55 protein-coding genes (1 of these 55 cut by a window edge) are annotated in these 55,971 nt (G+C 63.7%); 13 read left to right on the forward strand and 42 right to left on the reverse strand.

From position 1 onward, the window contains the following. Positions 1-432: the start of an aminotransferase-like domain-containing protein gene (locus AWB76_RS09530; RefSeq protein WP_061160161.1), read on the reverse strand. The gene continues 984 nt to the left of window position 1, outside the view; the window shows 432 of its 1,416 coding nt (coding positions 1-432); it begins with the start codon at positions 430-432; its stop codon lies beyond the left edge, outside the window. 147 nt (positions 433-579) lie between these two features. Between AWB76_RS09530 and aptA the strand changes: the two genes are divergently transcribed. Beyond that, positions 580-1,908, forward strand: coding sequence for an omega-aminotransferase AptA (gene aptA / locus AWB76_RS09535; protein ID WP_061159910.1), 1,329 nt, complete (start codon positions 580-582; stop codon positions 1,906-1,908). Between the two features lie 52 nt (positions 1,909-1,960). Here aptA and AWB76_RS09540 read toward each other — a convergent pair whose 3' ends face one another. The 5 genes from AWB76_RS09540 to AWB76_RS09560 form a co-directional block, all read right to left on the reverse strand. Further along, positions 1,961-2,410 carry a PaaI family thioesterase gene (locus AWB76_RS09540; RefSeq protein ID WP_061159911.1) on the reverse strand — a complete coding sequence of 150 codons (450 nt, stop codon included), beginning with the start codon at positions 2,408-2,410 and terminating at the stop codon, positions 1,961-1,963. Next, positions 2,407-3,870: an efflux transporter outer membrane subunit gene (locus AWB76_RS09545; protein ID WP_061159912.1), complete on the reverse strand. Its 1,464-nt coding sequence runs from the start codon at positions 3,868-3,870 to the stop codon at positions 2,407-2,409. Before AWB76_RS09545 ends, AWB76_RS09540 begins: the two co-directional genes overlap by 4 nt. A gap of 27 nt (positions 3,871-3,897) precedes the next feature. Next, positions 3,898-5,472, reverse strand: coding sequence for a DHA2 family efflux MFS transporter permease subunit (locus AWB76_RS09550; protein ID WP_061159913.1), 1,575 nt, complete (start codon positions 5,470-5,472; stop codon positions 3,898-3,900). 11 nt (positions 5,473-5,483) lie between these two features. After that, positions 5,484-6,575, reverse strand: coding sequence for an HlyD family secretion protein (locus AWB76_RS09555; protein WP_061159914.1), 1,092 nt, complete (start codon positions 6,573-6,575; stop codon positions 5,484-5,486). A 158-nt stretch (positions 6,576-6,733) separates the two neighbouring features. Further along, positions 6,734-7,672 carry a LysR family transcriptional regulator gene (locus tag AWB76_RS09560; RefSeq protein WP_061160162.1) on the reverse strand — a complete coding sequence of 313 codons (939 nt, stop codon included), beginning with the start codon at positions 7,670-7,672 and terminating at the stop codon, positions 6,734-6,736. Positions 7,673-7,847: 175 nt separating this feature from the next. On the opposite strand from AWB76_RS09560, the gene AWB76_RS09565 reads away from it, so the two are divergent. Then, on the forward strand, positions 7,848-8,384 hold the full coding sequence (locus tag AWB76_RS09565; RefSeq protein WP_061159915.1) for a carboxymuconolactone decarboxylase family protein: 537 nt from the start codon (positions 7,848-7,850) through the stop codon (positions 8,382-8,384). Here the strand turns inward: AWB76_RS09565 and AWB76_RS09570 are convergent. The 3 genes from AWB76_RS09570 to AWB76_RS09580 form a co-directional block, all read right to left on the reverse strand. Next, positions 8,381-9,154 (reverse strand): slipin family protein, encoded by a 774-nt coding sequence (locus tag AWB76_RS09570; RefSeq protein WP_061159916.1) that lies wholly within the window; start codon positions 9,152-9,154, stop codon positions 8,381-8,383. The two genes, AWB76_RS09565 and AWB76_RS09570, sit on opposite strands and share 4 nt — an antisense overlap. A 25-nt stretch (positions 9,155-9,179) precedes the next feature. Further along, on the reverse strand, positions 9,180-10,523 hold the full coding sequence (locus AWB76_RS09575) for an NfeD family protein (RefSeq protein WP_244173300.1): 1,344 nt from the start codon (positions 10,521-10,523) through the stop codon (positions 9,180-9,182). Positions 10,524-10,656: 133 nt separating this feature from the next. Beyond that, entirely contained in the window at positions 10,657-11,139 is a 483-nt protein-coding gene (locus tag AWB76_RS09580) for a hypothetical protein (RefSeq protein WP_061159918.1), read from the reverse strand. Positions 11,140-11,264: 125 nt separating this feature from the next. Between AWB76_RS09580 and AWB76_RS09585 the strand changes: the two genes are divergently transcribed. The 3 genes from AWB76_RS09585 (at position 11,265) to AWB76_RS09595 (ending at position 13,434) form a co-directional block, all read left to right on the forward strand. Then, positions 11,265-11,684 carry a secondary thiamine-phosphate synthase enzyme YjbQ gene (locus AWB76_RS09585; RefSeq protein WP_061159919.1) on the forward strand — a complete coding sequence of 140 codons (420 nt, stop codon included), beginning with the start codon at positions 11,265-11,267 and terminating at the stop codon, positions 11,682-11,684. Positions 11,685-11,765: 81 nt separating this feature from the next. Next, positions 11,766-13,007 (forward strand): aspartate carbamoyltransferase, encoded by a 1,242-nt coding sequence (locus AWB76_RS09590; RefSeq protein ID WP_061160163.1) that lies wholly within the window; start codon positions 11,766-11,768, stop codon positions 13,005-13,007. A gap of 94 nt (positions 13,008-13,101) precedes the next feature. Next, entirely contained in the window at positions 13,102-13,434 is a 333-nt protein-coding gene (locus tag AWB76_RS09595) for a hypothetical protein (protein WP_061159920.1), read from the forward strand. Between the two features lie 4 nt (positions 13,435-13,438). Here the strand turns inward: AWB76_RS09595 and AWB76_RS40785 are convergent, their stop codons facing one another. The 8 genes from AWB76_RS40785 to AWB76_RS09630 all read right to left on the reverse strand — a co-directional run bounded on the left by AWB76_RS40785 (position 13,439) and on the right by AWB76_RS09630 (position 21,935). Next, positions 13,439-13,621, reverse strand: coding sequence for a hypothetical protein (locus AWB76_RS40785; RefSeq protein WP_157696087.1), 183 nt, complete (start codon positions 13,619-13,621; stop codon positions 13,439-13,441). Next, positions 13,605-13,880 carry a BrnT family toxin gene (locus AWB76_RS09600; protein WP_061159921.1) on the reverse strand — a complete coding sequence of 92 codons (276 nt, stop codon included), beginning with the start codon at positions 13,878-13,880 and terminating at the stop codon, positions 13,605-13,607. Before AWB76_RS09600 ends, AWB76_RS40785 begins: the two co-directional genes overlap by 17 nt. Before the next feature lie 110 nt (positions 13,881-13,990). Continuing rightward, complete coding sequence (locus AWB76_RS09605) at positions 13,991-14,755, reverse strand: CDP-diacylglycerol diphosphatase (RefSeq protein ID WP_244173289.1); 765 nt, start codon at positions 14,753-14,755, stop codon at positions 13,991-13,993. A gap of 128 nt (positions 14,756-14,883) precedes the next feature. Then, positions 14,884-16,347: a dihydropyrimidinase gene (gene hydA / locus AWB76_RS09610; protein ID WP_061159923.1), complete on the reverse strand. Its 1,464-nt coding sequence runs from the start codon at positions 16,345-16,347 to the stop codon at positions 14,884-14,886. Positions 16,348-16,367: 20 nt separating this feature from the next. Beyond that, entirely contained in the window at positions 16,368-17,855 is a 1,488-nt protein-coding gene (locus AWB76_RS09615) for an NCS1 family nucleobase:cation symporter-1 (RefSeq protein ID WP_061159924.1), read from the reverse strand. A gap of 69 nt (positions 17,856-17,924) precedes the next feature. After that, positions 17,925-19,211: an NAD-dependent dihydropyrimidine dehydrogenase subunit PreA gene (gene preA / locus AWB76_RS09620; RefSeq protein ID WP_061159925.1), complete on the reverse strand. Its 1,287-nt coding sequence runs from the start codon at positions 19,209-19,211 to the stop codon at positions 17,925-17,927. A gap of 21 nt (positions 19,212-19,232) precedes the next feature. After that, on the reverse strand, positions 19,233-20,567 hold the full coding sequence (locus tag AWB76_RS09625) for an NAD(P)-dependent oxidoreductase (protein ID WP_061159926.1): 1,335 nt from the start codon (positions 20,565-20,567) through the stop codon (positions 19,233-19,235). Positions 20,568-20,654: 87 nt separating this feature from the next. Next, positions 20,655-21,935 (reverse strand): Zn-dependent hydrolase, encoded by a 1,281-nt coding sequence (locus AWB76_RS09630; protein WP_061159927.1) that lies wholly within the window; start codon positions 21,933-21,935, stop codon positions 20,655-20,657. 394 nt (positions 21,936-22,329) lie between these two features. Between AWB76_RS09630 and AWB76_RS09635 the strand changes: the two genes are divergently transcribed. Beyond that, complete coding sequence (locus tag AWB76_RS09635; protein WP_061159928.1) at positions 22,330-23,037, forward strand: TetR/AcrR family transcriptional regulator; 708 nt, start codon at positions 22,330-22,332, stop codon at positions 23,035-23,037. A gap of 150 nt (positions 23,038-23,187) precedes the next feature. Here AWB76_RS09635 and AWB76_RS09640 read toward each other — a convergent pair whose 3' ends face one another. The 17 genes from AWB76_RS09640 to AWB76_RS09720 form a co-directional block, all read right to left on the reverse strand. After that, positions 23,188-23,511, reverse strand: a complete 324-nt coding sequence (locus AWB76_RS09640; RefSeq protein WP_061160164.1) for a DUF4148 domain-containing protein — start codon at positions 23,509-23,511, stop codon at positions 23,188-23,190. A 321-nt stretch (positions 23,512-23,832) separates the two neighbouring features. Beyond that, positions 23,833-24,639, reverse strand: a complete 807-nt coding sequence (gene hutG / locus AWB76_RS09645; protein ID WP_061159929.1) for an N-formylglutamate deformylase — start codon at positions 24,637-24,639, stop codon at positions 23,833-23,835. Between the two features lie 8 nt (positions 24,640-24,647). Next, positions 24,648-26,027: a formimidoylglutamate deiminase gene (locus tag AWB76_RS09650; protein ID WP_061159930.1), complete on the reverse strand. Its 1,380-nt coding sequence runs from the start codon at positions 26,025-26,027 to the stop codon at positions 24,648-24,650. A 55-nt stretch (positions 26,028-26,082) separates the two neighbouring features. Then, entirely contained in the window at positions 26,083-26,652 is a 570-nt protein-coding gene (locus AWB76_RS09655; protein ID WP_061159931.1) for a HutD/Ves family protein, read from the reverse strand. Positions 26,653-26,657: 5 nt separating this feature from the next. Further along, positions 26,658-27,353, reverse strand: coding sequence for a histidine utilization transcriptional repressor HutC (gene hutC / locus AWB76_RS09660; RefSeq protein WP_061159932.1), 696 nt, complete (start codon positions 27,351-27,353; stop codon positions 26,658-26,660). Beyond that, positions 27,350-28,879, reverse strand: coding sequence for a histidine ammonia-lyase (gene hutH, locus AWB76_RS09665; protein ID WP_061159933.1), 1,530 nt, complete (start codon positions 28,877-28,879; stop codon positions 27,350-27,352). Before hutH ends, hutC begins: the two co-directional genes overlap by 4 nt. Before the next feature lie 122 nt (positions 28,880-29,001). After that, on the reverse strand, positions 29,002-29,481 hold the full coding sequence (locus tag AWB76_RS09670; protein WP_061159934.1) for a GNAT family N-acetyltransferase: 480 nt from the start codon (positions 29,479-29,481) through the stop codon (positions 29,002-29,004). Positions 29,482-29,650: 169 nt separating this feature from the next. Continuing rightward, positions 29,651-30,028: a fluoride efflux transporter CrcB gene (gene crcB / locus AWB76_RS09675; RefSeq protein ID WP_061159935.1), complete on the reverse strand. Its 378-nt coding sequence runs from the start codon at positions 30,026-30,028 to the stop codon at positions 29,651-29,653. A 33-nt stretch (positions 30,029-30,061) separates the two neighbouring features. Continuing rightward, complete coding sequence (locus AWB76_RS09680; RefSeq protein WP_244173290.1) at positions 30,062-30,280, reverse strand: hypothetical protein; 219 nt, start codon at positions 30,278-30,280, stop codon at positions 30,062-30,064. 87 nt (positions 30,281-30,367) lie between these two features. Beyond that, positions 30,368-31,192 carry a M55 family metallopeptidase gene (locus tag AWB76_RS09685; RefSeq protein WP_061159937.1) on the reverse strand — a complete coding sequence of 275 codons (825 nt, stop codon included), beginning with the start codon at positions 31,190-31,192 and terminating at the stop codon, positions 30,368-30,370. A 2-nt stretch (positions 31,193-31,194) separates the two neighbouring features. Then, positions 31,195-32,205, reverse strand: a complete 1,011-nt coding sequence (locus AWB76_RS09690) for a DmpA family aminopeptidase (protein ID WP_061159938.1) — start codon at positions 32,203-32,205, stop codon at positions 31,195-31,197. Continuing rightward, positions 32,202-33,092 carry a glutathione ABC transporter permease GsiD gene (gsiD, locus tag AWB76_RS09695; protein WP_061159939.1) on the reverse strand — a complete coding sequence of 297 codons (891 nt, stop codon included), beginning with the start codon at positions 33,090-33,092 and terminating at the stop codon, positions 32,202-32,204. Before gsiD ends, AWB76_RS09690 begins: the two co-directional genes overlap by 4 nt. Positions 33,093-33,099: 7 nt before the next feature. Beyond that, complete coding sequence (gene gsiC / locus AWB76_RS09700) at positions 33,100-34,020, reverse strand: glutathione ABC transporter permease GsiC (protein WP_061159940.1); 921 nt, start codon at positions 34,018-34,020, stop codon at positions 33,100-33,102. Between the two features lie 48 nt (positions 34,021-34,068). Continuing rightward, positions 34,069-35,619, reverse strand: a complete 1,551-nt coding sequence (gene gsiB / locus AWB76_RS09705) for a glutathione ABC transporter substrate-binding protein GsiB (protein WP_061159941.1) — start codon at positions 35,617-35,619, stop codon at positions 34,069-34,071. A 25-nt stretch (positions 35,620-35,644) separates the two neighbouring features. After that, on the reverse strand, positions 35,645-37,537 hold the full coding sequence (locus tag AWB76_RS09710; RefSeq protein ID WP_061159942.1) for a dipeptide ABC transporter ATP-binding protein: 1,893 nt from the start codon (positions 37,535-37,537) through the stop codon (positions 35,645-35,647). Continuing rightward, positions 37,534-38,508 (reverse strand): isoaspartyl peptidase/L-asparaginase family protein, encoded by a 975-nt coding sequence (locus tag AWB76_RS09715; protein ID WP_061159943.1) that lies wholly within the window; start codon positions 38,506-38,508, stop codon positions 37,534-37,536. The genes AWB76_RS09710 and AWB76_RS09715 overlap by 4 nt, the downstream gene beginning before the upstream one ends. After that, the gene (locus AWB76_RS09720) at positions 38,505-39,491 is read right to left on the reverse strand and encodes a MurR/RpiR family transcriptional regulator (RefSeq protein WP_061160165.1); all 987 of its coding nucleotides are present in this window, start codon (positions 39,489-39,491) and stop codon (positions 38,505-38,507) included. Before AWB76_RS09720 ends, AWB76_RS09715 begins: the two co-directional genes overlap by 4 nt. 218 nt (positions 39,492-39,709) lie before the next feature. Here AWB76_RS09720 and AWB76_RS09725 point away from each other — a divergent pair, with 218 nt between their 5' ends. Next, entirely contained in the window at positions 39,710-40,975 is a 1,266-nt protein-coding gene (locus AWB76_RS09725; RefSeq protein ID WP_061159944.1) for a mechanosensitive ion channel family protein, read from the forward strand. 187 nt (positions 40,976-41,162) lie between these two features. Then, positions 41,163-42,155, forward strand: coding sequence for a LysR family transcriptional regulator (locus AWB76_RS09730; protein WP_061159945.1), 993 nt, complete (start codon positions 41,163-41,165; stop codon positions 42,153-42,155). A 13-nt stretch (positions 42,156-42,168) separates the two neighbouring features. Here the strand turns inward: AWB76_RS09730 and AWB76_RS09735 are convergent, their stop codons facing one another. Next, positions 42,169-42,465, reverse strand: a complete 297-nt coding sequence (locus tag AWB76_RS09735; RefSeq protein ID WP_061160166.1) for a YciI-like protein — start codon at positions 42,463-42,465, stop codon at positions 42,169-42,171. Between the two features lie 152 nt (positions 42,466-42,617). Between AWB76_RS09735 and AWB76_RS09740 the strand changes: the two genes are divergently transcribed. Both AWB76_RS09740 and AWB76_RS09745 read left to right on the forward strand, forming a co-directional pair. Next, positions 42,618-42,854 (forward strand): hypothetical protein, encoded by a 237-nt coding sequence (locus AWB76_RS09740; protein WP_061159946.1) that lies wholly within the window; start codon positions 42,618-42,620, stop codon positions 42,852-42,854. 139 nt (positions 42,855-42,993) lie between these two features. After that, positions 42,994-44,817 carry an OmpA family protein gene (locus tag AWB76_RS09745; protein ID WP_061159947.1) on the forward strand — a complete coding sequence of 608 codons (1,824 nt, stop codon included), beginning with the start codon at positions 42,994-42,996 and terminating at the stop codon, positions 44,815-44,817. 97 nt (positions 44,818-44,914) lie between these two features. On the opposite strand, the gene AWB76_RS09750 is transcribed toward AWB76_RS09745, so the two are convergent. Then, the gene (locus AWB76_RS09750) at positions 44,915-45,403 is read right to left on the reverse strand and encodes a hypothetical protein (protein ID WP_061159948.1); all 489 of its coding nucleotides are present in this window, start codon (positions 45,401-45,403) and stop codon (positions 44,915-44,917) included. A 204-nt stretch (positions 45,404-45,607) separates the two neighbouring features. On the opposite strand from AWB76_RS09750, the gene AWB76_RS09755 reads away from it, so the two are divergent. Beyond that, entirely contained in the window at positions 45,608-45,859 is a 252-nt protein-coding gene (locus AWB76_RS09755; protein ID WP_061159949.1) for a GlsB/YeaQ/YmgE family stress response membrane protein, read from the forward strand. 68 nt (positions 45,860-45,927) lie between these two features. Here AWB76_RS09755 and hutI read toward each other — a convergent pair whose 3' ends face one another. The 3 genes from hutI to AWB76_RS09770 form a co-directional block, all read right to left on the reverse strand. Then, entirely contained in the window at positions 45,928-47,145 is a 1,218-nt protein-coding gene (gene hutI, locus AWB76_RS09760) for an imidazolonepropionase (RefSeq protein ID WP_061159950.1), read from the reverse strand. Next, positions 47,142-48,836 (reverse strand): urocanate hydratase, encoded by a 1,695-nt coding sequence (gene hutU, locus AWB76_RS09765; protein WP_208606558.1) that lies wholly within the window; start codon positions 48,834-48,836, stop codon positions 47,142-47,144. Before hutU ends, hutI begins: the two co-directional genes overlap by 4 nt. Positions 48,837-48,976: 140 nt before the next feature. Continuing rightward, entirely contained in the window at positions 48,977-49,441 is a 465-nt protein-coding gene (locus AWB76_RS09770) for an Lrp/AsnC family transcriptional regulator (RefSeq protein WP_061159952.1), read from the reverse strand. Between the two features lie 129 nt (positions 49,442-49,570). Here AWB76_RS09770 and AWB76_RS09775 point away from each other — a divergent pair, with 129 nt between their 5' ends. Next, positions 49,571-50,194 (forward strand): LysE family translocator, encoded by a 624-nt coding sequence (locus tag AWB76_RS09775; RefSeq protein WP_061159953.1) that lies wholly within the window; start codon positions 49,571-49,573, stop codon positions 50,192-50,194. Positions 50,195-50,196: 2 nt separating this feature from the next. Here the strand turns inward: AWB76_RS09775 and AWB76_RS09780 are convergent, their stop codons facing one another. After that, positions 50,197-51,420: an ROK family transcriptional regulator gene (locus AWB76_RS09780; RefSeq protein ID WP_061160167.1), complete on the reverse strand. Its 1,224-nt coding sequence runs from the start codon at positions 51,418-51,420 to the stop codon at positions 50,197-50,199. A gap of 171 nt (positions 51,421-51,591) precedes the next feature. On the opposite strand from AWB76_RS09780, the gene AWB76_RS09785 reads away from it, so the two are divergent. Next, positions 51,592-51,801 (forward strand): hypothetical protein, encoded by a 210-nt coding sequence (locus AWB76_RS09785; RefSeq protein ID WP_061159954.1) that lies wholly within the window; start codon positions 51,592-51,594, stop codon positions 51,799-51,801. A gap of 10 nt (positions 51,802-51,811) precedes the next feature. Here the strand turns inward: AWB76_RS09785 and AWB76_RS09790 are convergent, their stop codons facing one another. Continuing rightward, positions 51,812-54,781, reverse strand: a complete 2,970-nt coding sequence (locus tag AWB76_RS09790; protein WP_061159955.1) for a putative bifunctional diguanylate cyclase/phosphodiesterase — start codon at positions 54,779-54,781, stop codon at positions 51,812-51,814. A gap of 153 nt (positions 54,782-54,934) precedes the next feature. Beyond that, positions 54,935-55,609, reverse strand: a complete 675-nt coding sequence (locus AWB76_RS09795; RefSeq protein ID WP_244173291.1) for an N-acyl amino acid synthase FeeM domain-containing protein — start codon at positions 55,607-55,609, stop codon at positions 54,935-54,937. Between the last annotated feature and the right edge of the window lie 362 nt (positions 55,610-55,971).

The raw sequence follows: 55,971 nt of genomic DNA on the forward strand, positions 1-55,971 counted from the left end.
CGCCGGCACGCGGCTCACTGCGCGCAACGCATGCTGCAGCCCGCTCTCGTTGACCCATTCGTTTGGCAGCCAGCCGCAGCCTGATTTGATCGGCACGGAATGATCGGCGAATACGTCGGACAAAAGCCAGGTCGCGGTGAGACTCGGCGGCTGCCATTCGATGGCCCGCACCGGCTCGCTGCGTCCGCGCACGGCCACGCGATAACCCGATCCGCGCCGCGCGGTGACGAGGCCCATCGACACGAGCCGGCCATACGCTTCCGTCACCGTGAACGTGCTGAGACTCTCCGCCTCGGCAAGGCGCCGCACCGATGGCAGCAGCGCGCCCGCGCGCAGCGTCTGCTCCTCGATGGCCGTGGAGAACGCGCGCACCAGTTGTTCGACGAGCGTCGGCGCCTGCCGCGCGCCGCGTTCCAGCTTGAGTTCGATCATGGCTTCGAGCATGGCGCGGGCATCGCGCGCCGACCAATACAGTTCATAGCATTTTGCCAGCACAGTTAGCAGCGCAGTGAAACAACTGTCTATGCCGTGCAATTTTGCCGAGGAATACAGTGGCCGTACTTCCTCAGGAGACCCCTAATGAATGCTCGCCCCGTGATCGAAGACCTCTCGTCGTTCTGGATGCCGTTCACCGCCAATCGCCAGTTCAAGGCCGCGCCGCGCATGCTGGAGAGCGCCAAAGGCATGTATTACCGCTCGACCGACGGCCGTGAAGTGCTCGACGGCACGGCCGGTCTCTGGTGCGTGAACGCGGGCCATTGCCGGGACGAGATCGTCGACGCGGTGCAAAAGGCGTTGTCGACGCTCGACTTCGCGCCGACCTTCCAGATGGGCCACCCGCTCGCATTCGAAGCCGCGAACAAGGTCGCCGATCTGATGCCCGAAGGCCTCGACCGCATCTTCTTCACGAACTCGGGCTCCGAGTCGGTCGATACGGCGCTCAAGATCGCGCTCGCCTATCACCGCGCACGCGGCGAAGGCCAGCGCACGCGTCTGATCGGCCGCGAGCGCGGCTATCACGGCGTGGGCTTCGGCGGCATCTCGGTCGGCGGCATCGCGCCGAATCGCAAGACGTTCTCGGGCGCGCTGCTGCCGTCCGTCGATCATCTGCCGCACACGCACGATCTCGCGCACAACGCGTTCACGAAGGGCCAGCCCGCGTGGGGCGACCATCTCGCCGATGATCTGGAGCGCATCGTCGCGCTGCACGATCCGTCGACGATCGCCGCCGTGATCGTCGAGCCGCTCGCTGGCTCTACGGGCGTGCTCGTGCCGCCGCAAGGCTATCTTCAGAAGCTGCGCGAGATCTGCACGAAGTACGGCATTCTGCTGATTTTCGATGAGGTCATCACCGGCTTCGGACGTCTCGGCAAGGCCACGGCGAGCGAGTACTTCGGCGTGACGCCCGACCTCATCACGATGGCCAAGGCCATCAACAACGCGACGATTCCGATGGGCGCCGTCGCCGCGCATCGCAACGTGCACGACACGGTCGTCAACGCAGGCGCGGCCAACGCCATCGAACTGTTCCACGGTTATACGTATTCGGCGCACCCGGTCGCGACCGCCGCGGCCATCGCGACGATCGATCTGTATCAGCGCGACAAGTTGTTCGAGCGCGCGGCATCGAAGGCCGGGAAGTTCGAAAGCGCCGTTCATGCGCTGCGCGACGCGCCGTTCGTGAAGGACATCCGCAATCTCGGGCTCGTCGCGGGCATCGAGCTGGATTCGCGCGATGGCGCGCCCGGCGCGCGTGCCTATGAAGTGTTCGTCAAGTGCTTCGAGGCAGGCGTGCTCGTGCGCTATACCGGCGATATTCTTGCGTTCTCGCCGCCGCTCATCATCGAAGACGATCAGATCGATCAGATCTTCGGCACGGTGAAAAAGGTGCTCGAAAGCGTGAAATAAGCGGTTTTCGTTATCTGAAGGCCCGGCTTCCCGCGACGAGAAGCCGGGCTTTTTATCGTTCCATGACGAGCAATGTCGATGTCGCCGATGCGTACAATCGGCCGCTCGCGTCCTTGAGCGTCGCTTCGGCGAAGGCGGCGCGGCGTCCGATCGACAGCACGCGTCCTTCGGCGCGAAGCACGCCCGTATCGCGCGTGATGGCCTTGTGATACGCGACCTTCAGTTCGAGCGTCGTGTAGGCCTGGGTCGCGGTCAGGCACGAATGCACGGAACAGCCGCACGCCGAATCGAGCAGTGTGGCCGCATAGCCGCCGTGCACGGTGCCGATCGGGTTATAGGCGTGATCGCCGGGCACGCCCGCGAACACCGCCCTGCCCGCTTCCACTTCGATGAAATCGAAATCCAGCGACACCAGAATGCCCGGCTTGCGTCCGCATGCGATCAGCTTGCGCAGTTGCGCGAGACCGTCGAGGCCGGAGGCCGTTTCTTCGATCAGGCTCATTTCGTCGTCTCCGTCTTGTTGCTGGCGGTCTTGATGGCATCGTCGTCGCCGGTCACGCTCCAGCCGCCACCGAGCGAACGATAGAGCGCCACCGCCGCGAGCGCATGTTCACGCTTCGATTGATTCAACGCATCGGCGTCGCGCAGATAGGATTGCTGCGCGTCGAGCACATCGAGAAAGCTCGCCGCGCCGCCCTTGTACAACTGCGTCGACAGCGTGAGCGATTGACCGGAAGCGCTGAGTGCATCGGTTAAACGCGCGGTCGATTCGGTCGTGCTGACGAGATCGCTGCGCGTGTCTTCGACATCCTTTAGCGCTTCGAGCATCGTCTGACGCAGATGCAACTCCGACTCGCGCATCTTGCTCTCGTTCTGCTCGATCTCCGCCGTGATGCGCCCCGCGTTGAAGATCGGGCTCGTCGCGTTGAGCGCGGCCGAAAAGAGATTGTCGGTCAGCGTCGGCAAGCCGAGATACGACGACGCGAGCAAGCCGTCCGACAAGCGCAGCGAAAACTTCGGATAGCGCTCCGCACGCGCGACACCCACTTCCGCCGCGCGCTGCTGCACGGTCGCGTACGCCACGAGCACGTCGGGACGGCGCAACAACGCATCGGACGGCAACATCTGCGGCGCGCCGCTCGCGGGCACGGGAATCACCGGTGCATCGCCCGCATTCGCGAGCATCAGCTTGTCGATGGATTCCGGCGTGCGCCCCGAATACACCGCGATCAGACTCAACTGATGCTGGATCGTCGATTGCGTGCGCGGAATGCGCGATTGCAGATCGCTCAGTTGATTCTGCGCGCGGGCCACGTCGAGTTGAGTCGACAGGCCGTATTGCAGGCGTCGTTGCGTGAGCTTCAGCGCGCGCGCACGAATCTCTTCGTTATCCTTAAGTATTTTGAGTTCTGCTTGCGCCCAGCGCAGATCGACATACGCGGCGGCCGTATCGGCGGCAAGCGCGAGCCTGATCTGATCCGCAGCGTGTTCACGCCCGACGAGCTGCGCCTGCGATGCCAGCAATTCCAGCCGCTCGCCACCGAACACGTCCGGCGTCCAGCTCAACGCCAGACCGAAACCCGCCTGTTTCACATAGCCCAGCGGCGGCGGCGTGTTCTGCCGCGTGTACGCCCCGCCCGCGTTTGCATCGAGTTGCGGCAGCAAGGCCGCGCGACGTTGCGTCGTGAGCGCCTGCGCCTGCTTCACGCGCTCGACGGCCGCCTGCACATCGAGGTTGTCGTTCAACACCGAGGCGACGAGTTCATGCATCACCGGATCGTTGAACTGATTCCACCATGCAGTGGGATCGGCGGACTGGTTCGGCACATCGACGCTCCAGTTTGCGGGCGCGGTCGCATTGACCGTGGCGGGAAGTTCGGCGTGCGTGGCGGGCTGCACCGCGCACGCGGCGAGCGTCATAGCGGTCACGCCCGCAAGCATGGCAACGAGAAGTTTCTTCATGATCGAAGCATCCAGATAAGGCCCGGTTCAATGCGCATCGGACGAAGGCGGCGCGCTCGTGATCGGCTTGGCGAAGAGCACCGTCGTCAGGCCGACGAGGAAGCACAGCGCGAGCACGTAGAAGCAATCGGCGAAAGTCAGCACGAGCGCTTCACGCATGACGAGCGCATGCAGCGAGGCGAGCCCCGCTTGCGACGCATCCAGCGTATCGCCCGCGACGGCGGCGAGATGCGCCGAGTTGCGCGCGATCATGTCGTCGATGACGGGCCGGCCGATCGTCACGTTCTCGTTCAGATGCAGGTAATGCAGATTGAGGCGGTCGTTCAGCATCGTCGCGCTCACCGCGATGCCGATTGCGCCGCCGAGATTGCGCATCAGGTTGAACAGCCCGCTCGCCGATTTGAGCCGCGACGGCGGCAGCGAACCGAGCGCCATCGTCACGATGGGCGGCACCGCGAACTGCTGGCCGATGCCGCGCAGCGCCTGCGGCAACAGGAACTGCTGCCAGCCCCAGTCGTGCGTCAGCGGCGTATAGAAGTAACAGCCCGCGCCGAAGCAGATCAGACCGAATGCGAGCAGCACGCGCATGTCGATGAAGCGCGACGCGAAGCCATACACGCCGATGGAAAGCAACTGGAAACAGCCGACCGACAGCAGCGCGAGGCCCGTGTGCAGCGAATCGAAGCCGCGCACGCGCGCGAGGAACACCGGCGTCAGAAACACCGACACGAAGATGCCGATGCCCGTCACGAACGACAGCAGACTGCCGATCGCGAAGTTGCGCACCGCGAGCGCGCGCAGATCGACGACCGGGTCTTTCGCCGTGAACGCATGCACGAGGAACAGGAAGCCGCAGATCCCTGAAATCCACGCGCACGTGATGATTACGTCGTCGCCGAACCAGTTCTTGCGCGGCCCTTCTTCGAGCACGTATTCCAGACAGCCGAGAAACCCCGACATCAGCACGATGCCGAGATAGTCGCCCTTTTTCAGCAGCGCAATATTCGGCTCGTCCACATGCACGTATTTCGGCACGAGCAGCGCAACGACGAGCCCCGGCACCACGTTCAGATAGAAGAGCCAGTGCCACGACCATTGATCGGTGATCCATCCGCCGATCACCGGTCCGACGGCGGGCGCGAGCGACGCCAGCGCGCCGATCGTCGTCGAGGCAATCAGGCGCTGCTTGCCGGGAAACAGCACGAAGGCGGTCGTAAACACGGTCGGGATCATCGCCGCGCCGAGCGCACCTTGCAGGCCGCGAAAGAGGATCATCGAATTGATGTCCCACGCCATGCCGCACAGCATGCTCGTGATCGTGAAGCCCACCGCCGATGCCACGAAAAGCCAGCGCGTGGAGAACACTTTCGAGAGCCAGCCCGACATCGGAATGACGAGAATTTCGGCGATCAGATATGACGTCTGCACCCAGGACAGCTCGTCCTGGCTCGCGGACAAGCCGCCGCCGATATCCTTCAACGACGACGCGACGATCTGGATATCGAGCGTCGCCATGAAGAAGCCGAGGCACATCAGCGCGAAGGCGAACACGCGCTGCCGTATCGGCTGCGTGGCGGGATCGGAAGGAATGGTGTAAGTCATCGCCGCGCCCCTCAACCGTTCGACTGCTTCGCGAGATGCACCTTGACCGTCGCGGAGAGACCCGGACGCAGCACCGATTCCATGCCCTTCGGCACATCGAGCCGGATGCGCACCGGCACGCGCTGCACGATCTTCGTGAAGTTGCCGGTCGCGTTCTCGGCGGGCAGCACGCTGAAGGTCGCGCCGGTCGCGGGCGCGAGACTTTCGACGTGACCGGTGAACGGCACGCTCGACGCATCGAGTTCGACATCGGCTTCGTCGCCCGCGCGCATCTTCTTCAGTTGATCTTCCTTGAAGTTCGCATCGACCCAGAGTCCCGTCGACGGAACGATGGTCAAAAGCGATGTGCCCACGTTCGCGAGCACGCCCACCCGCGCCGTGCGATTGCCGACATAGCCATCGACGGGCGAGCGGATCGTCGTGTATTCGACGTTCAGTTCCGCGACACGCCGCGCCGCTTCGGCCGTCGCGACGCGTGCCTGTGCATCCGCGATCTGCGCTTCAATCACGCTCAGTTGACGCTTCGCCGCCACGAGCGACGCGCCGCTGCGATCCACCGCCGCCTGTGCCTTCGTATAGTCCGCGTCCGCCCGCTCGACGATCTGGTTCGACACCGCATCGTCCTTCACGAGCTCGCGATAGCGCGAACGGTCCTGTCCGGTGCGCGTGAGTTCCGCCGACGACGCGCGCACTTCCGCCTGCTGCTGATTGATCACGGCCGCCTGCAACGCATCCTTCGCCTGCAGCTCGACCACCGCCGCGCGGGCGCTCGACAGTTCGGCGTCGGCTTGCGCGAGGCGTGCATCATAGTCGCGCGAATCGAGGCGGATCAGCACCTGGCCGGCTTTCACGCGCTGGTTGTCCTGCACGAGCACATCGGTGACGAAACCGTTCACCTTCGGCGCGAGCACGGTGACGTCCCCGCCGACATAGGCATCGTCGGTCGTCTGAACGAAGCGCAGCACGAGCGCCCAGTACGTCGCCGCCGCGATCAGCACAAGCCCGACCAGGCCGAGCGCGAGCAGCATCCAGGGAATCCTGCGCGCCGGCCGCGCGAGCGCCGGCGCCGCGACCGATGGAATATTCGTCGTAGGTGTCGTCATTTGCGATGATAGTGCATATGCACAATTTGGATTGAAGGAATGGGCGAATCCCTGCCCGTCATAGCCCCGAAGACTAGTTGTGCATATGCACCAAGTCAACCGTCACGGCGCGCACGAGTGAATGACGCGGACGGAAAGAATCGCGCCGAAGCCTTGCGCTACAAGGCTCGCAGCCGATTTGCGGGGGCGTCGCGCAGCATGCTTTCATCGGCGCAAAAGCGCACGGCATGCTCGACGAACGCGCGCACCTTGGCCGGCAACAGCGCGCGCGTGCTGTAGGCGATGCGGATTTCGATGGCCGAATCGACGCGCTCATAGGCGTCGAGCAGCGTGACGAGCCGGCCCGCCGCGACTTCTTCCGCGACGAGCGCCGTCGGCAGCACGCCGATACCGAAGCCCTGCAACGCCATTTCGCGATTGAACACCGCGCTGTTCGACGTGATGTCGTGATTGAGCGGCACGCGCAGTTCCTCGCCGCCGATGCGAAACGTGAGCGCGGGCTTGCGGATCGATGGCGACATCGGCACGAACACGTGATCGGCGAGTTCGGACGGATGGCGCGGCGCGGGACGTTGCGCGAGATATGCGGGACTCGCGACGAGCACGAGCGGAATGGTTTCGAGCAGACGCGTGACGGCCGTGTCGGTCGACAGCATGAACGGCAGCACGATGGCGAGATCGTAGCCTTCGCCGACGAGATCGACGGGCCGCTCCGTCAGCGTCACGTCGAGGCGCACATGCGGATGCGCGCGTCTGAAGCTCGCGACGAGCGGCGCATAGCGGCTCATCATCACGGTCGTGTGCGCGACGAGCCGCAAGAGGCCGGTGGCTTCGCTCGCGCGGTTCGATGCGCGCTCTTCCATCGCCTGGAGTTCGTCGAGCAGGCGCGAGCAATCGGCGAAGAAGCGCTCGGCGGTTTCCGTCAGCGAAATCTGCCGTGTCGTGCGATTGAAAAGCCGGCTGCCGAGCCGTTCTTCGAGACCCGCGATCGCGCGCGACACGACCGGCGGCGACATGCCGAGTATGTCGGCCGCACGCGCGAAGCTCTTCGCTTCGACCACCGTGCAAAACACCTTCAGGCTCGTCAGATAGTCCATGTGCGCAATCGTGATGCGTGCGGAAGCCCCGATCATGGCACGAAGCCGCCGTATTCGCACGATGAGACGATCGCGCGGTTTTACGAGCCGCGCGAGCATTCACGCGAAGGACGCACGCGCCTAAAGTTCAACCCATGCCATCCACATGGCCAACCACTGAACCCAGGAGCACACCATGTCACGTCTTTCCCAAATCAACGTCAACGAAGCCACGGGCGTCACCGCCGATCTTTTCGCCGCCATCAAGAAGGCCGCGGGCAAGGTGCCGAACGCTTACGCGACCATCGGCACGCATAGCCCCGCCGCGCTCGGCGCCACGCTCAACGGCGACGCGATCCTCGCGAAGAGCAGCCTCGACAAGGCCGATGTCGAAGCGATCAAACTCGCGGTCAGCGAACTCGTCGGCTGTGACTACTGTGCTGCCGCACACACGCTCGTCGGCAAGATGGTTGGGCTGTCGCAAAAGGAAACGCAGCAAATCCGCGCGGGCGAAGCGACCGGCAATGCGAAGCGCGATGCGCTCGTGCGTTTCGTGCGGCATGTCACGGGCACCACCGGCACGGTCGACGCGGCGCGTCTGAACGAAGTGCGCGAAGCAGGCTATTCGGAAGCGCAAGTGATCGACACGCTGTTCGCGATGAGCGTCATCAACTTCACGAACCTCGTGAACCGTGTGAACGACACGACGATCGACTTCCCTGCCCTCGTCTAAGTCTGCGCCGGACCTTTGGTCAGCCGGTCGATAACGGAACTCACGAGATCGACCGGCACCGGAAAGACGATCGTCGAGTTCTTGTCGCCGGCAATCGACGTCAGTGTTTGCAGATAGCGCAGTTGCATCGCCTGCGGTTGCTGCGCGAGCATCTGCGCCGCCTGCAACAGCTTCTCCGATGCCTGCAACTCGCCTTCCGCATGGATGATCTTCGCGCGCCGCTCGCGTTCGGCTTCGGCCTGGCGAGCGATCGCGCGGATCATCGTCTCGTTGATATCGACATCCTTGATCTCGACGTTCGATACCTTGATGCCCCACGCGTCCGTCTGCGAATCGAGCACGCGCTGGATGTCGGCGTTGAGACGTTCGCGCTCGGACAGCAACTCGTCGAGTTCGTGCTTGCCGAGGATCGCGCGCAGCGTGGTTTGCGCGAGCTGACTCGTCGCTTCGAGAAAGCGCGCGACCTGAATCACCGCCTTCTCCGGATCGACCACGCGAAAGTACACCACCGCATTCACCTTCACCGATACGTTGTCGCGCGTGATGACGTCTTGCGGCGGCACGTCGAATACGACCGTGCGCAAGTCCATGCGCACGACCTGCTGCACGACCGGAATGATCAGCACGAGCCCCGGTCCCTTCACTTTCCAGAAGCGCCCGAGCATGAACACGACGCCGCGTTCGTACTCACGAAAAATGCGCACCGCCGACGCGACGATAAAGATGACGAACGCGATCACGATGCCGCTGAAACCGAAGGTAAGCCCCATTTTTGAAACCTCGTTGTCGATGTGTTCAGGAATGCCCCGCCTCGCGCTCGCCTTCGAGCGGCTCGACGGTCAGCGTGAGACCGTGACGCGAGATCACGCGCACGCGCGCGCCTTCTTGCGGCAACGCCCGTGGGGTTGCCGCCTGCACGCGCCAGCGTTCGCCATGCACGCGCGCCCAGCCGCTGCCGGACTCGTGCGCGAGCATCACGCCGATGGTGCCGAGCATCGCCTCGCCGCCGCTCACCACCGGCCGTTTGCGCGCCTTCAACGCGACGGCCGACACGGTGAACACGAAGAGCGCTGTAAAAAGCGCAAGCCCGACGACGAGGCCGATGGGAATGCCGAAGCCGGGCACATCGGTGTCGATGAGCATGAGCGCGCCGATCGCGAACGCGATAATCCCGCCGATGCCGAGCGAGCCGAACGTCGGCAGAAACATCTCCGCGACCAGAAAGCCCATGCCGAGCACGATCAATCCCAGTCCGACGAAACTGATCGGCAGGAGTTGCAGCGCAAACAGTCCGACCAGCAGGCAGATCGCACCGGCGACGCCCGGCAGCACCATGCCGGGATTCGCGAACTCGAAGAAAAGCCCGTACATGCCGATCATCATCAGAATGAGCGCGACGCTCGGGTCCGTGATCGTCGCGAGAAAGCGGCTGCGCCAGTCGGGTTGCAGCAGGACGAGCGGGGCCTGTTTCGTCGCGAGGACATGATCGCCGCTCGCGGTTTTGACATGACGGCCGTCGAGTTTGGCGAGCAGATCGGGGATGTCGTTGGCGGTCAGGTCGATGACTTTTTGCTCCAGCGCTTCCGTCGCCGATAGCGCCACCGCCTCGCGCACCGCGCGCTCGGCCCATTGCGCGTTGCGGCCGCGCAATTGCGCGAGGCCGCGTATGTAGGCGGCGGCGTCCTGCATCTGCTTGCGGGTTTCGGTCGACTGCGAATCCGTGCCCGACGCGGCCTTGCCCGCGCCGGAAGGCTCCCGTTCCGGCCCGCCCATGCCGAGCTGCACCGGCGACGCCGCGCCGAGATTCGTGCCGGGCGCCATCGCCGCGATATGGCTCGCGTAGGTGATATAGGTGCCCGCGCTCGCGGCGCGCGCCCCGCTCGGCGCGATGAACGCGGCCACCGGCACCGGCGAGGCGAGCATCGCCTGGATGATCGAGCGCATGGAGAGATCGAGTCCGCCGGGCGTGTCGAGTTCCAGCACGGCGAGTTGCGCGTGTTCGTCCGCGGCGCGGGCGAGCGAGCGCACGACGAAATCCGCGCTCGCCGGACCGATCGCGCCCTTCAGCGGAATCACGACGACCGGCGCGGGCGCGAGCGCGGCGGCCACGGCGCGCATCGGCACGAACGCGAACGCCATCGACAACAGCGCGCATCCGATGCGGCTCCACAGCCAGTCAGCGAACTTCGTTCTCATCGGCGCAAACCGGGCGCGCGGCTGCGCGGCGGTTCCTCGTGTCTGGTCTCTCTTTTAGCTTAGGTCAATTGCGAATTCACGGCCGGCGCGTCGTGCGGTCGATGACCTTTTCCACATCCGCCGTCTCGCCGAGTGCCGACACGAAGCGCGCCGTGTCGAAATCGCGTGACACGCAGCCGTCGAGGTAGATGAAACGGCGCTGCAGCGTGAGCCACAGGCTCGTTTGCTCGCGCCACTGGAGCGACGCGTTCAGCGAGTTGAGACGCCGCGTCACGCTTTCGGCGATTTCCTTGTCGTAGTCGTAGCTGTTCGCGAGCCGGCAGCGCCCCGCGATCCAGCAGCTATTGCCGCGTTCGATGCGGTAATGGGCTTCGTCGAGCCATTCCTGATCGGTTTCGAGCGGGCCGCGCGGCGCGGGGCAATCGGCGATGGCGCTCGATACGTGCAGAAAGGGATCGTTGCCGCGATTCGCCAGCGGCTCCCCGGCGCATGTCATGTGCGCAGCCGCGGCAAGCACGGCCGCGAGCACCCGCATTCCGTAAGCCGCGTTGCCTGTCATCGTGCGCGCCTTTCGTCAAGCCATCGTCCAGACAGCATAGTTCATCGCATCGAAACGAATCGCCGCGCGGGAAGCCGGTAAACTTGGAATGTGGCGCACCGCCCATTCCTCGCACCGAGACCGACATGAAACAGGCACTTCACCATCTGACGGTCGCGACAGGCTCGCGCGGCCTGCACGAAGTCACCCGCGACATCGATCACTGGATCGATCTTCAGGATATCCGCACCGGATTGCTGACGCTGTTTTGCCGGCATACGTCGGCATCGCTGCTGATTCAGGAAAACGCCGATCCCGACGTGCGCGTCGATCTCGAACGATATTTCGAGTCGGTCGCGCCCGAAGCGCCCGGCCGCTACGTGCACGACACCGAAGGCCCCGACGACATGCCCGCGCATCTGCGCACCGCGCTGACGACCGTGCAGTTGTCGATTCCCGTCGAAGCGGGCCGCATGGTGCTCGGCACGTGGCAAGGCATCTATGTGTTCGAGCACCGGACGGCGCAGCATCAGCGCGAACTCGTCTTGCATCTGATCGGCGAGTGACCTAATATACGCACCGCGTATATTTTGGGAGCAGTAACGGTGACTCAGGAACTTCAGCAGCAGACGATTCTTCGCGACGCCATGCGGCGTCTGAACATGACCCGCGACGCGTTCGCATCGCGCATCGGCGTGTCACGGCGGGCTCTGGATACGTGGCTGCTGCCCGACGAATCGCCGGAATCCCGCGCGATGCCGGAAATCGCGGCGCGCTACGTCGGCGAGATTCTGGGCGGCATGCCGGAAGGCACCGCATATACGCAAAGCGCACATTCGACGATCGACTTCGAAGGCCGGCCACAACTGCTCTCGATCGACCAGTTTTCGCGCGAATCGGCCGAAGCGCTGTTCCGCACGGCCGACATGATGCAGCCGATTGCGCGTCGCAAGAAGATCACGCGCGTGCTCGAAGGCGCGGTGCTCGCGAATCTGTTCTTCGAGGCGAGCACGCGCACCCGCGTGAGTTTCGGCGCGGCGTTCGCGCGGCTCGGCGGTTCCGTGTGCGACACGACCGGCTTCACGTTCTCGTCGATGGCGAAAGGCGAGTCGATCTATGACACGAGCCGCGTCATCAGCGGCTACGCCGATGCGATCGTCGTACGGCATCCGGAGCAAGGCTCGGTCGCGGAATTCGCGCGCGCGACGAACATTCCCGTCATCAACGCCGGCGACGGCCCCGGCGAGCATCCAAGTCAGGCGCTCCTCGATCTCTACACGATCCAGCGCGAGTTCTCGCGTCTCGGAAAAATCGTCGACGGCGCGCATATCGCGATGGTCGGCGATCTCAAGTACGGCCGCACGGTGCATTCGCTCGCCAAGCTGCTCTCGCTTTACAAGGGGCTGAAATTCACGCTCGTCTCGCCGCGCTCGCTGGAGATGCCGGCGCATATCATCGAGCGCATCACGCGCGGCGATCATGTGATCGAGCAGACGAGCGACCTGCGCGCGGGTCTCGCGGGCGCGGACGTGGTGTACGCGACGCGCATCCAGAAAGAGCGTTTCGCCGATGAGTCGATCGAAGGCTATACGCCGGACTTCCAGATCAACCAGGCGCTCGTCGACGATGTCTGCGGGCGCGACACGCTGATCATGCATCCTCTGCCGCGCGACAGCCGCCCCGGCGCGAACGATCTCGCCACCGATCTGAACCACGACTCGCGCCTCGCGATCTTCCGCCAGACCGACAACGGCATTGCGGTGCGTATGGCGATTTTCGCGGTGCTGCTGGGCGTCGAGCATCAGGTGCGCCATTCGATGCGCGATGCGGCGTGGAAGTCGCCTGCTTCCATCGGTCCGGACGATGCCATATTTCACGGCTTCGATTGATACGTTTTTTACACGCCGCGAACGTGTCTTTGCGTGACGTTGACGCAAGCCGGCCTATGCTTCTATACAAGGGAAACGTGATGGAGCTCCGGTCATGGATATGTCGCTTGCATGGGTGGTCAGCCGTCGAAACTTACATGATGAAGGCTTCGGCGCATGTCAGCGGGTGCGTATTCTGGCGCTCGCGCACTTCGCGGATAACGAGGCGTCGCGGGAGCGCATACGCGCGCTGTTTCATTCGCCGCTCGGTGTTTATGTGAGTCAGGCGCAGCGTGAAGGCTGTGAGCTTCGGCTCGAATTCGATACCGCGAGTGAAGATCTCGCGTTCACGCTGCGCACGTTGAAACGCGTGCTGCCGGAAGCGCGTGTCGACGGCATCGCGCCGCGCGTGTTTGCGCATCGGGTGGGTGCGCGCGGCGCGAGTTGACCGGTTATTCTTTCGACGGCGCGATCAGATCCGGATGATGTTCACGCATGAACTCGGCGTAGGGTTTCAGTCGTTTGAAATCTTCATCCGACAGTTCCCATGTATCCGGATCCAACGCGATCCCCCGGTTGATTTCCTCTTCCTCCTCCGGAGTGGGAAGAATGAGACCTTTAAATGTCCTTTGCATACCTTCTTATTTCTCTCTGGTTTGCACGGCGCAGACTGATGATGCGCCGCATCTCATTTCTCCACGTGATTACCACGCAGAACGTACGGCCGCGTATGGGCACATAACCCACTTCGCGGACCTCTCCATAATCGCGACGATCGTCTATCTCTAACACAATTTCGTCCCAGGCAATCTCTCTCGCAAGATCGAGCGACACCCCGTGCAGAAGCCGATTGATCGCGTCCTTCAACGGATCAAACGTGATGTCGAAGTGCATTCATTGTGGTTCCCAAAAGTAGAAGTGACAAGGCGCGAAAGTTCTGATTTGCGGATTGCGATTAATCCGAACTCCGAACGATTCGCGTCACTTCATTCTTCTGGAAAACCTCATGGCTTTTCTATAGACCGATTGGCCAACGAGCACGAGTGATCCTGAAGCTCTTCAGACGATGCCCAGTCGCCGGGCTGCACATGATCGTTGAGAAGAAAGAATGCGTGCGCGCCGTCGTCTCGCGTGGTGCCGACGAGAAGAAGCGTCTGTTCGCCCATCGTCTGGCCGCGGCTTGCGGCATAGGGCGCGACGACCTTGAACGGATCGGTCTGCGCGAGATCCGCGTCGTCGATGCGCAGCGCGCTGTACACATGGCCGCGCAATCTCACCGGCAGCGGCTTCCATTCCGTGCCGATGCCGGGTCCGACCTCACGCAGCGTCTGGCCGACATCCGCCGCGAGGCAATCGATATGAATGTGCAATTGATTCTGCGTGCGCCCGCTCGCCGAATTGATCGCGAGCGACACTTCATCGCGCGTCAGCGTCCGGCCCAACGCGCGATCGACATAGCCACGCGCATTCCACGCGTCGCGAAAGTAGTTCGGGGCATTCGGTTCGAGCAGTTCAGGACTTTCGATGCCGCTTACGCGCGCCGTCGGAATCAGCAGATATTGCGCGATGCCGACGATATCCTTCAGCACCGCGTAACCGCTCGCGAGATTCACATCGGCGCATTTCTGCTGCACGTGCGCGCCCTCCGCGGCAGGCTCGCAGTAGTCGTGCACGATTTCCCATAACGCGTTCGGATTGGCCGCGCACGCGAGCGGCAGGCAGAGAACGCCAAGCACGGCGAGGCAGCGCAGTTTCTTCGTAGTTTTCATCGGCATGATCCAGGCGGCGCAAAAAACAGACAGCCTGCCGGATTATGCTTGCAAGCGTGTGAACGCGTCCCGGAACGCGACAAAGCCCCGCGTCATAACGATGCGGGGCTTTGTCATCGAACGGAAAATCAGGCCGCTTCGGCGCGATTCACCGGATGCGGTTCCTTCAGTTTGTTGGCGACGCGCGCCGCCTCGAAGTACGACGCGTTCGGCGGACGCTTCAGATACTGCCCCGCGCCGCGCTCCGCGCGCAGATCGCCGTTGGCCCACGCGAGCGCACCGCGCGTGAGCGTGTGCGTCGCGACGCCCTGCACTTCCATGCCTTCGAAGACGTTGAAATCGACTTTCTGATGATGCGTCTTGACGGAAATCGTGCGCGTCGCCTCGGGATCCCATACGACGAGGTCCGCGTCGGCGCCCACCTGCACTGCACCCTTTCGCGGATAGAGATTGAAAATCTGCGCCGCATTCGTCGATGTCACGCGCACGAACTCGTTCGGCGTGAGACGTCCCATTTTGACGCCGTGATGCCACAGCACCGACATGCGGTCTTCCACGCCACCGCACCCATTAGGAATCCTTGTGAAGTCTTCACGACCCATCGCCTTCTGCGGTGCGCAAAACACGCAGTGATCCGTCGCGGTCGTATGAAGCTGGCCCGATTGCAGCCCGCGCCACAGCGCCTCGCGATGCTCGCTCGTGCGAAACGGCGGGCTCATCACGTGCGCGGCGGCGCGTGTCCAGTCGGGATCGCGATACACCGATTCATCGATCACGAGATGACCCGGCAGCACTTCACCGAACACACGCAGACCATCGTTGCGCGCCTTCGCGATGACATCGACGGCATCTTTCGCCGATACGTGCACGATATAGAGCGGCACGCCAAGCACCTGCGCGATGCGGATCGCGCGATTCGCCGCCTCGCCTTCCACTTCCGGCGGACGCGACAGCGGATGCGCCTCCGGTCCTCTGAAACCTTTCGCGAGCAATTGCTTCTGCAACTGAAAAACGAGTTCGCCGTTTTCCGCGTGCACGGTCGGCAGCGCGCCGAGTTCGAGCGAGCGCGTGAAGCTGTTCACGAGCACTTCATCGTCGGCCATGATCGCGTTCTTGTAGGCCATGAAGTGCTTGAAGCTCGACACGCCGTGCTCATGCACGAGCAGGCCCATGTCGCGATGCACCGACTCGTCCCACCACGTCACCGCGACGTGAAAGCCGTAATCCGCCGACGCCTTCTCCGCCCAGCCGCGCCACTCCTTGAACGCATCCATGAGCGGTTGCTTTGGGCTCGGAATCACGAAGTCGATGATGCTCGTCGTGCCGCCCGACAATCCCGCCGCGGTGCCGGTGTAGAAGTCGTCGCTCGCGGTCGTGCCCATGAAAGGCAGCTCCATGTGCGTATGCGGGTCGATGCCGCCTGGCATCACATACTGGCCGCCCGCATCGACGATCTGTGTATCGGCCGGCACGTCGAGATCGGTCCCGATGGCGAGTATCGTTCCGCCTGCTTGCGGGTCGGCGCACAGCACGTCGGCGCGATAGGTGCGGTCCGCATCGATCACGGTGCCGCCGCGAATCAGAATAGGCATGAGTCGTCCTCCGGTTATTTTCAAGCGCTCAACATATCGGCCCGCGCGCTGCCGCGCAGTTTCATCCACGATCCATACACGACAGCGGCCAGCACGAGGCCGACGAACCACGCGTACGTGTAGAGCGTGTTGAAGAACGCGGGTACGTTGGGAAATGAAGCGGGAAACGCGGTGTGCAGAAAGCCCGGTAAATTCGGCAGCACGCCGACCAAGAGCGCCACGACTGCCGCGATGTTCCATCCGCCGCTGTACGAGTACTCGCCGTCTTCATCGAAAAGTTCGCGTTGATCGAGCTGCGTACCGCGTATAAAGAAGTAATCGACCATCAGAATGCCCGCGACCGGCCCGAGCAGCGCCGAATAGCCGACGAGCCACGTGAAGATATAGCCCTGCGTGGTCGCGAGAATCTTCCACGGCATCATGACGATGGCGATCGTCGCCGTGATCATGCCGCCCGCGCGATACGAAATGCCCTTCGGCCACAGGCTCGAAAAGTCGTAAGCCGGTCCGACGAGATTGGCCGCGAGATTGCAGCACATCGTATCGAGCGTGAGGATGATGAGCGCAATGCCCACGCCGATGCCCGTCATGCGGCTCGTGAGATCGATCGGATCCCAGATGGCCTTGCCGTAAATCACGACCGTCGCCGACGTGACGACGACCGAGATCACCGAGAGCAGCGCCATCGGCAAGGGCAGGCCGATTGATTGCCCGATCATCTGATCGCGCTGCGTGCGCGCGAAGCGCGTGAAGTCCGGAATGTTGAGCGCGAGCGTCGCCCAGAAGCCGACCATCGCGGTGAGGCCGGGCCAGAACGTCGCCCAGAAGAGCCCTTCCTTCTTGCCGCCCGCGACGAACTGCGACGGCGCCGAGAGCATCGAACCGATGCCGCCCGCCTTGCTCGTCGCCCACCAGACGAGCGCGATGCACATCACGACCTTGATCGGCGCGGACCAGCTTTCGAGCCAGCGGATCGAATCCGTGCCGTGCCAGATGAAGTAGAGCTGCAACGCCCAGAACACGAGAAAGCACGCGAGCTGACCGAGCGAAATATCGATGAGCGGCAGCGCCGCGCCGTGCAGCGCGTTGCCCGTCAGGATATTCAAAAGTGTATAGATGGCGCTGCCGCCTAACCACGTCTGAATACCGTACCAGCCGCACGCGACGATCGCGCGCAGCAGCGCCGGCAACTTCGCGCCCTGCGTGCCGAACGACGAGCGCACGAGCACCGCATACGGAATGCCATGCTTCGCGCCCGCATGGCCGATGAGCAACATCGGCACGAGCACGATCAGGTTGCCGAGCAGGACCGTCACCACCGCCTGCCACGGCGACATGCCCTGATCGGTGAGACCGGCGGCCAGCATGTACGACGCGATGTTCATCACCATGCCGACCCACAACGCCGCGAAGTGATACCACTTCCACGTGCGTTGCGCGGGGCCGGTCGGTGCTAGATCGTCGTTGTACAGGCTGCTCGTTTCGACGTCATGCGCTGTCTGATTCATCGGGTGCACTCCGGTTGTGCGGTTGATCGTGGGGATTCAACGACGACGAGCGCTACGTTATGTCTATATTCATGCTGCTTTCGCGGGTTCTTCCGCGTCGACACGCGCGGGATTGTTCGGATGCGTGGTCCAGTCCGCGTATTCGCCCGCATCGACGCGCTCCATCGTGATGCACTGCTCGACCGGACACACGTGCATGCACAAATTGCACCCGACACACTCCGAATCAACCACTTCGAAATGCCGCTTGCCGTCCTTCTCCTTCAGGATCGCCTGATGCGACGTGTCCTCGCACGCGATATGACACAGCCCGCACTGGATGCACTTGTCCTGATCGATGCGCGCCTTGATGTCGTACTTGAGATTGAGGTACTTCCAGTCGGTGACGTTCGGCACAGCGCGGCCGCGAATGTCGTCGAGCGTTGCGTAGCCTTTCTCGTCCATCCAGTTCGAGAGGCCATCGGCGAGATCGGACACGATGCGAAAGCCGTAGTGCATCGCTGCCGTGCACACCTGCACGCTGCCCGCGCCGAGCACCATGAACTCCGCTGCGTCGCGCCACGATGAAATGCCGCCGATGCCGGAAATCGGCAGATTCGGTGTCTCCGGATCGCGCGCGATTTCAGCGACCATGTTCAGCGCGATCGGCTTCACCGCCGGGCCGCAATAGCCGCCGTGCGTGCCTTTGCCATCGACGGTCGGCATCGGCGCCATCTCGTCGAGATCGACCGCAACGATCGAGTTGATGGTGTTGATGAGGGAGACGCCATCCGCGCCGCCCTTGAACGCGGCGCGCGAACCCATGCGGATATCGCTGATGTTCGGCGTGAGTTTCACGAGACACGGCAGCTTCGTGCCTTCCTTCACCCAGCGCGTCACCATCTCCACATATTCAGGCACCTGGCCCACGGCCGCGCCCATGCCGCGCTCGCTCATGCCATGCGGACAGCCGAAGTTCAGTTCGACCGCATCCGCGCCCGTGTCTTCCACTTGCGTCAGGATCCACTTCCAGTCCTTCTCGTTGCACGGCACCATCAGCGAGACGATCAGCGCGCGATCGGGCCAGTCGCGTTTCACCTGTTCGATCTCGCGCAGGTTCACATCGAGCGGTCTGTCCGTGATCAGTTCGATATTATTTAGTCCTGCGATACGTTGTCCATTCCATTGCACCGCGCCGTAACGCGAGCTCACGTTCACAACATGCGGATCGAGCCCGAGCGTCTTCCACACGACACCGCCCCAGCCCGCTTCGAACGCGCGGTTGACGTTGTAGGCTTTGTCGGTCGGCGGCGCGGATGCGAGCCAGAAAGGATTCGGCGACGTGATGCCAGCGATATTGCAAGTCAGATCGGCCATGTTCGTATTCTCCTTGTATGCTCAGGCGGCTTTGATCGCAGTCAGCTCGAACGACGCATCGATGGACGCCGCCGCGAGCTTGCCGTCCTGCACGGCCTGCACGGTGAGATCGAGTCCTTCATGGGTCGCGCAATCGCCGCCGGCCCACACTTTTGCAAGCGTCGTCTGACGGTTCTCATCGGTGACGATGCGACCGCCATCGAGCGTCAGCAATTCATGATCGATGCCCACGGGCACGAGCGTCTGACCGATCGCCTTCAGCACCATGTCGGCCTCGATCACGAAGCGCTCCGTGCCGCGCTCCAATTCGACGCCGGTCACATGACCGTCCTCGCCGATCAATCGAACCGGCTTCGCATGCGTGACGATCGCGACGCCGTTGGTCTGCGCGAATTCGCGCTCGGCCCACGTCGCGCTCATGTTCTCGACGCCGCGCCGATACGCCATCGTCACGTTGGTCGCACCGAGCTTGGCGGACTGCACGCATGCATCGACCGCCGTATTGCCGCCGCCGATCACGACGACGCGCCGTCCGACCGGCACGCTCGCGAGATCATCGGACTGACGCACCTGCTCGATGAAATCGACCGCGTTCATCACGCCATCGAGCGCTTCGCCTTCGAGCGCCAGTTCGCGCACGCCCGCAAGGCCGAACGCGATGAACACCGCGTCGTATTGCTTGCGCAACTCGTCCAGCGTGAAATCGCGGCCAAGCGACTGACCCGTCTTGATCTCGATACCGCCGATCGAATACAGCCATTCGATCTCGCGCTGCGCATAATCCTCGACGGTCTTGTACGCGGCGATACCGTATTCGTTGAGTCCGCCCGGCTTCTCGCGCGCATCGAAGATCACCGCGCGATGCCCGGCGAGCGCGAGCCGATACGCGCACGCGAGTCCCGCCGGCCCCGCCCCGACGATCGCAATGCGCCGCCCGGTTTCCGCCGCGCGTTCGAACAATGCGACGCCTTTGGCCATCGCCCAGTCGGTCGCGTGACGCTGCAACGCGCCGATCTTCACAGGCTCGTCGCCCGGATGATTACGCACGCAACTGCCTTCGCAAAGAATCTCCGTCGGGCACACGCGCGCGCACATGCCGCCGAGCGGATTGGCCGAGAGAATGTCGACGGCCGCGCCCTTCAGATTGCCGTTGCCGATCTTGCGGATGAAGCCGGGAATGTCGATGCTCGTCGGACATGCCTGCACGCACGGCGCGTCGTAGCAGTAGTGGCAACGGCTTGCGGCAGCCGCGGCCGCGGTGGCGTCGAGCAGCGGCGCGACATCCGAGAATTCGCATGCGAGCTGTTCTTGCGTGAGGCGATGGCTCGCGATATCGCCGGTTCGTTTCATGGTCATGCGCGTTCCTTGTGAGGACGTACGAGTGCCCGCCGTCCGCGTGCGACGACGCGGACGGTGTTGAACATGAGTCAGAAAAAGCGCGGCTTACGAAACCGGTTCGGACGCGCGCTCGAGCATCGCGTGCAGCAGCACGTTCGCGCCGGCCTCGATCCACTCCAGCGTCGCGTCTTCGATTTCGTTATGGCTGATGCCGTCGACGCAAGGCACGAAGACCATCGACGTCGGCGCGACCTGCGCGAGATAGCACGCGTCGTGGCCCGCGCCCGACACCATGTCGCGATGCGAATAGCCGAAGCGCTGCGCCGCCGCGCGCACGGACGCGACGCAGGCGGCATCGAACTTGACGGGCTCGTAGTAGAAGATCTGTTCGAGCTCGGTCTGCAAGCCGATTTCGCCAGCGATGCGCGCGACACCTTCGCGCAAAGCGGCATCCATGCGCGCGAGCACGGCATCGTCGGGATGACGGAAATCGACGGTGAAGAACACGCGGCCCGGAATCACGTTGCGCGAGTTCGGATGCACCTGCATCATGCCGACCGTCGCGCAGGCGAGCGGCGCGTTGTCCAGACCGATGCGGTTGACGAGATCGACCACGCGCGACGCGCCCAGCAGCGCATCCTTGCGGCGCGGCATCGGCGTCGGGCCCGCGTGCGCTTCCTGGCCCGTCAGCGTGATTTCGTACCAGCGCTGGCCTTGCGCATCGGTGACGACGCCGATCGTCTTATCTTCGGCTTCGAGAATCGGCCCTTGCTCGATATGCAGCTCGAACGCCGCATGCAGCTTGCGGCCGCCGCACGGCACATCGCCCGCATAGCCGATGCGCTTCAGTTCTTCGCCGATCGTCTTGCCATCGACGTCCTTGCGCGAGAGACCGTAATCGAGCGAGAACACGCCCGCGAACACGCCGGACGCGACCATCGCGGGCGCGAAACGCGAGCCTTCCTCGTTGGTCCAGATCACGACTTCGATCGGATGCTCGGTCTCGATGCCGCGATCGTTGAGCGAGCGGATCACTTCGAGCCCGCCGAGCACGCCGTAGATGCCGTCGAAGCGCCCGCCGGTCGGCTGCGAATCCGCGTGCGAGCCGGTCACGACCGGCAGCGCGTCGGGATTGCGCCCGGCGCGACGCATGAACACGTTGCCCATCTGATCGACGCTCACCGTGCAGCCCGCTTCCTTCGCCCAGCTCACGATCAGATCGCGCCCTTCGCGATCGAGATCGGTCAGCGCGAGACGGCATACGCCGCCTTTCGGTGTCGCGCCGATTTTGGCCATCGTCATGAGGCTGTCCCATAGACGTTGACCGTTCACCTTGATGGACGTATCGAGACCCGCCTCTCTGATTGCATCCGTTACGACGTTCATTCGCCTCGCTCCTTACGATCTGACTTCGTATGTGAGTGACTTCGCTTCGTGCATGCCGGGCGTTTGCGGTGCGATGCCGCACGCGTCCGGTGCACGATTTCTGTTCTGCGATGACTGATGCAAACGACACGCTTCTTCTGTGCTTCGAGCGCTCTCAAATCCTGTCCAGTTGGACAGGTTGTAGCCGATTAAAATAATCAAATCAACGTCTTTCGTGTGCGGACAAACACCGATCGGACAAAGCGATAAGCGTGCCATTGCGACGCAGCATCGACTGGCATTGGCCGCAAGCGGTTTTTCGACGCGATGCAGCGCCGCGCGCGAAAACCAGCACGGATGGCACGAACGGCGCGAATGAGGCACGATGCGGCACACACGGCACAAGAATTCGACGATGAAACATGACGACGCGGCTGACGGCATCACCGGAGTGGACGCTTCGACGCCACCTTTGCGGCGAAGCAAGGCGCAAATCCGCGAGAGCAACGTAGCGCAACTGCTCGCGTGCGCCGAAGAAGTGTTCGCCGAGAAAGGACTCGAAGGCGCGAGCACGGCGATGATCGCCGAGCGCGCCGGCTTGCCGAAGGCCAATCTGCATTACTACTTTCCGACGAAGCTCGCGCTGTATCGGCGCGTGCTGGAAGACCTGTTCGAAGACTGGCATCGCGCGGCGGATACCTTCGAATGCAGCGACGATCCGGTCGAGGCGATCGGCGGTTATGTGCGCGCGAAGATGGACTTGTCCAGACGCAGGCCGCTCGGCTCGAAAGTGTGGGCGAGCGAGATCATCCACGGCGCGCATCACATGCAGGACATCCTCAACGAGCGCGTGAAGCCGTGGCTCGAGACACGCGTGATCGTGATCGAAAGCTGGATCGCGCGCGGTCTGCTCGCGCCCGTCGAACCGGACACGTTCATGTTCATGATCTGGGCAATCACCCAGCATTATGCCGATTTCGACGCGCAAATCCGCGCATTGAAAGGCAAGCGCGCGCTCACGCGCAAAGCCTTCGATGAACAGACGGAAGAAGTCGTGCGCCTCGTGATTCGCGCGTGCGGCGCGGTGTCGCCGTGCGTCGAAGAAAAAGAGGACGCGCAATAAAAAACGCCGGCCCCTCGATGGCGGCCGGCGTTCACTGCTTGCTGCGGTCATGCTTCACTACTTGCGCTTTCTGACGCTTACCTCTACTTCAACCGCTACTGCTCACTACTTCTGCTGCCCTGCTCCACGAAGCTCAGGATCGAGCTTCGATTAATGACCGAAGTAGACCGAGTTGCGATCCGACATCGACACATTGGCGCGCGACGAAGAAGAAGCGGCACCCGACTGCGACGTGCCGGCGATCGACGGACCGTAAGCGCTTGCACCGTTTTCGGCGTTCACACGCGCTTGGGCCGCTTGAAGATTCTGCGGATAGTTCACGCGATCTTCCGACGGGTTGTAGCCGGCCTTTTCCAGTTGAACCAGTTCTGCGCGGACTTGAGCGCGGGTCACCGGGCCATTGCTTTGCGCGAACGCGAAAGTCGGAGCGGCCAGAGCGGTGGCGATGACGAGTGCGGGAACGAATGCCTTGATCATGATAAACCTCCAGTAATCTTGTTTTGAAATCGAAACTGAATCAGAGCTTTTTAAGCGGTTTCTGATTTCGTTTCGCTTGAAGACAAGTGTAGGAGGAGGCGGACCTAGGGGAAACCCCGATTTTCACGAAAAACAATTGTCTGGATCGCAATAATCCGTTTCGCCAGCCGAAGCGCGTTCCAGGCTTTTTTATGCGACGCAAGTCTCTGTTTTTAATGCGCTAATTTCGCAAATGAACCGTTCTTTCGGGCGCATCCGACCGGCCGCGCCGCAAGCGGTCATTGCGCCCCGGCCAGCCAATCGTCATCCAGCCGTCAGCTAGTCAGCTTTCATCACATGAGCCAGCGCGGCGGTCACGAGTTCGCTCAGGAGCGGCTCGATCGCGGCCGCCTTGGTTTCGTCGTAAGCGAACGGCGACGTTTCTTCCATATAGCTGACTTGCGTCAGTTCCAGTTGGACCGCATGGATGCCCTTTTCGGGCTGTCCATAGCGCCGCGTGATATAGCCGCCTTTGAAGCGCCCGTTGGCCACCGTCGAAAAGCGACCGTCGCGCTCGACGATTTCCGCGAGATGCTCGGCCAGCCCCGGCGCCGCCGACGCGCCGTCCGCGGTCCCGAAGTTGAAATCGGTGAGACGGCCATCGAAAAAGCGCGGCACGACCGAGCGGATCGAATGCGCTTCCCAGAGCAGCACGCGGCCATGCGCCTCGCGCAGCGCATCGAGTTCGCCGGCGAGCGCGTCGTGATACGGCTGCCAGTACATCGCCCGACGCGCCTCGATCTGCTCGCGCGACGGCTCGTGACCCGGCTGGTAGAGCGGTGCCTTGTCGAAGGTATCGACCGGACAGAGTCCCGTCGTGTCGCGGCCGGGATAGAGATTCGCGTCGTCGGGCGGACGGTTCAGATCGACGACATAGCGCGCGTAATTCGGCGTCAGGATCGACGCGCCGAGTTCGCGCGCGAACGCGTAGAGACGTTCGAGATGCCAGTCGCAATCTTCGGTGAGCGTGGCGACCGGCGTCATCTCCTCGGCGAGCGCGCAGGGAATCTGCGTGCCGCGATGCGGAATCGAGATCAGGAGCGGCGCGCTGCCGCGTTCCAGCGTGAAGATCGAAGAATCGTTCATGGATGACCTCAATCCAGCAAGCCGCGCAAGGCGGCACGATAACGCGCGAGCGATTCGTCTTCGTCCGCGTGACGGCGCGCATCGATCACCTTGCGGCCGGAGACGAAAACATCGCGGATCGGCGTCTCGCCATGTTCGCAGAAGACCGCGCTCGACAGCCACGCGTCGCGCGCATGACCGCCGATGCCCGGATGCGCGTCGTCTAGCACGAGCCAGTCCGCGCGCGAACCCTCCGCAAGCAGGCCGACGGGCCGGCCTGTCGCGTGCGCGCCGCCGTCGAGCGCGGCATCGAAGAGACGATCGGCGGGACGGCTTTGCGTCGGCGATGCCAGCACGTTGCGTTGCTGTCGGCACAGGCGCTGGCCGTATTCGAGCAGACGCAACTCCGATCGCCAGTCGACGCCGACATGACTGTCCGAGCCCACACCGATGCGCCCGCCCGCATCGAGATAGTCGCGCGACGGGAAGACGCCATCGCCGAGATTCGCTTCGGTCGTGAGACACAGGCCCGCGATCGCACCGCTCGCGGCAAGACGCGCGCATTCGCCGGCATCGATGTGTGTCGCGTGCACGAGGCACCAGCGTTCGTCGACGTTGAAGCGCTCCAGCAGCCACTCCACCGGACGATGCCCCGTCGCCGCAAGGCACGCCTCCACTTCGGCGACCTGCTCCGCGATGTGGATATGCAGCGGCGCGCGCGTGAAGCGCGCATCGAGTCCTTCGATGACCGCCGCGAGCGACTCGCCCGACACCGCCCGCAGCGAATGCGGCGCGACGCCGTAACGCCGCGCGCCGTTCTCGGGCCGCGAGCGCGCAAGCGAATCGATGATGCCGAGCAGCGTGTCGGGCGTATTGAGAAAGCGCCGCTGATCGTCGCGCGGCGCGCTCTTGCCGAAGCCGCTGTATTCGTAGAGCACCGGCAGCATCGTCATGCCGATGCCCGCGCGTTCCGCCGCGTCGACCACACGTTCGGCGAGTTCGGCGCGATTCGCATACGGCGCGCCATCGGGCGCGTGATGCACGTAATGGAACTCGCACACGGACGTGTAGCCCGCCTTCAGCATCTCGATGTAAAGCCAGTGCGCGATATCCGCGAGCGATTCCGGACCGATGCGCGCGGCGAAGCGATACATGAGATCGCGCCAGCTCCAGAACGTATCGGCGACGCTCGCGCGATATTCGGTGAGGCCCGCCATCGCGCGCTGAAACGCGTGCGAGTGCAGGTTCGGCATGCCGGGCAAAACCGGCCCTTTGGCCCGCTCGACGCCCGCGGGCGCGGCGCTGTCCGGCGCGACGCGCACGAGCGTGCCGGCGTCGTCCCATTCGAGCAGCACGTCGCGCCGCCAGCCATCGGCGAGTCGCGCGTGCCCGGCGAAGAATGCGTTCATCCCTTGTCTCCTTTCTTATGTCGATGCGCGGCTACTCGCGAGCCGTCCGCCTTTCTCACATCATGTCGATGCCGATGCGCAGCCACGCCGCGTCATCCCGATGCGCGCATTCCAGCGCCGTTGCGCCATCGACGCGCAGCGTGTCGCCTGCTTCGAGCGTATGACGGGTGTCATCGGCGAGTTTGATATCGATCCGGCCTTGCGCGCAGAACAGAAACGTCAGGTCATTGTCGAGCGTGAGCGAGCCTGAAGTGCGCCCGGCGTCGACCGTCGCGCGTGCCTGGTCGCGGCGCACCATCACGTTGAAATCGCGCGTGGGGCCGTCGATCAGCGTCGCGTGGATCGGCGTTTCTCCGGCGAAGCGCGCCATCGCGAGCGGCGCATCGAGCGCATGCACGCCGCCGTCCGCTTGCGTCAGACGCATGCCGGCGCCATCGAGCAGCACGAGCACGCGATCGACGCCCGCGAAGGTCGAGAACGCGCCATCGGATGCGACGTCGGCCAGCGACAGACGCCACGCGAACGCATCGAACGATGCGCCGTGCGGTCCCGCCGCGATTTCGCGCGTGACGCCGCCGCCGTTCTTCCACGGCGTGGGCGTGAGCGAATCGGCACGAATGATCATCACGTTCAGAAATGCCCGGTGAATTGATAGCGGTCGCCCGGATGCCACAGATTCGCGACCGACGCGACCGCATCGCGCGACCACGTGCGCCGATGCAGCAGCAGACACGGCTCGTGCTCCGCCATCGCGAGCGCGAGCCGGATTTCCGTCGATGGCACCGACGCCTCGATCCGGTACTCGACGCGCTGCAGCGGCGCGGCCGACATCAGGTACTGGTTCGGCGTGATCGTCGTGAAATCCTGGCGCGCGTATTCCGGCGCGAGCGCGGGATTCACGTAACGCTCTTCCATCTGCACCGGCTCGCCGTTCTCGAAGTGCAGCACGCGCGAATGAAACACCGGGCTGCCGACCGCGAGATGCATTTCGGCGGCCAGCGTTTCATCGACGATCGACGCGCCCAGATGCAGCACCTCTGCGCTATACGTATGACCGCGCGCGACGATTTCATCGGAAATGCTGCGAATCTCGACGAGCGTCGACGCGTACTTCGGCTGCGCGACGAACGTGCCCGCGCCCTGCACGCGGGTGAGCACCTGTTCGGCGGTCAGTTCGCGCAGCGCGCGATTCACGGTCATGCGCGCGACCTTGAATTCGCGCGCGAGCTCGTTTTCGGAGGGCACCTGATCGCCCTCCTTCCACTCGCCGACATGAATGCGCTGGAGAATGTAGTCCTTGATCTCCTGATACGCGGGCGTGCTCATGCGGGCTCTTCCGACGCGAACGAGAACGGGCTGTGCCGCGCGATCGCGCCTTCCTGCACGAGCGTCGCGATCGCGGCGATATCGGGCGCGAAGTAATGATCGAGGTCGTAATGCGCCACGTGCGCGCGCAGCGTCTTCATCACGTCGAGAAGCGGCGCGCTCGTCTGATGCGGCGCGCGCAGATCGACGCCTTGCGCCGCCGCGAGCAGTTCGATCGCGAGAATGTTGGCCGTGTTGCTCGCGATATCGCCGAGCTTGCGCGCGGCGAACGTCGCCATGGAAACGTGGTCTTCCTGATTCGCGGAAGTGGGCAGCGAATCGACCGATGCCGGATGCGCGAGCGTCTTGTTCTCCGATGCCAGCGCGGCCGCCGTCACGTGCGCGATCATGAAGCCGGAGTTGACGCCGCCATCGCGCACGAGGAACGGCGGCAGGCCGGAGAGCGTCGCGTCGATCAAGAGCGCGATGCGGCGTTCCGCGAGCGCGCCGATTTCGGCTGCGGCGAGCGCGAGATTGTCGGCGGCGAATGCGACAGGCTCCGCGTGGAAGTTGCCGCCCGAGAGCACTTCGCCGGTATCCGGGAAGATCAGCGGATTGTCGGAAACGGCGTTCGACTCGATCAGCAGGATGTCCGCCGCATGTCGCATCTGGTCGAGGCACGCGCCCATCACCTGCGGCTGGCAGCGCAGGCTGTACGGGTCCTGCACTTTTTCGCAATCCGCGTGCGACAGGTTGATGCCCGAGCCCTTCAGCAGCGTGCGATACGCGGCCGCGGCCTCCATCTGCCCGCGATGGCCGCGCAGTTCATGAATGCGCGCATCGAACGGGACGACGGAGCCGGCGGCCGCATCGACCGACAGCGCGCCCGCGACGAGCCCGGTGCGGAACAGATCCTCGATCGCGAAAAGGTTGAAGAGCGCGAGCGCCGCAGACGCCTGCGTGCCGTTCAGCAGCGCGAGACCTTCCTTCGCCTGCAACGTGAGCGGCTTGAGGCCGGCGACCGAGAGGCCGTCGAGCGCACTGGCGCGTTCGCCGCGAATCGTGACTTCGCCGATGCCGAGCAGCACCGTCGACATATGCGCGAGCGGCGCGAGATCGCCCGATGCGCCGACCGAGCCTTTGATCGGGATGATCGGCAGGACGTCCGCATTGAATAGCGTGATGAGCGCGTCGATGACTTCGCGGCGGATGCCCGAATGACCGCGCCCGAGACTCGACAGCTTGAGCGCCATCAGAAGGCGCACGACCGGACGCGACATCGGCTCGCCGACGCCCACGGCATGCGACAGCACGAGATTCTTCTGCAGCAGTTCCAGCTGGTCGGCCGGAATGTGCGTATTGGCGAGCCGCCCGAAGCCCGTATTGATGCCGTAAGCCGGATCGCCCTTGGCGGCAATCGCGGCGACGGCGCGCGCGCTCGCATCGATGGCGTCGAAGCTGGCCGGATCGAGCCGAAGCGGGTCCGAGCCTCGCGCGATGCGACGCAGTTGCGGCAGAGTCAGTTTTCCGGGCGTGAGCGTGATCATGGTTCGTCCTGTCTATACAAGTTAGGCTCAAGTCTAAACGGGCTGAAAGGACGAAACAAGGGGGAATCCGGGATTTCACTGAGGCCATCCCGGAAGATTTACGCGTGTTGTCTATACAGATTTCACGATTCCAACACTTTTTCCATGACGAACTGAATGAAGCGCTGCTCCCGCACGACGACCGCGCGCGCCAGCAGCATCGTGAAGCCGCAATATTCGAAGAACGGCCGCGCCGTGACGCTCGAATAGGTATGCAGCGTGAAGAGGCCGGCTTCTTCCGCCTCGGCCTCGATGCGCGCGAGCAGCGAGGTCGCCACGCTTTTTCGCTGATGCCTCGGATCGACGAACATCATGTCGATGAGACCGTTCTTCTCGAGATCGGCGAAGCCCGCGAGTTCGCCGTCGACGAGACCGACCCACGTGGGACGGCTCGCGCGCGCGAGTTCCCATTCGTCGCGATCCGCTTGCGACCAGGCTGCGATCTGCGCTTCGTTATAGTCGGCCGATGCCGTTTCGCGAACGGCGCGTTGGAACAGATCGATCACACCGTCGAGATCGCTCGCGCGATAAGGTCTGACTTCGATGAGCGGCAGCCCTGGCATTTCATCACCTTTGTTACTGTCAAAAGAAAAAAGCCGCTGCCCAGGCAGCGACGGTATAGCGTTGCAAACGCGGGAAAAAAATCTTTACGGGAATGAGGCGGAATCGGGCGCGCGCAAACGTTCGAATCGATGAAAAACGGATGCCTGCACCGCGCCGCCGATGCGTCCTTCAGGAAGCCACGGCCACCGTCGCGATACCGAGCGCGGTCATCAGAAGCGACGCGCTGACGTGAATCGCGATCTCCCCGAGCGCCCAGCCGAGCCGCCCTTGCTGAAGATGCGCGACCACTTCGGCCGAGAACGTGGAAAACGTGGAGAGACCGCCCATCAATCCGGTGATGATGAACAGCCGCCATTCGACCGAGAGATCGGGAAAGCGCGCGAAAAAAGCGACCGCCACGCCGATGATGTAGCCCGCGATGACGTTTGCCGCGAATGTCCCGAGCGGCAGATTCGGAAAAATCGCATTCAGGCGCAGGCCGAGGACCCATCGGAGCAATGACCCCAGGCCGCCGCCGAGCCCCACGGCGATGATCGACAGATACATGAAATAGGTGAAATCGGTTCGAAATTAAAAGCGTTATGTCTCACGGGCGAGCCGGTCGATCAGCGCGCCGCGGCTTTGCTCGACCATCCAGCCGCCCTTGTGCCGCACGTGCGCCGCCCACGTGCCGTCACGGCGCTCTTCCCAGCAGCCGGCATCGTGGCCGTCGATGAGCAGCGAGCCGCGCACGACGAGTTGCGGATCGGCCGGGTCGAGCACTTCGTCATCGTTGTGTTCGAGCTTGACGGTATGCATGAGCGTCGTCTGGAAACATGCCGAGATCCACGGCGATCTCGCGAATGGCTCCATTCTAACGATACTCAACGCGCGTCGTTCAAACGCTTACCGTAGCATGAAGGACATTGCCGAAAGGCAATTGAGTGTCCGGACGACATGTTCGACCGAAGGCGCATCGAAGGCGAGCGTCACGGCATCGATGCGTTCGAGCGTCGGCCACTGGCAGAAGAGATCGGCGAATGCGCTCGTTTGCGCGCGCAGTTCGCAGCGATGGCCGGTCGTCGTCGAACGTTTTGGATGGCTCATGGACGCGGCCGCTTCGATCGTTTCGCGCGCCGCGAGCCGGATCGCCTCGCAGGCCGCGGCGGGCGTTTCCGTCACGCCGCTCGAATAGCCGTGCGCGGTCTTTACGCACAGAAAGCGCGCGCCGGGAAATGCGGGCAGCGTTTCGGCGCCGAACACGTCGTCGCCGGTCAGCAGCGCGACGCGCGCGCCGTGTTCCCCGGCAAGCCTGCCGTAAAGACCGGCCTCGCCGACCTCATCGCCATCGAGCGTGACGCGCGCGAATGCGGCGCTGTTGATCGTATGCGCGAGGATGCCGCGGCTTTGCGCACGCGCGTGATAGCCGATCATGAACACCACTTCCGGCGATGCTTCCAGTCCCGCCATCATGCCGAGCGTGCGCGGCTTGCCGAGCACGAGACGCGCGCGTTGATCGAGCATGTCGGGCATCAGATTGCGAAAGCCGCCGTGCGAATCGTTGATCCACACCTGGCTTGCGCCGCCATCGAATGCGCCCTGCGCGGCCGCGTTCGCTTCGCGCGTCATCCAGCGGCGCGCGTGTTCGTATTCGGCATTGCCCGCGCGCGTCTGCTCCGGATGAAACACGCCCGCGATGCCTTCGATATCCACGGAGATCAGCACTTTCATGGTCATGTTCTCAATGCGTCCTTGAGCGAAATCCGCCGATGACCATCGCGCCCGGCGACCGTTTCGGCGCTGTAGAGCGCATCGAGAATCGCCTGTTCGATGCTGTCGGCGGCGGCTTGAAAAAGCGGATCGAGCCGCGCGTCGTTGATAAGCGGCGGCATCGTGATGAAGTCCGCGTCGTGCCGCACCGTGTACGCGGTCGTGAAGGCCAGCGCGATATCGCCGCTGCCGTGACCGTAGACCGATCCGGTGCGCGCGAGTCCGGCGGCGGCGCGCATCGCGAGACGGCGCAATTGACGCGCATCGAGCGGCGCGTCGGTCGCGATCAGCATGATGATCGAGCCTTGCTCGGGTTTGTTCGGCGCTTCGTTTTTGACGTGCAGCGTGCGTCCGATGGCCTCGCCCGCGATCGTCAGTTGCGGCAGCCGACCGAAGTTCGCGAGCACGAGCGCGCCCGCTGTGAACGCATGCTCGCCGATCCGCGCGACACGCGACGCCGAACCGATACCGCCCTTCAGCTCGAAGCACGACATGCCGCGTCCCGCGCCGGCCGCACCGCGTTCGACGTCGACGCTGCATGCATCGAGCGCGCTTCTGTAATGCGCTTCGTGGATCGCGAGCGCCTGCATGTCGTTGAGGTAACCATCGTTGCATTCGAACACGAGCGGATTCACGCTCGGCTCTTCCCGTCCGATGCGCGGATTCGCCGCGACAGCCGCGCGAATCTGCGCATTCGCCACCGTGCCGACGCCGAAGGTATTTGTCAAAGCGATCGGCGTTTCGATCACGCCGAGCTCGTCCACCTGCACGAGCCCGACGCTCTTGCCGAAGCCGTTGAGCACACACGCGGCGGCCGGCACCTTGTCGCGATAGAGATCGCCATCGTGCGGGCGAATCACGGTGACGCCGGTTTGCACCGCGCCTTGGGCGAGCGTGCAATGCCCCGCCGTCACGCCCGCGACATCGGCGATCGTGCCGCGCGGCCCCGCTTCGAGTGAACCGATATGCATCATGGCCGGTCGAGCTTCGGATCGAGCGCGTCGCGCAGACCGTCGCCGAGCAGATTGAACGCGAGCACGGTAAAGAAGATCGCGAGGCTCGGGAAGATCGCGACGTGCGGCGCCATCGCCATGTCGGCGCGCGCTTCGTTGAGCATCGCGCCCCACTCGGGCGTCGGCGGCTGCGCGCCGAGTCCGAGGAACGAAAGACTCGCGGCCGTGATGATCGACGTGCCGATGCGCATCGTGAAGTACACGACCACCGATGAAATCGTGCCGGGCAGAATGTGCCGCGCGAGTATCGTCCAGTCCGATGCGCCGATGCTCTTCGCCGCCTCGATATACGTGAGATGCTTGAGCGCGAGCGTATTGCCGCGCACGAGCCGCGCGAATGCGGGAATGCTGAAGATCGCGACCGCGCACACCACGTTCACCATGCCGTTGCCGAGAATCGCGACGACGCCGATCGCGAGCAGAATGCCGGGAAACGCAAACAGCACGTCCGCGATGCGCATCACGATGCGGTCCCACCATCCTTCGTAATAGCCCGCGAGCAGGCCGAAGAACGTGCCGATGACCGCACCGAGCACGACGGACAGCAAACCCGCCGACAACGATATGCGGCTGCCCACGAGGATGCGGCTCAGAATGTCGCGGCCCAGCGAATCGACGCCGAACCAGTGCGCGGCTGAAGGACCGGCATTAAGCGCGTCGTAATCGAAATAGTTTTCCGGATCATAAGGCGCGATATACGGCGCGATGATCGCGATCACGATCAGCAGCAACACGAACACGGCCGCGATCATCGCGATGTGCTGCCGCCTGAACTTGCGCCAGAACTCCGTCCACGGCGTGCGAATCTCTTGCGGCGCGCTGGCCGCGCTTTGGGCTGTCACGCTCATCGCGTCCTCACTTGAAGCGAATGGTCGGATTGATGATCGCGTACAGCACGTCCACGATCAGATTGATCACGATGAACTCCAGCGAGAACAACAGCACTTCCGCCTGAATCACGGGATAGTCGCGCATCTCGACGGCATCGACGAGCAAACGGCCGAGCCCCGGCCAGTTGAACACCTTCTCGACGACGATCGAGCCGCCGAGCAGAAAGCCGAATTGCAGGCCCATCATCGTGATGACGGGAATCATCGCGTTTCGTAAGCAGTGCTTCACGATGACCATCGGTTCATGCACGCCTTTGGCGCGCGCGGTGCGCACGAAGTCCTCGCCGAGCACTTCGACGAACGACGCACGCGTGAAGCGCGCCATCACCGCGGCCACGGCGGCGCCCAGCGTGATCGACGGCAGCACGTAACCTTTCCACGTGCCGTCGTCGACGATAGGCAGCCAGCCGAGTTTCACCGAAAAAATTTCCATCAGCAGCATGCCGAGCGCGAAGGCGGGAAACGAAATGCCCGACACCGCGAGCGTCATGCCCAGCCGATCCGGCCAGCGATTGCGCCACACCGCCGACACAATGCCGATCGCCATGCCGAAGATCACGGCCCATATCATGCTTGCGAGCGTGAGCCACAAGGTCGGCATGAAGCGCTCGGCGATTTCCGTCGATACGGGCCGCTTGCTGCGCGTCGACGTGCCGAAATCGAAATGCACGACCTTGCCGAAGAAACTCACGAGCTGCTGCGGCAACGGCTTGTCGAGGCCCAGATCGGCACGCACGAGCGCGACCGTGGCTTCGTCGGCTTCCGCGCCCGCCGCGAGCCGCGCGGGATCGCCTGGCAACATGTGCACGAAGAAGAACACCAGCACGGCGACGATAAAGAGCGTCGGCAGCAGTCCGAGCAGGCGTTTGGCGATGAAGTTGAGCATCGTGTGAGACTCGATAAGACCGGGCCGCGCGGGCCCGGCCGGCGTCCATCATTTGATTGCGATTTCGTCGAAACTGAACGAGCCGTCGGGCATCACGTACGCGCCCGACAAACGCTTGCTGCGCGCATACACGACCTTTTCCGTGACGAGGAAAATCCACGGTGCGTCGGCCCAGATGCGTTTTTGCGCATCGGTGTAGAGCTTCGCCTTCTCGCTGCGATCCGTCGTGGCGAGCGCTTTTTGCAGATCGTCATCGACCTGATCGTTCTTGTAGTACGCGGTGTTGAAGAGCTTCGGCGGGAACGAACCGCCGCTCAATAGCGGCGAGATCGCCCAGTCCGCTTCACCCGTCGACGACGACCAGCCGATGTAGAGCATGCGCACCGGCGCCGTCTTCGGATCGGGCGCGCTCTCGATGCGCTGCACGCGCTGCCCCGCTTCGAGCGCTTCGACCGATGCCTTCACGCCCACTTGCGCGAGTTGCTGCTGCACGAACTGGATGATCTTCTGCGCGGTTGTGTGGTTATAGCCCGACCACAGCACGGTTTCGAAGCCGTTCGGATAGCCCGCTTCCTTCAGCAGCTCGCGCGCCTTCGCGGGATCGTATTTCCACGGCCCGAGCTTCGGCGTCGCATAGTCGACGCCCGGCGGCACGACGCCTTCGGACGGCACCGCATAACCCGCGAACGCGACCTTCACGAGCGCGTCCTTGTTGATCGCGTAGTTCATCGCCTCGCGCACCTTCGGATTGTCGAAGGGCTTCTGCAGCGTATTCATGCTGACGTAGCGCTGAATGATCGACGGCGCCGCGATCAGATCGACCTTGGGGCTCGCCTTGAGCGTCGCGGCCTGCTCGAACGGAATCGAGAACGCGAAGTCCGCTTCGCCCGTTTGCATGAGCGCGGCGCGCGTGTTGTTATCGACGACCGGCTTCCAGTCGATCATGTCGATCTTCGGCAAGCCTTTGCGCCAGTAGCCGGCGAACTTCTTCACTTTCAGGTCGTCGGTCTGCTTCCATTCGACGAACTCGAACGGGCCCGTGCCGACCGGATGAAACGCGATGTCCTTGCCATACTTCTGCAACGCGGTCGGCGAGATCATCACCGCCGACGGATGCGCGAGCACGTTGATGAACGCCGAGAACGGAATCTTCAGCGTGATCTTCACCGTGTACGGATCGACCACTTCGGTCTTTTCAATCTTGTTGAAGAGGTTGTAGCGCTTCAACTTGTTGTCCGGATTCGTCACGCGGTCGAACACGGCTTTCACCGCGTCCGCGTTGAAGTCGGTGCCGTCCTGGAACTTCACGTCCTTGCGCAGATGGATCGTGTAGACCTTCGCGTCGGGGCTCGCCTCGTAGCTCGTCGCGAGCACGTTGCGAATCTTCATGTCCTTGTCGAAACCGAAAAGGCCCTCGTAGAACGACTTTGCGACCGCCTGAGAGAGCGTGTCGTTGGCGTCGTACGGGTCCATCGTCGTGAAGGTCGACGCAACGGCCATCACGGCCGTGCTTTGCGCATGCGCTGCGACCGGTGCAAGTGCGGACAGTGTGGCAAACGCGCTCGCTGCGAGCATCGCGCGCAATGTGAAGGACGGCATCGTTGGACTCCTTGTTGAAGTGCTTCTAGTAAGCGCCGCCAACGTGATGCTCGGCGACAAAGTGATCTGGTCCGACAGCGACCAGTTTCGCGACGATCGGCTCATCGCCGAGTTTGCGGATCGGGCTCGGAATCTCGTCGGCGGCGAGCATGCGCTTTGCATGTCTGCGCGCCGGATCGGCGACCGGCACCGCGCTCATCAGCTTGCGCGTGTACGGATGGCCCGGCGCTTCGAACACCGCCGCACGCGGCCCGATCTCGACGATCTGCCCGAGATACATCACCGCCACGCGATGACTCACGCGCTCCACGACCGCCATGTCGTGCGAGATGAAGAGATACGCGACGCCCAGCTCGCGCTGCAGATCGAGCATCAGATTGACGATCTGCGCGCGCACGGAGACATCGAGCGCGGAGACGGATTCATCGGCGATCACGACTTTCGGGTTCAGTGCGAGCGCGCGCGCAATCGCGATGCGTTGCCTTTGACCGCCCGAGAATTCATGCGGATACCGTTGCGCGGCTTCTGGCGGCAGGCCGACCTTGTCGAGCAGCCAGTCGACGCGCGCCTGCGCTTCCCGTCCGCTCGCCACGCCGTGCACGAGCAGCGGCTCCATCACCGAAAAGCCCACGGTGAGACGCGGATTGAGCGACGCGAACGGGTCCTGAAAAATGAACTGGATATTGCGCCTGAGCGTTTGAAGCGCATGACCTTCGAGCTTGCTGATGTCGCGTCCGTCGAATTCGATGGAACCGCTCTGGCTCTCGACGAGCCTCAGCAACGAGCGTCCCGTCGTCGACTTGCCGCAGCCCGATTCGCCGACCAGCGCAAGCGTTTCGCCCGGACGCAGATCGAAGCTCACGCGCTCCACCGCATGCACCGCCGCCGTCGTGCGGCCGAACAAGCCGCTCTTCACCGGAAAGCGCGTGACGAGATCACGCACGCGCAGAATCGGCGCGATGGATTCATCGACGGCAGGCTGCTTCTCCCGCTCGACCGCTTCCGACGGACGCAACGCGCTCGCATCGTCGGGCGCGATTTCCGCCGGCTCGACTTCGAGGATCGGGAATTTCGCGGGACGGTCGGTCCCGCGCATTGCGCCGAGCGTCGGAACGGCGGCGAGCAGCGCCTTCGTGTACGAATGCTTCGGCGCATGAAACAGCGCGTCCGATTGCGCCTCTTCCACTTTCTCGCCGCGATACATCACGAGCACGCGATCCGCCACTTCGGCGACCACGCCCATGTCGTGCGTGATGAACACCACGCCCATGTTCATCTCGTCCTGCAGGCCGCGCACGAGTTGCAGGATCTGCGCCTGGATCGTCACGTCGAGCGCGGTGGTCGGCTCGTCGGCGATCAGGAGCGCGGGCTTGCATGAAAGCGCCATCGCGATCATCACGCGCTGGCGCATGCCGCCCGACAACTGATGCGGATAACGCGCGAACACGCGCTTCGATTCGGGAATGCGCACGAGATCGAGCAGACGCAATGCTTCGGCGCGCGCATCGGAGCGGCTCTTGCCCTGATGCAGCGCGATGGCTTCCGCGATCTGGTCGCCGACCGTGAACACCGGATTGAGCGATGTCATCGGCTCCTGGAAGATCATCGCGATATCGGCGCCGCGCACGCCGCGCATCGTCGCCGACGATGCCTTCGCAAGATCGAGCACTTGCCCGTTGCGCCGGCGAAACGCGATGCGGCCCGACACGATCTCTCCGCCGCCATGCTCGACGAGACGCATCAGCGCGAGCGACGTGACCGACTTGCCCGAGCCCGATTCGCCGACGATCGCGAGCGTCTCGCCGCGATCGACGGTGAACGAGATGTTGCGCACGGCTTCGACGGTGCGCGAGCGCGAGCGGAAATTCACGGACAGGCCGTGTACGTCGATGACGCGCTCATCGGGCAGGGTCATCATCGATAGATCGCCGTGACGGGCGCTTCACCCACGCGCGCAAAGCCGCGATACATGCCTTCCGTATTGAACGGCAGCACGACGTTGCCTCTCGCATCGACGGCGACAAGCCCGCCGCGTCCTTCGATGCGCGGAAGCTTGTTCATCACGACATCGTTCGATGCTTCTTCCAGCGACACACCGCGATAGTCCATCTGCGCCGACACGTCGTACGCCGCGAGCATGCGCATGAACATCTCGCCCGTGCCCGTGGTCGAGACCGCGCAGGTCGCGTCGTTGGCGTAGCAGCCCGCGCCGATCATCGGGGCATCCCCGACGCGGCCCGCCTGCTTGTCCGTGATGCCGCCCGTCGATGTCGCAGCAGCCAGATGACCGTTCGCATCGAGCGCGACCGCGCCGACCGTGCCGAACTTCTTGTCCGGATCGATGGGTTCGTTCGGATCATTGCCGAAGGCGAGTCTGGTCGTCGCATCGTGATCGAGCATCGTGCCCGACGTGCCCCGCGCCTTCTGCCACTGCTGATAACGCGCTTCCGTGTAGAAGTACGACGGATCGACGAACTCGAGCCCTTGCGCCTCTGCGAACGCTTCCGCGCCCGCGCCCGTGAACATCACGTGATCGCTCACGTCGAGCACGCGGCGCGCGGCGAGGACCGGGTTCTTCACACGCGTCACGCAACTGATCGCGCCCGCTTCGAGCGTCGCGCCGTCCATCACGGAGGCATCGAGTTCATGCGTGCCCGCTGCCGTGAACACCGCGCCGTGACCCGCGTTGAAAAGCGGACAGTCCTCGAGCAGACGCACGGCTTCGGTGACGGCGTCGAGGGCGCTGCCGCCATCGGCGAGCACGCGCTGGCCCACGTTCAAAATGCCGGTGAGCGCCGCAAGATAGCGCCCTTCCGTTTCGGCGTTCATCGCGCTGCGCAGGATCGTGCCCGCGCCGCCGTGAATTGCAATGACTGGTGTGGCCTTCATGATTCGCGCGGTTCCGTGTGAGTGTGTCGTTTCGCGGGCGTGCGCCGCGTGGCGTGAACGGCTTGCGGGTCTGCTCGTGTGTCTTTCGGAAGCGACGGCGCAACGAGCCACGGCAAAACGAATTCGGTCAGTCCCGATGCCGCCTCGACCGAGCGCTTCGCCCGATGCGCGACCGCGTCGCACAGCGCTTCGATGACGGCGAGCACGGCGGTATCGCAGTTCGCCGCGAGCCTGCGTTCGGCGCGGATCGCAAGCACGAGGTCCGCGACCTGCGCGAGCGGCGACACGGCGCTGTCGGTGAGCGCGACGACGCGCAAGCCATGATCGTGCGCGAGCCGCGCAAGCGTGATGGTGTCGTCGACATAACGCGGGAATGCGATCGCGACGAGCACATCGCCGCGCGATGCCGTGAACAGCCTGCGCGCCGCGTGCGACGGCCCGCCCATCAGCGCGAGCGACTGCACGTTCGCGCAATACGGCGTGAGACCGTGCTCCATCAGGCCGGCGAGAAACGCGCTCGCGCCGTAGCCGATCACGAAGACACGCGGCGCGGCGAGGATCGTATCGACGATGGCTTCGGCCTTCGCGCCATCGACGGATGTCTGGGCGAGACGCAGATTCGCGGCCGCCTGCGCAAGCGATGCGTCGAAGACTTCGGCGCCGGTCGCGGGCGATTCGAGCGCGGTGCGCAAGCGCTCGACCGGCGCGATGGTCGCCTCGAAGCCGCGCACGAGCGCCTCGCGAAACGCGGGATAGCCCGAGAAGCCGAGCGCGCGCGCGAAACGGTTCGCCGTCGCCACCGACGCGCCCACCGCGCCCGCCAGTTCGTCGATGCGCATCGTCGCCGAACGGAACAGGTTCGCCAGTACGAACGCTCCCATGCGCCGATGGATCGGCGTGAGCGTCGGCATGGCCGCGGCGATGCGCGCGGAGATCAGATCGTCGGCGCTTGCCGGCGCACGAGCCGATAGTGAACGGGACATAAAATGCGCTGCGCTCTCATGTCGATGAAACGCGATGAAAGTATATTTACTCGAAAAACCCGCCAAAAAAAATTCATTTTCATCGAACTCGGGTTTTCGATAAGGCACGCACAGGCCCGCACATCGGTCGCGTCCGATGCATCGAACGCGCACGATCATGCACAATACGGGGCGCGCCGCGGTGCCAAAGCGCGCATCTCCCGTCCTCAACCGCCCTTATGAATTTCGACTTCCTGCCCGATCCGCTGCCGCATCTGCTCGCCATTCATCCGTGGGCGCAAACGCTCGCGGGCATCGTCGCGCTCGCGCTGATCGCACTCTTTCTGCAGTGGGTCGTCGCGCGCATCGTGCTGTATGTCGCGCATCGGCTACTCGTGCTCGCCGGGCATCAGAAGTGGGACCGCGCGTTCATCAAGCATCGCGCGTATCACCGGCTCTGGTACGCGGTGCCGTTCGCAACAGTCGCGCTCGGCATCGACGACGTGCCGCGCGTCGGCCATTGGGCGACGGTCATCGGCCGCGTCGCGCACGGCGGCGCGTGGGTCTGCGTGTTTTTCGCGGCGGGCAGCGCGCTGTCCGCGTGGCAGGACGTCTATGCGGAGAGCAAGGAAGCGCAGACGCGCTCGATCAAGGGCTATATCCAGATCGGCAAGCTGGCGCTCGCGCTCGTGTGCGGCGTGCTCGTCCTGTCGATCCTGATCGACCGTTCGCCGCTCTGGATGCTCTCCGGGCTCGGCGCGCTCTCGGCGGTGCTGCTGCTCGTGTTCAAGGACACGCTGCTGTCGCTCGTCGCGAGCACGCAGCTTACGTCGAACGACATGCTGCGCATCGGCGACTGGATCGAGATGCCGCAAGCCGCCGCCGATGGCTTCGTGAAGGACATCGCGCTGCATACGGTCAAGGTGCAGAACTGGGACAACACCGTGACCACGGTGCCGACCTACAAGCTCTTTTCGGAGAGCTATCGCAACTATCGGCACATGTTCGAATCGGGCGGAAGGCGCATCAAGCGAACCATGCGCATCGACGCGCAGTGCGTGCGTTTTCTCACCGAGGAAGAAACCGCGCGCCTCAAACGCTTTCGCCTGCTGCACGATTATCTGGAACAGAAACAGACCGAAGTCGAGCAGGCCAACCGCAATCTCGGCGACCTCGCGAACGAACCCGCGAACCGGCGGCGGCTCACGAACATCGGCACGTTTCGCGCGTATGGGCTTGCTTATCTGCAGCGTCATCCGGAGATTCGCCAGGACATGGCGATCATGGTGCGCATGATGGAACCGGAATCGCAGGGCATTCCGATCGAGGTCTACTGCTTCACCGCGACGACCGCGTGGACGCAATACGAGCGCATTCAGGGCGATGTCTTCGATCATCTGCTCTCGATCCTGCCGGAGATGGGCCTGCGGCTCTATCAGGCGCCGTCGGGCTCAGACTTCTCCGGCGTCGCGGGCCGTCTGCGCGGTGAAATGCCGACGCTGTGACCTGCGCGATTCCCGCCGTCGAAAAGAATCAGGCAAGAATCCGCCAGTTTTGTGTATTCACGTTGACGCTTCCCGTCCGTACGATCTAACCATCGCCGATGCGCCTTTTTTCCGCAGCTTCAGAGCCGCGGCGGAGTCGTTTTTTCTCGCGCATCGCCACTCAATCGTCATAAAAGGAAAACTCAACGTGATCGATCGCGTCCATGCCATGCGTGTCTTTACGCGTGTCGTCGATACGAACAGCTTCACGCGTGCGGCCGAGTCACTCGGCATGCCGCGCGCGAGTGTTTCGACGACCGTGCAACAACTCGAAGCGCTAGTCGGCGTGCAATTGCTCGCACGCACGACGCGGCGCCTGAATCTCACCGTCGACGGCGCCGCCTATTACGAGCGTTGCGCGCAGATCCTCGCCGATATCGACGAGCTCGAATCCGGTTTCGGCGCGGGCGAGGAGCGCCTGCGCGGACGGCTGCGCGTCGAAATGCCGGATACCATCGCGACCTCGATCGTCGTGCCCGCGCTGCCGGAGTTTCACGCGCGCTACCCGCATATCGAGCTGTCGATCGGTATCGGCAATCGCAATGTCGATCTCGTCGGCGAAGGTGTCGATTGCAGCGTGCAGCTCGGTGAATTGCCCGATTCCGGTCTGATCGCGCGCCGGCTCGGCGTGCTCGAACAGGTGACGTGCGCGAGTCCCGCTTATCTGGAGAAGCACGGCACGCCGGAAACGCTCGATGAACTGGCGCAGCACGTCGCGGTGAACTGCCTTGCGCAAAAAAGCGGGCGCCCGGCCGACTTCGATTTCGATGTCGACGGCGAATCCGTCACGATGAAGGTGCGCGGTTTCGTGCAGGTCGCCGACGAGCACGCGTACCTCGCGTGCGGCGTCGAGGGACTCGGGCTGATCCAGCCGCTGCGCATCGCGGCGCAGTCTTATCTGCGCTCGGGGCAACTGCGCGAAGTGCTGCCGCAATGGAAATCGCCGCCGCTCAAGGTGTCGGTGGCGTTTCTGAAGAGCCGTCAGGCGACGCCGCGCGTGTCCGTGTTCGTCGACTGGCTCGCGGCGCTCTTCGAGCGTTCGCAACTGATCGACGACACGTTGACGAGTCTTTATCGCTCGGCGCAGCGTCGCGGTTCCACGCGGCGGGATCGTCCGGAAGAAGAAACCGCCGGCGCGTGAAGCCGGTTCGGCCCTACCGCACGGGCGTGGCTGCGTTCGCGCCCACGACCGTGTTCCATTTGCGCACTTCCCAACGCTCGACGAGCCCGTTCGTCACGTACGGATCGTTCTTCGCGAAGTCTTCGGCGGCGGCGGGCGAATCGCTGTGAAATAGCAGCATCGCGCGATCGCTGGGCGCATCGAGCGCGCCCGCGAGCACGATGTCGCCCCGCTCCACCGCCGCCCACGCGAGGGCCAGATGGGCATCGCGAAACTGCGCACGGCGTTCCAGATAGTCTGAGCAAAGGTCGTAGATCAACAGATAGTGCATCGCCGTCTCCTTTCGGTGAAATAGTGCCGGATTCATCGCGCCAGTTTTGTCCTAATTTCCGAGATCGAAACCAAGAGTTCAATCGGAAGCCTCTGATCGCCTTACCATAGCGTATCGAAGATCATGTGCGGATACTTGTAAAGGACTCTGCCATGAACCGCGATCAACCTCCCTGCAATATGTGCTCGAAGCACGATTGCCGAAGCTGCGCGTGGACGTCGCCGCTCGATGCTTCATACCGCACGCTCATCCACTCCCATTCGCTGCTGTCGATCGTCGCGCTTTCCGTGAATGACGCGAAATCCGCGCCCGCGGAGCCGTCGTGGTTCACCATCGCCGGCCGACGCATTTTCAGATTTTTCTCGGAACTGAGCCCGCGCGCACGCTAAAAGCGCGCACTGAGCGTTGTCGCGGAGCGCCGTTTTTGTAAAGAAGCTTGCACGTTTCTTTTTAGGATAACTGTGCATATAGAATCCGCAGCGCCCTCGCGCTTGCATCAAGCGCTCCTGTAGAAAGGAAATTCAGTCGATGAGCATCAATCTGGTCCAGGCAGTCAACGCTGCGATCTCGGACAACATCGCGGAGCAGTTGTCGCAGAAGTTCGGCATTCCCGGGCAGATCATCCGGCAACTCGCGGCACGTATCGCGCCCGGACTCGTCGCGTCTCTGATGGACCGGGCGACGCTCGTGCCAGGCTCGCAGTCGGTGTTCTCCGTCATCATGCAGCCGGAAACCAACGCTCACGTCGCGGATCAGCTCGCCAAGCTGATCGCAACGACCGCCGGCCTCAAACAGCTCGAAAGCGACGGTCACGCCCTCGCCGCGGTCGCGACAGGCCAGCGTGTCGATGCACTGACCGACGCCGTTTCGATCGAAACCGGCGTTCCCACGCAAGCTACGTCGGCGCTCGCCGGCATCTTCTCCGCCGTGCTGTTCGGCATCATGAAGCGCCATTTCCTGCTCGCGCAATGGGGACTGGCGCACGTGCCCAAGCTCCTGCGCGACCAGGTCGGCGAGATCAATGCGTCGATGTCGAACGCGGTCGCAACGGCCATCGGCGTCGGTAATACCGAAGGCTTCACCAGTTGCATCACGCCTCGGCTCAACACGGTTGCGTCGAGCCTCGAACCGCACACCGAAGGCGATGTCGCGGCGCCCGTGGCGATTGCGCCCGAGCCTGTCGTCAGAGCCGCCACGCAGACGGCGCCGCCGCCCAAGTCGGCCCCGCCGGCCGTGCCGCCTGTCGCGCCCCCCATGCGCGCGCCGTTGCTCCAGCCCGCGCAGAAGCGGTCGAATAAATGGATCTGGCTGCTTTTCGCGGTTTTGGCTGTCATCCTCGCGCTGGTCTATTACCGCGGCTTCACGCATACGGACAGCGTCGATCTGAGCGCGGCGCCCGCCACGCAGCCGGTCGCCAGCGCGCCGGCGGCGGCATCGGCCGACGTGCCGTCGATCACGCCGGTCGCCCATGACGCGCCGGCAGCGTCGCCCATCGATGCATCGATCACAACGGCAGCAGCGCCGCAAAGCGCTTCCGAATCGAAGTTCGCGCCCGCGTCGTGGAAAGACGCGCAACTGCTGTTCAACGTGAGCGCGGCTGGCGCTCCGGCAATCGAAGCGACGGTCGGCACCGAAGCGGAGAAGAAGCATCTGATCGACACGTTGACGGCTCGCTTCGGAAAGGCCTACACGGCAAATGTATCCGTCGTGCCGGAAACGCGCCCGGCGACGTGGCTCGCGCGTCTGAACGACTTCTTCCCGCTCATGGCCGTGCCGGGCGCGGAAGCGAAGATCACCGGCTCGAAAGTCGAATTGAGCGGCGCGGTCGCAAACGCGAAGCTCGGCTGGGCCGATCGCCTGAAGAGCGCGCTCGGCGGCATGTTCCAGGTCGCCGCGTTCGACGCCGATGGCGCGGTCGCCACCGCGACGCAATCCTTCCGCGATGCGATGAAGAGCCTGCTCGCCACGGAAACGCCCTGCTCCGGCGACAAGTTGAGCCGCGTGCTCGACCTTCAGGTCGTCAATTTCGCGCGTTCGAGTGCGCAAGTGCCGGAAAGCGCGTTCGCCACGCTCGGCGAGACGGCGCAGTTGCTCAAAAATTGCGCGGCCAAAGGTTCGATGGTGAATCTCGAAGTCGCGGGTTACGCCGATACCTCGGGCACGCCGGCGGCGAAGCTGGAAGTGTCGAAGGAGCGCGCTCAGGCGGTGCGCGGCTATTTGGTGCGTAACGGCGTGCCGCCGCAATCGCTCACGGCCGCAGGTTACGGCGACACCAATCCGATCGCCGATAACGACACCGCCAGCGGACGTTTCGCGAATCGTCGCATCGAGTTCGTCGTCAGAAAAGGCTGAGCGCCGGTCTGACGCGTGAGAGGTTTCTCAAAACGCCGTCGCGCGAAAGTGCGACGGCGTTTTTCGTTGCGCGCGCGAGGCGCGCTTTGCTGCGGTTTCAGTTCGGCTTTTCGAAATCGTTCTCGGCCCAGCGCTCGGCGCTCGTCTTGGTCAGCTTGAATGCCGGCGACACGCGCACGTGCGCGAGTTGCGCGCCGTATGCATCGAAGGCTTTGAGATTGGCGTAGGGATCGTCTTCATCCGGAACGATCTCCAGCGTGACGGTGACGTCCTCACCCTGCACGTCGATGGTGACGTTCTTGTTCAGCATCGCGTGACGCTGCTGTTCGTGCCGGCGCAAGACTTCCGACGCCGTCTTGACGAGCGTGCGGAACGCGCCCGCATCGAGCGGCTTCGGGTTTTTCTTGTCGCGGCCCATCGTCCACGGGCCGACGAGCGCGGGTTCCGCCTCGCCCGCCTGAATCATTTCGACGGCCCAGCCGTCGTCGTCTTCGTTCTTGATCACGCGCGCGGTCCAACCGTCGTCGCGCCAGAGGCGGTCTTCGTGGATCGCTTCGTCGGTGGAGGGAAATTCGGAATCGGTCATATCGTTGCAAGGCACGCAGTGAGGCAATGCGAAGAATTTTACCTTGGCGGGGATCGCGGCATCGTTCGTGCTCTGCGGATTGGCCGAACGGCCAGTGTCATACCCAAACGCATTGCGCCGTGCTAATTTGAATAGACCGGGACCGTCCGGAATCCATCTGCAAAGCAGTCAAGAAGCCTTAAAACTCAGTCAAGGAGCGACCGCATGCTTGCATTCATCGGTACTTTGATCGTCGGACTCGTCGTCGGTCTCATCGCGCGCGCACTCAAGCCGGGCGACGACAGCATGGGCTGGATCATGACCATCGTCCTCGGCATTGCCGGCTCACTCATCGCGGGGTATGTCGGCCGCGCGCTCGGCTGGTATCAGCCGGGACAGCCGGCTGGATGGATCGCATCCGTGATCGGCGCGATCATTTTGCTCGTCATCTGGGGAATGATCCGCAAGCGCACGTAACGCCGCGCCGTACCGTTTCTCTTTTTGGCGAAACGCCTCGTCCGGATTCGGGCGAGGCGTTTGTTTCATCAGGCGATGCGCTCGATATCGACTTGCGAGCCGCCGCGCACGACGCGACCGGGAAGCACGCCGCCGAGCCAGTACGAAAGCTCCGCAGGCCTGCCGATTCGCCAGGCGACGAAATCCGCGGCCTTGCCCGCTTCGAGCGATCCGTGCGTCGCCTGCAAGCCGAGCGCTTGGGCCGCATGATTCGTCACGCCGGCGAGCGCTTCTTCCGGCGTCAGGCGAAACAGCGTGCAGCCCATGTTGAGCATCAGCCGCAACGACAGCGCCGGCGACGTGCCCGGGTTCAGATCGCTCGCGAGCGCGATCGGCACGCCGTGCCGCCGCAGCGCGTCGATGGGCGGCAACTGCGTCTCGCGCAACATATAGAACGCGCCCGGCAGCAGCACGGCGACGGTGCCGGATTGCGCCATCGCGGCTGCGTCGTCGTCGGTCATGTATTCGAGATGATCCGCCGACAACGCCCGATACCGCGCCGCCAGCGACGACCCGTGCAACGACGACAACTGCTCCGCGTGCAGCTTCACCGGCACGCCCAGATCGCGCGCACATCGGAACACGCGCTCGACTTGCTGCGGCGAAAACGCGATGTGCTCGCAGAACGCATCGACGGCATCGACGAGCCCTTCTGCGGCGAGCGCGGGCAGCATTTCATCGCAGATATAGGCGATGTAATCGTCCGCGCGATTCGCGTACTCGGGCGGCAACGCGTGCGCCGCGAGGCAGGTCGCGCGCACGTTCAGCGGCAGCGTCGCGCCGAGACGCCGCGCGACGGCGAGCATCTTGCGTTCGTTCGCGAGATCGAGCCCATAGCCGGACTTCACTTCGAGCATCGTCACGCCTTCGCGCAGCAGGCCGAGCGCGCGCGCTTTCGCCGCTTCGAACAGCGCGTCCTCGCTGGCTTCGCGCGTCGCGCGCACCGTGCTCGCGATACCGCCGCCGCGCGCCGCGATTTCCGCGTAACTCACGCCTTCGAGCCGCTCTTCGAATTCGCCGCTGCGATCGCCGCCGAAAACCAGATGCGTGTGACAGTCGATCAGACCCGGCGTCACCCACGCGCCGTCGAGATCGATATGCTCGACATCGCCGAAATCCGGCGCCGCCGCGCGCGGCCCGATCCATTCGATGCGCGCGCCGCCGGTCAGAATCGCCGCGTCTTCGATGACCGAATACTTGCCCCCGGTCATCGTCGCGGCGTGGCAGTGGTGCCAGAGCTTTTTCATCGCTTGTCGATCATCGGCAGATCGAGGCCTTTTTCGCGCGCGCATTCGACCGCGATGTCGTAGCCAGCATCGGCGTGGCGCATGACGCCCGTCGCCGGATCGTTGTGCAGCACGCGCGCGATGCGTGCATCGGCTTCGCGGCTGCCGTCGCACACGATCACGACGCCCGCGTGCTGCGAAAAGCCCATGCCGACGCCGCCGCCGTGGTGGATCGACACCCACGTCGCGCCGCTCGCCGTGTTCAGCAGCGCGTTGAGCAGCGGCCAGTCGGAGACGGCGTCCGAGCCGTCCTGCATCGCTTCGGTTTCGCGATTCGGGCTCGCGACCGAGCCGGAATCGAGATGATCGCGGCCGATCACAACCGGCGCGGACAACTCGCCGTTGCGCACCATTTCGTTGAACGCGAGGCCGAGCTTCGCGCGCAGGCCGAGACCGACCCAGCAAATGCGCGCCGGCAAGCCCTGGAAACTGATGCGCTCACGCGCCATGTCGAGCCAGCGATGCAGATGCGCGTCGTCGGCGATCAGCTCTTTGACCTTGGCATCCGTCTTATAGATGTCCTCGGGATTGCCCGACAGCGCCGCCCAGCGGAACGGCCCGACGCCGCGGCAGAACAACGGACGGATGTACGCCGGCACGAAGCCCGGAAAATCGAACGCGTTCTCGACGCCCTCTTCCTTGGCCATCTGGCGGATGTTGTTGCCGTAGTCGAAGGTCGGCACGCCTTGTTCGCGGAATGCGAGCATCGCGCGCACGTGTTCGGCCATCGACTGCTTTGCGGCTTTCACGGTCGCCGCCGGATCGCTTTGCGCGCGGTCGCGATACTGCGCCCAGGTCCAGCCTTTGGGCAGATAACCGTTGAGCGGATCGTGCGCGCTCGTTTGATCGGTGACCATGTCGGGGCGCACGCCGCGGCGCACGAGCTCGGGCAGCACATCGGCCGCGTTTGCGCACAGCGCGATGGAAATCGCGCGGCCTTCAGACGTATAGCGCTGGAGGCGCGCGAGGGCGTCGTCGAGATCGGTCGCCTGTTCATCGACGTAACGCGTCTTCAGACGAAAATCGATGCGGCTCTGCTGGCACTCGATGTTCAGCGAACACGCGCCCGCGAGCGTCGCCGCGAGCGGCTGCGCGCCGCCCATGCCGCCGAGACCGGCGGTGAGCACCCAGCGGCCTTTGAGGTCGCCGCCGTAATGCTGCCGCCCGGCTTCGACGAACGTCTCGTACGTGCCCTGCACGATGCCCTGACTGCCGATGTAAATCCAGCTTCCGGCGGTCATCTGGCCGTACATCGCGAGGCCTTTCGCGTCGAGTTCGTTGAAGTGCTCCCAGTTCGCCCAGTGCGGCACGAGATTCGAATTCGCGATCAGCACGCGCGGCGCGTTTTCATGCGTCTTGAACACGCCGACAGGCTTGCCCGACTGGACGAGCAACGTTTCGTCGGCTTCGAGACGCTTCAGCGTTTCAACGATCTTGTCGTAGCACGCCCAGTCGCGCGCCGCCCGGCCGATGCCGCCGTAGACCACCAGTTCCTTCGGATTCTCGGCGACTTCGGGGTCGAGATTGTTCATCAGCATGCGCAGCGGCGCTTCAGTGAGCCAGCTTTTTGCGTTGAGTTGCGTGCCGCGCGGCGCGCGGATCTCGGTGTCGCGAAAACGGGAGGACGAAGTCACGGATTGGCTCCTGCGCATCAAGAAAGTGAATGTCGACGGACACGGGCAACGACCCGTGTCGAGTTGGCCTCATCTTCTTGTATATACAACTTCGCTTGTATTAGGGGAATCCCGAAGCCCGCCGCGTGGTCTCGCGGCACGCGTTGTATAGACAATCGTCAAGGCACCGGCAAACCGCCGTCGCGTTTGACTTCGCGCAAGGAGAGCATCGATTCGACGGCCGTCACGCCTGGAAGGGTTCGCAAGACGTCGCGCATGAAGATGCCGTATTCGTCGAGATCGCGCGCGACGATCTGCAGCAGGAAGTCCGCCGTGCCGGAAATGTTGTGGCACGACACGATGCGCGGAATGCCCTGAATCTCGCGTTCGAAGCGGTCGGACAGCGCGCGGTCGTGCACGCTGAAACGCACCTGCGCGAACGCGACGACGCCCAGTTCCAGCGCCTTGCGCGACAGCACGGCCCGATATCCGTCGATGTAGCCATCGCTTTCCAGACGCTTGAGCCGGCGCGCGCACGGCGTTTCACTCAGGCCGACGCGCTCGGCCAGCTTCGCCACCGGCATGCGGCCATCCTGCTGAAGCGCGGCGAGCATCGCGCGATCGATACGGTCAATTTCGGTCATGGTGCTTTCCTTTATGCGATATCAAAATTCTAGTGGAATCCTGCATCACAGACCAAATCATCGACTCAAAATACCAGAAAACGCTCCTTCCGAAGTGGCACGATGAAGCCTTCTAAACAGGAGCGCATCATGGTTTCGGCACACTTGCTTTGGGTTTTTATCGGCGCGCTCGCGGTCGTTTATGCGCTGCCCGGCCCGGACATGGCGCTCGTGCTGCAAACCAGCGGCACGCGTGGTTTCCGGCACGGACTCGCCGTCGCCGCCGGGCTCATCACCGCGCGCGCGACGCACGTGACGCTGTCGGCGCTCGGCGTGGCTGCGCTCTTGCGTAGTGCGCCGTGGCTTTACGACGGCGTGCGCATCGCGGGCGGCCTGTATCTCGCTTATGTCGCGATCCAGATTTTCCGCTCGCCCGCGTTCGGGCTGGATGCGGCGTCCACGCAGACCGCGTCCACGCTGCGTTCGGCGTATGCGAAAGGCATTCTGAGCAGCATCCTCAATCCGAAGGCGCTGCTGTTCTGTTCCGTGCTGCTGCCGCAATTCGTGCGACCGGAGGCAGGTCCGGTCTGGTCGCAGGTGGTGGAACTGGGCGTCGTGCTGGTCGCGGTCGGACTCATGTTCGATCTGACGCTCGCGGCGGGCGCGGTGCGCATTTCCGGCTGGCTGCGCCGTCATCCGAAAGCGCAAACCGTGCAGCGCTGGACCTTTTCCGCCGCGCTCCTTGCGTTCGCCGCGCGGCTCTCGCTGGACTGAATTCAGGCGTCGAGCGGCTTCAGGAAGAGCTCGTGCTTGGGCGCGAAATTGGCGTAGAGCGGCAGGATCGCGCCGCCCATCGCGCGGGCGTCGGGGCCGATCTGCCCTTCGACGAGACGCGGCCGCGCCATGCCTTGCCAGTCGAACGTGGCGAGCGCGTCATCGGTGCGGGCGATGACTTCGCGCAGCAAGGTACGGTCGATTTCACCGTCGATGACCACGGCTTCGAGATCGAGCAGCGCCGCCGATGACGCGATGCCCGTCGCGATCGCGGGACACGTCTCGCGCATCCACGCTTCGGATAGCGCGCGCAACTCCGGCGACCACGCGCGGGCATCGTGCGCGGCGGCGGCCGGCACGCCCGCCGCGGCGAACGCCTTTTCGAGCACGTACACCGACGCCGTGTTCAGCAACTGCCCCGGGCGCGCGCCTTTGGTCCGGCCGGCGACAGGCAACGAACCGATCGCGCCCGCGTTGCCGCCCGGACCGGCGTGCAAGCGGCCATCGATGACGAGCCCGCCGCCGATGAACGTCCCGATGAACACGTACAGGAAATTGCGCACCCCGCGCCCCTGACCCATCACGAGCTCGGCGGCGCACGCGGCCGTCGTGTCCTTCGCGAATTCGACGGGCAGCGCGGTCATCGCTTCGATGCGCGCGCGGATATCGATGTCGTCCCACGCCGCGAGCGCGTCGGGCGGCGTGTCGAAGAAATCGCGCCAGCCGCCGATCCACAACGGCGCAGCGACGCCGATGCCCGCGATCTTGCGTGCGTCGTCGCCGAGCGCCGACGTGACGCGCGCGAGCCGCTCTTCGAGCGCGGGGAAAAGCGTATGCGGATCGGGGTACGGATACTCCAGCGTCTCGCGCGTGCGCACGTTGCCAGCGAAGTCCATCGACAGCACGTCGAGACTGCGCCGGCCCACCTTCACGCCGATGGAAAACGCGCCGTCCGCGCGCAGCGAAATCGGCACCGACGGCTGCCCGATGCGTCCGCGCACGCGCGAGCGCGGCTCTTTCGCGAGCAGTCCGTCGTCGATCAGGTGATCGACGATCAGCGAAACCGTCTGCATCGACAGGCGCGTCATGCGCGCGACATCGGCCTTGGGCAATGCACCATGAAGCCGGATCGCCTGCAGGACGATGCGCTCGTTGAACTGGCGCATGCCGAGCTGATTCGAGCCGACCGAATGCATCGAGGCTTTGCGCGCCGGCCGCTCAGACATCGCCCCGGACCTCGCGGCAGAGGCGCGCGCGCCGGACATCGTTCATGTAGTCGCCCCGTTCGAATAATTCCAGTGTTTTTATTTAAACATCCGCGCGGATTTTTTTCCTGATTTTTAGCCGGTTATGTTCGGCGGGAGCGTCATCGCCGATCAACCCGCCCTCTCGACACCATGAGCACACTCGAAGCCCTTCACGCGATCGTCAAGGACGACAACGCGCCGCAGATCATCCGCGATCACATCGTCGATTCGCTGCAGTTCGCGCTGCGCAACCATCCCGGTTATTTCACGCGCAAGGAGATTCAATGGCTCGCGCAATGGGACGACACGCGCATTCCCATCGCGGCGGCGAAGATATTGAACGAGATGAAGACGGTCTGAAGCGGGCGGCTCAGTGCGTGCCCGATGCGCGCGCGTGCCATTCGTAGTCGAACACGGTAGCCTGCGCAGGCTCGGACAGGCTTTCGACGAAGCCGATCACTTCCGGATCCTTCACGAAGCTCGCGGCCGAACTCGCCGCGAGAATCGCCGAGCTGTCCTGCGGCCGCGCGACGAGGAAGCCCTGCACATAATCCACGCCGATCTCCTGCAGCGCGCGCAAGGTATCGATGTCCTCGACCCACTCCGCGACGCTGCGCATGCCGAGATTGCGCGCGAGCGCGACGATCGCCTCGACGATCGCGATATCGGCCGGATGCGCGCACATCGAGCGCACGAATTCGCCGTCGATCTTGAGGGCATCGGCGGACAGCGCCTTCAGATACTTGAACGACGTGTAGCCCGCGCCGAAGTCGTCGAGCGCGATCTTGCCGCCCATGTCGTGCACGCGCGCGATGAAGCGCTGCGTGTTCTCGAGATCGTGCAGCGCGACGCTTTCCGTGATCTCGAGACACAGGTAGTGCACGATCGACTGATGACGGGCGAAGAGCGCGAAGATGTCCTCCATGAACTGCTCGTCGTTCAGCGAGCCGCCCGACAGATTCACGCAGATGAATTGCGTGTTCCCGAGCTGATGCCGATGCGCCTCGATCCAGTCGAGCAGCGTCGAAATGACCCAGCGATCGATGGCGGCGATATTGCCCGATTCCTCCGCCGCGACGATCACCTTGCCCGCGGGCAGCGTCGCGCCGTCGGGGGCGCGCATGCGCAGCAGGACTTCGAAGTTGAGCGATTCGGTCGGCGCCGAGAGCGACATGATCGGCTGCATCACGAGAAAGAGTCCCGGCGGCAGGCGATTGCGCCCGAGCGTCTCGACGAGCTTCAGTTCTTCCGCGCGCTCCTCGAAAGCCGCCGCGCCCTTGCGGTACGTGACGAGATGCGTGTGCGCGACCTTCTTCGCTTCCCGGCATGCACGATCCGCGTGCGACAGCGCGTCCTGCACGCGCACGCCCTGCGAGCATTCCACGAGACCGATCGACGCCTTCACCTGGAACGCGCGATTGCCGACCTGATACGGCGCATCGGACAGAATGGAGATGAGTTCGCGGCATTGCGCGATGGCGTCTTCGATCGACGTGTCGTTCATCACGCAGACGAACTCGTCGCCGCCGATGCGCCCGACCGGATAGCTGCGCGTGAAGTGCGCACGCGTGCGCGCCGCGACCTGGCGCAGCACTTCGTCGCCGCTGCGATGGCCGAAGAGATCGTTGACGAGCTTGAAGCGGTCGAGGTCGACGTAAGCCAGCGCCCACGGCAGCGTCTCTTCGCTTTGCGCGGCGATCGCCTTCTCGACGCCGCGGCGATTCAGCGAGCCGGTCAGCGAGTCGTGCTCCGCGAGAAAACGCAGGCGCTCGACCGCCTTCGAACGTTCGGTGGTGTCCTGCAGCGAGCCTTCGATCCAGCCGTTCGAGCGGATTGCCTTCAGCAGGTATCGACGCTCGGCGGTGCCGCGCTCGGGCGAGCCGCCCATTTCGAGTTCGCCGTCGCTGCCTTTCGATGCGAGCGCCTGCAACGCGCCCCACGCCCCTGCCTCGAAATAGTCGTTCCAGTGCCGCGCCTTGTAGTCGGCCTTTTGCAGATCGAGCATGGCGCGCAAGGCGGGATTGGCGCGCACGAAATGACCGTCGGCGTCGAGCGTGAAGAGGCCGATCGGCGTGACTTCGTAGGTGTTGCGCAATTCCATCTGTGCCTGGCGGCGGAAATCGCGTTCGGCGCGCATCTGCTCGGCGATCGCGAACGCCGCCATCATGCTCGACGACAGCGCGGCCATCACCGTGTTCACGCCGCCGACGAGCACCTTCAGCCCGAAGGCCGCGCCGAGCACTTCGGAAAACGTGGCGAACAGCACGATCGCGAGCGACGCGACATACCAGAGCACGGTGCGTGAGCGCGCCATCCACACGAGTCGCGCGAGGAAGAACAGCAGCACGCAGATGCCGAAACCCGCGATGATCCAGAGCGTCGGAATGAAAAGCGAGTACGGCAGCGCGAACGCGGCGGCGAGCAGCACGATGCCGACATACTGAATCACGCGCAACAGCCAGCGATATCCGACCACGCGCAACTCGCGCCGGAAAAGCTGCTGAAAAAGCGCGGCGGTCAGCAGGTAATACGCGGCGAACGTGATTTGCCGCAACGGCTGAATGAAATCGGACGGCAACACGCGGCCGAGCCATTGCATGTCCCAGCCCATCGCATTTGCGCACAGGCGCAGATTGCCGACGAGCCACACGGCGAAAATCACATACGTCCATTCGTGATTGATGAGCGCCGTGACGAATACGAATACTGCGAGCGTCAGCAGACCGCCTGCGATGAGTCCGGAGCTTTCCTGAAAATCGAGCGCCGAATTACGCAGGCCTTGCCATTCCCACGCCAATGCATTGATTTGGGCCGGTCCTGAAAATGTGCCCCGGCAGAGAATATTTTCCGGTCCTTTCAGCCGTCCGGCCGTAATCGAGAAACCCGCCTTCACCGCGCGCATTTCGCCGCTCACGCCGTCGCGGCTCGCTTCGCCGAGTGGCGCGAGGGTGTCGGCGTTCCAGCAGGCAAGCGTTTGCGCGTGACGCGAGGGTAATTCGACGACCGTCGACAAATCCGCGCTCATGCTGGGCGTCGTGAAACTGAACCACACCGGCTTTTCGGAAAGACGCGTGCTGTAACGCGATACGGGCGTTGCGCCTTTCAGTGCTTCGAGCGCGTCGGCCGGATTCATGATGCCGGCGTGATCGGCGGCGATGCGCAGTGGGAGCGGCACCGCCCCACGCGTTTCGTATTGGCGCGGCAGGAAATAGAGCGTCGCGATCGTACCGAGCAAAATCAAAAACGGCACGGCGTAAACGGCGACCGCGTACAGCGCGTCGTCGATCCACGAGCCCGTGCGTCTGAATCTCGATAAGGAAGCTGGAATAACCGACGCCATTCTTGGTAAAACCCCCGTTTGCGCCCAGCGCGAAATGCGCCGGCGCAGACGGCGGCGAAGCTCGAAGACCCCGCTCGCCGCCGCTTTGGCCAACCGGACCGCCCCGTGGTCCGGTTATTCGCTATTACCTTCCTGAATACGATCGTGCGCTTTTCACCTGCCGTAAGCCATCAACGGAGCGTCTGGGCATCGTACCGGTTCCCAGTCAAAAGATAAATCTACAGAATGCAAATCGATGTCCGGATGATGCGTGTTCACCATGTAATTGAAGAGCGGATGACGGGCTTCTTCCCAACGCTGGCGCGCCGCCGCCACGTCCTTCGCGAGCACGCGATGCGGCAGGCCGCCCACGTGCGACATCGGCAGGAATTCATTGACGCCGAAAACATCCTTGAAGAGCATCGCCTCATACTCCCGATCCAACGGCGTGCGCGCCGTGATCACCATGTAATCGATCTCGTGCAGTTCGCAGAAACTCCAGAGCGCCTTGCACAACGCCACCTTCACCACGCGTCCCACCATGCCGCCCGCGACGCCGAGACGCGTTGCTTCCGCGAGACGGCTCGTCGCCAGATGCTCGGGCAGACGCACCGACTGCTCCACCGCGAGCGGACCGTACGCATTGGTCTGAATGCGCATGGTGCCGAGCGGCGCGCCGTCGAGCTTCGATTCCGCCAGAAGCACGGCAGTCCCGCGATCGCGGTCCGACGGCTCGATCGTCATCTTTTCGGCGAATTCGGGCAGATGCCGCCCGTAGGCCGAACGTCTGATGCTCACGGCTTTCTGCAATCCGCCGTCGTCCTGGACGATACGGATAGTAAACGGCATGCGTTCCGTTTTCTGAAGTGCGGGGACAACCGTGAGAGTTGGGCGAACCGCCGGTTCGGTTTGGTTAGCGGCGGCGTTGTTGGCAAGGTTCAGACGTTCCATTTGTAGACCCCATTTTTTCTTGGCGATTGGAAAGTGCCGCGTGTTGAGGACGTTTATTGGTTGGTTCCTTACACGGGCGAAACGAGCCTCTCACGAAGTCAAATAACGGGGTGCGTGCTTGCCACTGTTTCTCAGCAAATTTCAGGCTAATGGCGTGGAGGAAAGCCTCTAATCGGCGATGCAAGCCAATCGCGATGCCGCTGCAAACCAGAATATGCATATGCCGCACAGGAATATGCGAGCCCGATCAGGAGGAAAGA

Origin of the sequence: Caballeronia temeraria (assembly GCF_001544795.2) — a bacterium.
GTDB lineage: Bacteria > Pseudomonadota > Gammaproteobacteria > Burkholderiales > Burkholderiaceae > Caballeronia > Caballeronia temeraria.

What these genes read in the sequence shown, in the direction of transcription:
- gsiD (WP_061159939.1), bottom strand. Translation starts at nt 33,092, where the DNA reads ATGAGCGTGACAGCCCAAAGCGCGGCCAGCGCGCCGCAAGAGATTCGC.
- AWB76_RS09550 (WP_061159913.1), bottom strand. Translation starts at nt 5,472, where the DNA reads ATGACTTACACCATTCCTTCCGATCCCGCCACGCAGCCGATACGGCAG.
- AWB76_RS09625 (WP_061159926.1), bottom strand. Translation starts at nt 20,567, where the DNA reads ATGACCATGAAACGAACCGGCGATATCGCGAGCCATCGCCTCACGCAA.
- hutI (WP_061159950.1), bottom strand. Translation starts at nt 47,145, where the DNA reads ATGAAAAAGCTCTGGCACCACTGCCACGCCGCGACGATGACCGGGGGC.
- AWB76_RS09740 (WP_061159946.1), top strand. Translation starts at nt 42,618, where the DNA reads ATGAACCGCGATCAACCTCCCTGCAATATGTGCTCGAAGCACGATTGC.
- AWB76_RS09685 (WP_061159937.1), bottom strand. Translation starts at nt 31,192, where the DNA reads ATGAAAGTGCTGATCTCCGTGGATATCGAAGGCATCGCGGGCGTGTTT.
- AWB76_RS09690 (WP_061159938.1), bottom strand. Translation starts at nt 32,205, where the DNA reads ATGATGCATATCGGTTCACTCGAAGCGGGGCCGCGCGGCACGATCGCC.
- AWB76_RS09670 (WP_061159934.1), bottom strand. Translation starts at nt 29,481, where the DNA reads ATGCCAGGGCTGCCGCTCATCGAAGTCAGACCTTATCGCGCGAGCGAT.
- AWB76_RS09735 (WP_061160166.1), bottom strand. Translation starts at nt 42,465, where the DNA reads ATGCACTATCTGTTGATCTACGACCTTTGCTCAGACTATCTGGAACGC.
- AWB76_RS09545 (WP_061159912.1), bottom strand. Translation starts at nt 3,870, where the DNA reads ATGAAGAAACTTCTCGTTGCCATGCTTGCGGGCGTGACCGCTATGACG.
- AWB76_RS09750 (WP_061159948.1), bottom strand. Translation starts at nt 45,403, where the DNA reads ATGACCGATTCCGAATTTCCCTCCACCGACGAAGCGATCCACGAAGAC.
- AWB76_RS09710 (WP_061159942.1), bottom strand. Translation starts at nt 37,537, where the DNA reads ATGATGACCCTGCCCGATGAGCGCGTCATCGACGTACACGGCCTGTCC.
- AWB76_RS09655 (WP_061159931.1), bottom strand. Translation starts at nt 26,652, where the DNA reads ATGATCATTCGTGCCGATTCGCTCACGCCCACGCCGTGGAAGAACGGC.
- AWB76_RS09795 (WP_244173291.1), bottom strand. Translation starts at nt 55,609, where the DNA reads ATGCCGTTTACTATCCGTATCGTCCAGGACGACGGCGGATTGCAGAAA.
- AWB76_RS09680 (WP_244173290.1), bottom strand. Translation starts at nt 30,280, where the DNA reads ATGCATACCGTCAAGCTCGAACACAACGATGACGAAGTGCTCGACCCG.
- AWB76_RS09635 (WP_061159928.1), top strand. Translation starts at nt 22,330, where the DNA reads ATGAAACATGACGACGCGGCTGACGGCATCACCGGAGTGGACGCTTCG.
- AWB76_RS09570 (WP_061159916.1), bottom strand. Translation starts at nt 9,154, where the DNA reads ATGGGGCTTACCTTCGGTTTCAGCGGCATCGTGATCGCGTTCGTCATC.
- AWB76_RS09725 (WP_061159944.1), top strand. Translation starts at nt 39,710, where the DNA reads ATGAATTTCGACTTCCTGCCCGATCCGCTGCCGCATCTGCTCGCCATT.
- crcB (WP_061159935.1), bottom strand. Translation starts at nt 30,028, where the DNA reads ATGTATCTGTCGATCATCGCCGTGGGGCTCGGCGGCGGCCTGGGGTCA.
- hutC (WP_061159932.1), bottom strand. Translation starts at nt 27,353, where the DNA reads ATGAGCACGCCCGCGTATCAGGAGATCAAGGACTACATTCTCCAGCGC.
- AWB76_RS09785 (WP_061159954.1), top strand. Translation starts at nt 51,592, where the DNA reads ATGAGCACACTCGAAGCCCTTCACGCGATCGTCAAGGACGACAACGCG.
- AWB76_RS09600 (WP_061159921.1), bottom strand. Translation starts at nt 13,880, where the DNA reads ATGCACTTCGACATCACGTTTGATCCGTTGAAGGACGCGATCAATCGG.
- AWB76_RS40785 (WP_157696087.1), bottom strand. Translation starts at nt 13,621, where the DNA reads ATGCAAAGGACATTTAAAGGTCTCATTCTTCCCACTCCGGAGGAGGAA.
- AWB76_RS09775 (WP_061159953.1), top strand. Translation starts at nt 49,571, where the DNA reads ATGGTTTCGGCACACTTGCTTTGGGTTTTTATCGGCGCGCTCGCGGTC.
- AWB76_RS09630 (WP_061159927.1), bottom strand. Translation starts at nt 21,935, where the DNA reads ATGAACGTCGTAACGGATGCAATCAGAGAGGCGGGTCTCGATACGTCC.
- hutU (WP_208606558.1), bottom strand. Translation starts at nt 48,836, where the DNA reads ATGCGCAGGAGCCAATCCGTGACTTCGTCCTCCCGTTTTCGCGACACC.
- AWB76_RS09560 (WP_061160162.1), bottom strand. Translation starts at nt 7,672, where the DNA reads ATGGACTATCTGACGAGCCTGAAGGTGTTTTGCACGGTGGTCGAAGCG.
- gsiB (WP_061159941.1), bottom strand. Translation starts at nt 35,619, where the DNA reads ATGCCGTCCTTCACATTGCGCGCGATGCTCGCAGCGAGCGCGTTTGCC.
- AWB76_RS09745 (WP_061159947.1), top strand. Translation starts at nt 42,994, where the DNA reads ATGAGCATCAATCTGGTCCAGGCAGTCAACGCTGCGATCTCGGACAAC.
- AWB76_RS09770 (WP_061159952.1), bottom strand. Translation starts at nt 49,441, where the DNA reads ATGACCGAAATTGACCGTATCGATCGCGCGATGCTCGCCGCGCTTCAG.
- AWB76_RS09540 (WP_061159911.1), bottom strand. Translation starts at nt 2,410, where the DNA reads ATGAGCCTGATCGAAGAAACGGCCTCCGGCCTCGACGGTCTCGCGCAA.
- AWB76_RS09715 (WP_061159943.1), bottom strand. Translation starts at nt 38,508, where the DNA reads ATGAAGGCCACACCAGTCATTGCAATTCACGGCGGCGCGGGCACGATC.
- hutH (WP_061159933.1), bottom strand. Translation starts at nt 28,879, where the DNA reads ATGATCACGCTCACGCCCGGAAAACTGACTCTGCCGCAACTGCGTCGC.
- AWB76_RS09650 (WP_061159930.1), bottom strand. Translation starts at nt 26,027, where the DNA reads ATGAACGCATTCTTCGCCGGGCACGCGCGACTCGCCGATGGCTGGCGG.
- AWB76_RS09790 (WP_061159955.1), bottom strand. Translation starts at nt 54,781, where the DNA reads ATGGCGTCGGTTATTCCAGCTTCCTTATCGAGATTCAGACGCACGGGC.
- preA (WP_061159925.1), bottom strand. Translation starts at nt 19,211, where the DNA reads ATGGCCGATCTGACTTGCAATATCGCTGGCATCACGTCGCCGAATCCT.
- hutG (WP_061159929.1), bottom strand. Translation starts at nt 24,639, where the DNA reads ATGAACGATTCTTCGATCTTCACGCTGGAACGCGGCAGCGCGCCGCTC.
- AWB76_RS09720 (WP_061160165.1), bottom strand. Translation starts at nt 39,491, where the DNA reads ATGTCCCGTTCACTATCGGCTCGTGCGCCGGCAAGCGCCGACGATCTG.
- AWB76_RS09555 (WP_061159914.1), bottom strand. Translation starts at nt 6,575, where the DNA reads ATGACGACACCTACGACGAATATTCCATCGGTCGCGGCGCCGGCGCTC.
- AWB76_RS09580 (WP_061159918.1), bottom strand. Translation starts at nt 11,139, where the DNA reads ATGACAGGCAACGCGGCTTACGGAATGCGGGTGCTCGCGGCCGTGCTT.
- AWB76_RS09565 (WP_061159915.1), top strand. Translation starts at nt 7,848, where the DNA reads ATGTCACGTCTTTCCCAAATCAACGTCAACGAAGCCACGGGCGTCACC.
- AWB76_RS09615 (WP_061159924.1), bottom strand. Translation starts at nt 17,855, where the DNA reads ATGAATCAGACAGCGCATGACGTCGAAACGAGCAGCCTGTACAACGAC.
- AWB76_RS09585 (WP_061159919.1), top strand. Translation starts at nt 11,265, where the DNA reads ATGAAACAGGCACTTCACCATCTGACGGTCGCGACAGGCTCGCGCGGC.
- AWB76_RS09755 (WP_061159949.1), top strand. Translation starts at nt 45,608, where the DNA reads ATGCTTGCATTCATCGGTACTTTGATCGTCGGACTCGTCGTCGGTCTC.
- aptA (WP_061159910.1), top strand. Translation starts at nt 580, where the DNA reads ATGAATGCTCGCCCCGTGATCGAAGACCTCTCGTCGTTCTGGATGCCG.
- AWB76_RS09605 (WP_244173289.1), bottom strand. Translation starts at nt 14,755, where the DNA reads ATGAAAACTACGAAGAAACTGCGCTGCCTCGCCGTGCTTGGCGTTCTC.
- AWB76_RS09590 (WP_061160163.1), top strand. Translation starts at nt 11,766, where the DNA reads ATGCGGCGTCTGAACATGACCCGCGACGCGTTCGCATCGCGCATCGGC.
- AWB76_RS09780 (WP_061160167.1), bottom strand. Translation starts at nt 51,420, where the DNA reads ATGTCTGAGCGGCCGGCGCGCAAAGCCTCGATGCATTCGGTCGGCTCG.
- hydA (WP_061159923.1), bottom strand. Translation starts at nt 16,347, where the DNA reads ATGCCTATTCTGATTCGCGGCGGCACCGTGATCGATGCGGACCGCACC.
- gsiC (WP_061159940.1), bottom strand. Translation starts at nt 34,020, where the DNA reads ATGCTCAACTTCATCGCCAAACGCCTGCTCGGACTGCTGCCGACGCTC.
- AWB76_RS09575 (WP_244173300.1), bottom strand. Translation starts at nt 10,523, where the DNA reads ATGGCGTTCGCGTTCGTGCCGATGCGCGCCGTGGCCGCCGCGCTCGCG.
- AWB76_RS09595 (WP_061159920.1), top strand. Translation starts at nt 13,102, where the DNA reads ATGGATATGTCGCTTGCATGGGTGGTCAGCCGTCGAAACTTACATGAT.